Source organism: Pseudomonas sp. AAC (assembly GCF_000725445.1).
Lineage (GTDB): Bacteria > Pseudomonadota > Gammaproteobacteria > Pseudomonadales > Pseudomonadaceae > Pseudomonas > Pseudomonas citronellolis.
Genome location: NZ_KL647098.1, coordinates 168,330 through 224,534, shown reverse-complemented (window position 1 = coordinate 224,534; position 56,205 = coordinate 168,330). Strand labels below are relative to the sequence as shown.

The 56,205-nt window shown below is 69.5% G+C and carries 49 protein-coding genes and 1 pseudogene; 16 read left to right on the top strand and 34 right to left on the bottom strand.

Annotation, left to right across the window (positions count from 1 at the left end):
• Positions 1–665 precede the first annotated feature (665 nt).
• Complete coding sequence (locus FG99_RS18620) at positions 666–1,286, top strand: DUF502 domain-containing protein (RefSeq protein ID WP_043271785.1); 621 nt, start codon at positions 666–668, stop codon at positions 1,284–1,286.
• Between the two features lie 13 nt (positions 1,287–1,299).
• Here the strand turns inward: FG99_RS18620 and yghU are convergent, their stop codons facing one another.
• The 20 genes from yghU to FG99_RS18520 all read right to left on the bottom strand — a co-directional run bounded on the left by yghU (position 1,300) and on the right by FG99_RS18520 (position 21,976).
• Positions 1,300–2,142 (bottom strand): glutathione-dependent disulfide-bond oxidoreductase, encoded by an 843-nt coding sequence (gene yghU / locus FG99_RS18615; protein ID WP_009622595.1) that lies wholly within the window; start codon positions 2,140–2,142, stop codon positions 1,300–1,302.
• Between the two features lie 162 nt (positions 2,143–2,304).
• Positions 2,305–3,069, bottom strand: coding sequence for an SDR family NAD(P)-dependent oxidoreductase (locus FG99_RS18610; protein WP_043271784.1), 765 nt, complete (start codon positions 3,067–3,069; stop codon positions 2,305–2,307).
• Positions 3,070–3,112: 43 nt separating this feature from the next.
• Entirely contained in the window at positions 3,113–3,820 is a 708-nt protein-coding gene (locus FG99_RS18605) for a GntR family transcriptional regulator (protein WP_051879048.1), read from the bottom strand.
• Between the two features lie 62 nt (positions 3,821–3,882).
• Entirely contained in the window at positions 3,883–4,911 is a 1,029-nt protein-coding gene (locus FG99_RS18600; RefSeq protein WP_043271783.1) for a proline racemase family protein, read from the bottom strand.
• Between the two features lie 10 nt (positions 4,912–4,921).
• Positions 4,922–6,400, bottom strand: coding sequence for an aldehyde dehydrogenase family protein (locus FG99_RS18595; RefSeq protein ID WP_043271782.1), 1,479 nt, complete (start codon positions 6,398–6,400; stop codon positions 4,922–4,924).
• The gene (locus FG99_RS18590) at positions 6,397–7,677 is read right to left on the bottom strand and encodes an NAD(P)/FAD-dependent oxidoreductase (RefSeq protein WP_043271781.1); all 1,281 of its coding nucleotides are present in this window, start codon (positions 7,675–7,677) and stop codon (positions 6,397–6,399) included. The genes FG99_RS18595 and FG99_RS18590 overlap by 4 nt, the downstream gene beginning before the upstream one ends.
• On the bottom strand, positions 7,674–8,717 hold the full coding sequence (locus FG99_RS18585) for a 4-hydroxyproline epimerase (protein ID WP_043271780.1): 1,044 nt from the start codon (positions 8,715–8,717) through the stop codon (positions 7,674–7,676). The genes FG99_RS18590 and FG99_RS18585 overlap by 4 nt, the downstream gene beginning before the upstream one ends.
• A gap of 55 nt (positions 8,718–8,772) precedes the next feature.
• Positions 8,773–9,651, bottom strand: a complete 879-nt coding sequence (gene dapA, locus FG99_RS18580; protein WP_043271779.1) for a 4-hydroxy-tetrahydrodipicolinate synthase — start codon at positions 9,649–9,651, stop codon at positions 8,773–8,775.
• A 28-nt stretch (positions 9,652–9,679) separates the two neighbouring features.
• Positions 9,680–10,345, bottom strand: a complete 666-nt coding sequence (locus FG99_RS18575) for an amino acid ABC transporter permease (RefSeq protein ID WP_043271778.1) — start codon at positions 10,343–10,345, stop codon at positions 9,680–9,682.
• A gap of 10 nt (positions 10,346–10,355) precedes the next feature.
• Complete coding sequence (locus FG99_RS18570; protein ID WP_009622578.1) at positions 10,356–11,027, bottom strand: amino acid ABC transporter permease; 672 nt, start codon at positions 11,025–11,027, stop codon at positions 10,356–10,358.
• A 10-nt stretch (positions 11,028–11,037) separates the two neighbouring features.
• Positions 11,038–11,859, bottom strand: coding sequence for an amino acid ABC transporter ATP-binding protein (locus FG99_RS18565; RefSeq protein ID WP_043271777.1), 822 nt, complete (start codon positions 11,857–11,859; stop codon positions 11,038–11,040).
• A 54-nt stretch (positions 11,860–11,913) separates the two neighbouring features.
• Complete coding sequence (locus FG99_RS18560) at positions 11,914–12,753, bottom strand: substrate-binding periplasmic protein (RefSeq protein WP_043271776.1); 840 nt, start codon at positions 12,751–12,753, stop codon at positions 11,914–11,916.
• Between the two features lie 390 nt (positions 12,754–13,143).
• Positions 13,144–13,899 (bottom strand): IclR family transcriptional regulator, encoded by a 756-nt coding sequence (locus FG99_RS18555; RefSeq protein WP_043271775.1) that lies wholly within the window; start codon positions 13,897–13,899, stop codon positions 13,144–13,146.
• A 43-nt stretch (positions 13,900–13,942) separates the two neighbouring features.
• Entirely contained in the window at positions 13,943–14,626 is a 684-nt protein-coding gene (locus FG99_RS18550) for a sarcosine oxidase subunit gamma (RefSeq protein WP_009622570.1), read from the bottom strand.
• Between the two features lie 3 nt (positions 14,627–14,629).
• Positions 14,630–17,533: a 2Fe-2S iron-sulfur cluster-binding protein gene (locus FG99_RS18545; RefSeq protein ID WP_009622568.1), complete on the bottom strand. Its 2,904-nt coding sequence runs from the start codon at positions 17,531–17,533 to the stop codon at positions 14,630–14,632.
• Entirely contained in the window at positions 17,530–17,826 is a 297-nt protein-coding gene (locus FG99_RS18540; RefSeq protein WP_009622566.1) for a sarcosine oxidase subunit delta, read from the bottom strand. Before FG99_RS18540 ends, FG99_RS18545 begins: the two co-directional genes overlap by 4 nt.
• A gap of 10 nt (positions 17,827–17,836) precedes the next feature.
• Positions 17,837–19,078: an FAD-dependent oxidoreductase gene (locus FG99_RS18535; RefSeq protein WP_043271774.1), complete on the bottom strand. Its 1,242-nt coding sequence runs from the start codon at positions 19,076–19,078 to the stop codon at positions 17,837–17,839.
• Positions 19,079–19,083: 5 nt separating this feature from the next.
• Positions 19,084–19,971, bottom strand: a complete 888-nt coding sequence (gene folD / locus FG99_RS18530; RefSeq protein WP_043271773.1) for a bifunctional methylenetetrahydrofolate dehydrogenase/methenyltetrahydrofolate cyclohydrolase FolD — start codon at positions 19,969–19,971, stop codon at positions 19,084–19,086.
• Positions 19,968–20,834: a formyltetrahydrofolate deformylase gene (purU, locus tag FG99_RS18525; protein WP_043271772.1), complete on the bottom strand. Its 867-nt coding sequence runs from the start codon at positions 20,832–20,834 to the stop codon at positions 19,968–19,970. The genes folD and purU (FG99_RS18525) overlap by 4 nt, the downstream gene beginning before the upstream one ends.
• A 548-nt stretch (positions 20,835–21,382) precedes the next feature.
• The gene (locus FG99_RS18520) at positions 21,383–21,976 is read right to left on the bottom strand and encodes a helix-turn-helix domain-containing protein (RefSeq protein ID WP_009622552.1); all 594 of its coding nucleotides are present in this window, start codon (positions 21,974–21,976) and stop codon (positions 21,383–21,385) included.
• Between the two features lie 287 nt (positions 21,977–22,263).
• Between FG99_RS18520 and glnT the strand changes: the two genes are divergently transcribed.
• From glnT to FG99_RS18485, 7 genes are all read left to right on the top strand, one after another.
• Positions 22,264–23,598: a type III glutamate--ammonia ligase gene (gene glnT / locus FG99_RS18515; RefSeq protein WP_009622550.1), complete on the top strand. Its 1,335-nt coding sequence runs from the start codon at positions 22,264–22,266 to the stop codon at positions 23,596–23,598.
• 91 nt (positions 23,599–23,689) lie between these two features.
• Positions 23,690–24,595, top strand: coding sequence for a class II glutamine amidotransferase (locus tag FG99_RS18510; protein ID WP_009622549.1), 906 nt, complete (start codon positions 23,690–23,692; stop codon positions 24,593–24,595).
• A gap of 32 nt (positions 24,596–24,627) precedes the next feature.
• Positions 24,628–25,302, top strand: a complete 675-nt coding sequence (locus tag FG99_RS18505; protein WP_043271771.1) for a GltB/FmdC/FwdC-like GXGXG domain-containing protein — start codon at positions 24,628–24,630, stop codon at positions 25,300–25,302.
• Positions 25,303–25,323: 21 nt separating this feature from the next.
• Positions 25,324–26,649, top strand: coding sequence for an FMN-binding glutamate synthase family protein (locus FG99_RS18500; RefSeq protein ID WP_009622547.1), 1,326 nt, complete (start codon positions 25,324–25,326; stop codon positions 26,647–26,649).
• A gap of 759 nt (positions 26,650–27,408) precedes the next feature.
• The gene (locus FG99_RS18495) at positions 27,409–28,728 is read left to right on the top strand and encodes an ammonium transporter (protein ID WP_043271770.1); all 1,320 of its coding nucleotides are present in this window, start codon (positions 27,409–27,411) and stop codon (positions 28,726–28,728) included.
• 11 nt (positions 28,729–28,739) lie between these two features.
• Positions 28,740–29,078 carry a P-II family nitrogen regulator gene (locus FG99_RS18490; protein ID WP_009622545.1) on the top strand — a complete coding sequence of 113 codons (339 nt, stop codon included), beginning with the start codon at positions 28,740–28,742 and terminating at the stop codon, positions 29,076–29,078.
• A 68-nt stretch (positions 29,079–29,146) separates the two neighbouring features.
• Positions 29,147–29,488, top strand: coding sequence for a DMT family transporter (locus tag FG99_RS18485; protein ID WP_043271769.1), 342 nt, complete (start codon positions 29,147–29,149; stop codon positions 29,486–29,488).
• Between the two features lie 367 nt (positions 29,489–29,855).
• On the opposite strand, the pseudogene FG99_RS33295 reads toward FG99_RS18485, so the two are convergent.
• The 8 genes and pseudogenes from FG99_RS33295 to FG99_RS18445 all read right to left on the bottom strand — a co-directional run.
• A pseudogene (locus FG99_RS33295) lies at positions 29,856–30,437 on the bottom strand (PAS domain-containing methyl-accepting chemotaxis protein); the annotation flags it as partial.
• 456 nt (positions 30,438–30,893) lie between these two features.
• Entirely contained in the window at positions 30,894–33,239 is a 2,346-nt protein-coding gene (locus FG99_RS18475; protein WP_043271767.1) for a trimethylamine N-oxide demethylase, read from the bottom strand.
• A gap of 49 nt (positions 33,240–33,288) precedes the next feature.
• On the bottom strand, positions 33,289–34,659 hold the full coding sequence (locus FG99_RS18470) for a flavin-containing monooxygenase (RefSeq protein ID WP_009622540.1): 1,371 nt from the start codon (positions 34,657–34,659) through the stop codon (positions 33,289–33,291).
• Positions 34,660–34,684: 25 nt separating this feature from the next.
• Complete coding sequence (gene purU, locus FG99_RS18465; protein WP_009622539.1) at positions 34,685–35,542, bottom strand: formyltetrahydrofolate deformylase; 858 nt, start codon at positions 35,540–35,542, stop codon at positions 34,685–34,687.
• Between the two features lie 53 nt (positions 35,543–35,595).
• Positions 35,596–36,726, bottom strand: a complete 1,131-nt coding sequence (locus FG99_RS18460) for an aminomethyl transferase family protein (RefSeq protein WP_009622538.1) — start codon at positions 36,724–36,726, stop codon at positions 35,596–35,598.
• Between the two features lie 32 nt (positions 36,727–36,758).
• Complete coding sequence (locus FG99_RS18455) at positions 36,759–37,775, bottom strand: heme-dependent oxidative N-demethylase family protein (RefSeq protein WP_009622537.1); 1,017 nt, start codon at positions 37,773–37,775, stop codon at positions 36,759–36,761.
• Positions 37,776–37,785: 10 nt separating this feature from the next.
• A complete protein-coding gene (locus FG99_RS18450) occupies positions 37,786–38,712 on the bottom strand; it encodes a PDR/VanB family oxidoreductase (protein ID WP_043271766.1) in 927 nt (308 codons plus the stop codon).
• Positions 38,709–39,239: a dimethylamine monooxygenase subunit DmmA family protein gene (locus tag FG99_RS18445; protein ID WP_043271765.1), complete on the bottom strand. Its 531-nt coding sequence runs from the start codon at positions 39,237–39,239 to the stop codon at positions 38,709–38,711. Before FG99_RS18445 ends, FG99_RS18450 begins: the two co-directional genes overlap by 4 nt.
• 244 nt (positions 39,240–39,483) lie before the next feature.
• Between FG99_RS18445 and FG99_RS30830 the strand changes: the two genes are divergently transcribed.
• The 4 genes from FG99_RS30830 to FG99_RS18425 all read left to right on the top strand — a co-directional run bounded on the left by FG99_RS30830 (position 39,484) and on the right by FG99_RS18425 (position 42,439).
• Positions 39,484–40,614 (top strand): sensor histidine kinase, encoded by a 1,131-nt coding sequence (locus FG99_RS30830; RefSeq protein WP_051879047.1) that lies wholly within the window; start codon positions 39,484–39,486, stop codon positions 40,612–40,614.
• Positions 40,583–41,209, top strand: coding sequence for a response regulator (locus FG99_RS18435; RefSeq protein ID WP_009622532.1), 627 nt, complete (start codon positions 40,583–40,585; stop codon positions 41,207–41,209). The genes FG99_RS30830 and FG99_RS18435 overlap by 32 nt, the downstream gene beginning before the upstream one ends.
• A gap of 12 nt (positions 41,210–41,221) precedes the next feature.
• The gene (locus tag FG99_RS18430) at positions 41,222–41,956 is read left to right on the top strand and encodes a PAS domain-containing protein (protein ID WP_043271764.1); all 735 of its coding nucleotides are present in this window, start codon (positions 41,222–41,224) and stop codon (positions 41,954–41,956) included.
• A gap of 84 nt (positions 41,957–42,040) precedes the next feature.
• Positions 42,041–42,439 carry a DUF1801 domain-containing protein gene (locus tag FG99_RS18425; RefSeq protein WP_043271763.1) on the top strand — a complete coding sequence of 133 codons (399 nt, stop codon included), beginning with the start codon at positions 42,041–42,043 and terminating at the stop codon, positions 42,437–42,439.
• 7 nt (positions 42,440–42,446) lie between these two features.
• Here the strand turns inward: FG99_RS18425 and FG99_RS31455 are convergent, their stop codons facing one another.
• Both FG99_RS31455 and FG99_RS18420 read right to left on the bottom strand, forming a co-directional pair.
• On the bottom strand, positions 42,447–42,608 hold the full coding sequence (locus tag FG99_RS31455; protein WP_081884670.1) for a DUF2474 family protein: 162 nt from the start codon (positions 42,606–42,608) through the stop codon (positions 42,447–42,449).
• A 28-nt stretch (positions 42,609–42,636) separates the two neighbouring features.
• Complete coding sequence (locus FG99_RS18420) at positions 42,637–43,536, bottom strand: LysR family transcriptional regulator (protein ID WP_043271762.1); 900 nt, start codon at positions 43,534–43,536, stop codon at positions 42,637–42,639.
• Between the two features lie 302 nt (positions 43,537–43,838).
• Here FG99_RS18420 and moaB point away from each other — a divergent pair, with 302 nt between their 5' ends.
• Positions 43,839–44,378 (top strand): molybdenum cofactor biosynthesis protein B, encoded by a 540-nt coding sequence (moaB, locus tag FG99_RS18415; RefSeq protein WP_009622510.1) that lies wholly within the window; start codon positions 43,839–43,841, stop codon positions 44,376–44,378.
• A gap of 42 nt (positions 44,379–44,420) precedes the next feature.
• Here the strand turns inward: moaB and FG99_RS18410 are convergent, their stop codons facing one another.
• The 4 genes from FG99_RS18410 to FG99_RS18395 form a co-directional block, all read right to left on the bottom strand.
• Complete coding sequence (locus FG99_RS18410; RefSeq protein WP_043271761.1) at positions 44,421–45,320, bottom strand: bestrophin family protein; 900 nt, start codon at positions 45,318–45,320, stop codon at positions 44,421–44,423.
• Between the two features lie 408 nt (positions 45,321–45,728).
• Positions 45,729–46,898, bottom strand: coding sequence for a GGDEF domain-containing protein (locus tag FG99_RS18405; protein ID WP_043271760.1), 1,170 nt, complete (start codon positions 46,896–46,898; stop codon positions 45,729–45,731).
• A 116-nt stretch (positions 46,899–47,014) separates the two neighbouring features.
• Complete coding sequence (locus FG99_RS18400; protein WP_043271759.1) at positions 47,015–51,496, bottom strand: PAS domain S-box protein; 4,482 nt, start codon at positions 51,494–51,496, stop codon at positions 47,015–47,017.
• Between the two features lie 40 nt (positions 51,497–51,536).
• A complete protein-coding gene (locus FG99_RS18395) occupies positions 51,537–53,228 on the bottom strand; it encodes a putative bifunctional diguanylate cyclase/phosphodiesterase (RefSeq protein ID WP_043271758.1) in 1,692 nt (563 codons plus the stop codon).
• Positions 53,229–53,491: 263 nt separating this feature from the next.
• Here FG99_RS18395 and FG99_RS18390 point away from each other — a divergent pair, with 263 nt between their 5' ends.
• The 3 genes from FG99_RS18390 (at position 53,492) to FG99_RS18380 (ending at position 56,053) form a co-directional block, all read left to right on the top strand.
• Positions 53,492–55,183 (top strand): sensor domain-containing diguanylate cyclase, encoded by a 1,692-nt coding sequence (locus FG99_RS18390; protein WP_043271757.1) that lies wholly within the window; start codon positions 53,492–53,494, stop codon positions 55,181–55,183.
• A gap of 60 nt (positions 55,184–55,243) precedes the next feature.
• Positions 55,244–55,696: a GNAT family N-acetyltransferase gene (locus FG99_RS31450; RefSeq protein ID WP_009622497.1), complete on the top strand. Its 453-nt coding sequence runs from the start codon at positions 55,244–55,246 to the stop codon at positions 55,694–55,696.
• 69 nt (positions 55,697–55,765) lie between these two features.
• Entirely contained in the window at positions 55,766–56,053 is a 288-nt protein-coding gene (locus FG99_RS18380) for a hypothetical protein (RefSeq protein ID WP_009622496.1), read from the top strand.
• Positions 56,054–56,205: the final 152 nt, after the last annotated feature.

The following is a 56,205-nucleotide window of genomic DNA, read 5'->3' as shown; positions in this document are numbered from 1 at the left end:
CTCAGTCCAGGCTCCGCACCCTCACCCCAGCCCTCTCCCGGAGGGAGAGGGGGCCGTTCGGCGTGGGCGGCAAGTTCGGAATCATCCTGAGCGCGTAGGGCGTATAACCGTTCGCGGTTATACGCCGTTGGCCGAAACGCCGAAGCGATTCTGGACCCGTAGGAGCGGACTCCGTCCGCGATTGGTTTGGCTAGACGGATGTGGGGGCAGGGCGCTTCGTGATTGCGCTTCATGCCGAACGGTTCCCTCTCCCGCTTGCGGGGGAGGGTTAGGGAGGGGGAGCGGAGTCAGGGTTGGCAGAGGTGTGTGGGGGGAGTCCGTAACCCTCTCCCCAGCCCTCGGCTGCGCGCCCCGCCCTGAAGGGAGAGGGGGCCGTTCGGGGCGGGAGAAAAATCCTGAGTCATCCTGAAACGCCTAACCATCCCCCGTCATTCCCGCGAACGCGGCAACCCAGTGACTGCGGGGTTCGCGAGCAAGCTCGCTCCTACGAAGAGCAAAAGCGGCTCTTGCTCTGGTTTTTGGTCTTCCAGAGCCAAGGGAAAGTGAAACGACCCACCGTCGTCTAGGCTATCTCCAAGCCCTGCCGGCCTCCCGCCGGCACGCGTGGCCGACCCTGCGCAGGTGTTTTCCACGGGCCGCGGCCTGCAACCCGAGGAGGTGCTTCCGTGAAAAACGCCGTCGCTTTCATCGGCAGGTGCGTGCTGGCAGGCCTGCTGGTCATCCTGCCGATCTACCTGGCCCTGCTGCTCCTGCTCAAGGGCATCGCCTCGGCCGGCCAACTGGTCCGGCCCTTCACCCAGCTGCTGCCGGAGAGCCTGCCGGCCCAGCAGATACTGTCCGCGCTGCTCGTGCTGGTGATCTGCTTCGTCATCGGCCTCGCCGTGCGCACCCGCCTGGGAAAGCTGGCCCGTGGCCGGCTGGAGCGCTCGGTGTTCGAGCGCATTCCGGGCTACGAACTGCTGCGCAGCCTGACCCTGCAGGTGGCCGGCGAGAAGAACGACGGCATCTGGAAGCCGGCCCTGGTGGAAATCGAAGAGGCCCTGGTGCCCGGCTTCATCATCGAGGCCTTCGAGGACGGCCGCTACACCGTGTTCGTGCCCTCGGTGCCGACACCCTTCGCCGGCGCCGTGTACGTACTGGAGGCGCATCGCGTGCACCCGGTCGACGTGCCCTTCACCGAGGCGGTGAAGGTCATCACCAAATGGGGCTCCGGCGCCCGCGGCCTGGTGCAGGCCATGGAGGCGGCCCGTGGCCGGGAGCCGCCGCCCGGCGGCGGTACCGCCTGACCGGCCGCCCGTCTCAGCGCCGGAAGTCGTCGGGCCCGTGGCGTTCGGGCACTTGCTCGTGGGCCTCGCCCCAGGTCCGGTTGACCTTGACCCCGCGCTGCACGGCGGGGCGCTTGCCGATTTCGTCCGTCCAGCGGCGCACGTGGGTGTAGGTCTCGACGTCGAGGAACTCGGCGGCGGCATAGACCTGGTTGTTCATCAGCGCGCCGTACCAGGGCCAGATCGCCATGTCGGCGATGCTGTATTCGCTGCCGGCGACGTAGCGGTTGCTCGCCAGTTGCCGGTCGAGCACGTCCAGCTGGCGCTTGACCTCCATGGCATAGCGGTTGATGGGGTACTCGAACTTTTCCGGCGCGTAGGCGTAGAAGTGGCCGAAGCCGCCACCGAGGAAGGGGGCGCTGCCGACCTGCCAGAACAGCCAGTTCAGGGTTTCGGTGCGCCCGGCGATGTCGCCGGGGATGAAACGCCCGAACTTCTCGGCCAGGTAGAGCAGGATCGAGCCGGACTCGAAGACGCGCAGCGCGGGCTCCAGACCGGTATCCAGCAGGGCGGGGATCTTGGAGTTCGGGTTGACCTCGACGAAGCCGCTGCCGAACTGCTCGCCCTGGCTGATGCTGATGGGCCAGGCATCGTATTGCGCGCCCTCCAGGCCCAACTCCAGCAGCTCTTCGAGCAGGATGGTCACCTTGACGCCATTGGGCGTGGCCAGCGAATACAGCTGCAGCGGATGCTTGCCGCGCGGCAGGGGCTTGTCGTGGGTGGCCCCGGCGACCGGACGGTTGATGCCGGCGAAGGCGCCGCCATTGTCCTTGTCCCAGGTCCAGACGCGCGGTGGGGTGTAGGTTTCGTTCGGCATGTCGATCCTCGCCTTGGACGGAGTTCGTCGGTCGCCACGCGCTCGGTTCTGTCGTGGCCGCTAAAGCCCTTCAGAAAACCCTGTCAGCCGCCTGATGTCCAGCCTCTCGTTGTAACGGGCGGGGCGGCCTCCGGCAACCAGGGCGGCGACCAGGGCCAGCCGCTAGCGAATGTAGCTGCCGCCGTTCAGGTCCAGCGTCGCGCCGCTCAGGGACGGCAGCGAGGGCCGCAGGGCGAAGGCCACCAGTTCGGCCACTTCGTCCGGCTCGGCCATTTCGCCGATGGGGATCTCGGCGACCGCCGCGGCCTTGCCGTGCCTGGCGATGAAGTCTTCGGCCATGTCGGTGCGCACCCAGCCGGGGGCGATGGCCACCGCCGCCACGCCGTCCTGGCCGAAGCTGCGGGCGATGGATTTGGTGAGGTTGATCAGCGCCGCCTTGGTCGCGCCGTAGGGCATGGCGTCGGCGGCATAGCCACGTTGCCCGGCGCGGCTGGCGAGGTTGACGATGCGCCCGCCGCCCAGTTGCCGGAAATGGCGCAGGGCTTCCTTGCACAGCGTGGCGGCGGAGAAGAAGTTGACCTGGAACTCCCGTTGCCAGGCCGCCGTCCAGGCCGCCTCGTCGGCATCGATGGAGATTTCCGTGCGGATGCCGGCGTTGTTGACCAGGCCATGCACCCGCCCGGCCAGGGCCTGGGCCTCGCACCACAGCTGGAAGGGCCCCTGCGCGTCCGATAGGTCGGCCTGGACCAGCCAGCCCTCGCCGCCGACAGCGGCGAGCAACGCCTCGGCGCCGGCCCGGTCGCGGCCGAAGTGGATGATCGGCCGGGCGCCTTCCTGCGCCAGGCGGCGGACGATGGCCGCGCCGATCTGGCCGGAGGCGCCGGTGACCAGAATGTTTTGCCCGCACAGCGGTTTCGCGGAAGACATCCCTTGCTCCTATTGGTGGTTGAAGTTCGGGGGTGGTTGAAGTTCAGGCCAGGTTCATTTTCGCCGTCAGGTTCTGCTGCATGTATTCCAGGAAGCGGCGCTGGAACAGCATGGTGTGCTCGTGGGCGGCCTTTTCGGCGGCTTCCGCGTCGCGGGCGGCGATGGCTTCGATGATTTCCTCGTGGTCGCGGCCCAGGCGGGCGGTGCCGGCCGAGCTGACGATGTAGTCGAAGTGCAGGTGCAGCAGGCGCTGGCCTTCGCCCAGCAGGCGTTCGTAGTAGCTGACGAAGTAGGGGTTGCGCCCGGCCTCGGCGATGGCCATGTGGAAGGCCTTGTTCAGCTCGGACATCGCCTGGAAGTCGCCGGACTCCACGGCCGCCATGTAGGCCGCGTCGGCCTTGCGGATCGCCTGCAGGTCCTCGTCGCTGCGCTGGAGCGCGGCCAGGCGGGTGACCGCCCGCTGGATGAGGTCCAGCGCGGCCACGTAGTTGGGGAACTCCTCGATCTCGAAGGGGGTGACCAGGGTGGTGCGGTTGGGCAGGATGGTCACCAGGCCTTCGCTGGTCAGCCGGGCCAGGGCATCGCGCACCGGCGAGCGCGACAGGCCGAACTGCGCCGCCAGGGAGACCTCGTCCAGCTGTACGCCGGGCTTGAGCTTGAGCGTGAGGATCTGCTTGCGCAGCTCCTCGTAGATATAGCGCCCGCCATGGCGGCGCCCGGGGCTTTCCACTTCTTCTTCTTTGGCCATCATCAGGTCTCGGTGTGCGCGGGCTGTGTCATACAGACCAGCCCGCCATCTTAGCGTGGCCGCGTTCAGCGCGGAAACGCCGGGCCCCAGGTGTCGCTGAGCATGAAGCCCGCGGCCAGCGGGTCGTCCGGGTCGACGCCGATCTGCTGGATGCCGTACAGCCAGGCGCGGCCTTCCACCCGCGGCAGCACCGCCGGTTTGCCGGCCACTTCCGTGGCGCCGAGTAGCTCCACCTGGAACTCGCCGCCGATGGTGGAGCGCGACACCAGGCGCTCGCCGGGCCGCACCAGGCCGCGCGCGCTCAGCGTGGCGAGGTTGGCCGAGCTGCCGGTGCCGCAGGGCGAGCGGTCGACGCGCCCCGGCGGCAGGGTGGTGCAGGTCTGGTAGGTGCGCGCGTCCAGGCGGTTGCGGAACATCACGTAGGCCACTTCGTCGATCTGCGGGTACAGCGGGTGCCGCACGCGCACCTGCTGGTTGATCAGGCCGCGCAGCTTCACGCCGGCATCGGCCAGCTCGCGGGCGTTCTCCGGGGCGATGGCGAGGCCGACCTGCTCGACGTCGATCAGCGCGTAGTACACGCCGCCGAAGGCGATGTCGGCGTTCAGCGGGCCGAACTCGCCGCCGTCGATCGGCACGTCCAGTTGCTCGACGAAGGCCGGCACCATGTCCAGCGACACCCCCAGGCAGCGCCCGTCGGCGCAGCGCGCGCGGGCGGTGACCAGCCCGGCGGGGGTGTCCAGCACCACGGTCGTCTCCGGCTCCTGCATCGGCAACATGCCCAGCTCCAGCAGCGCGGTGACCACGCAGATGCAGTTGCTGCCGGACATCGGGTGGGCCTTGTCCGCCTGCAGCACGATGAAGCCGGCGTCGGCCGCAGGGTTGGTCGGCGGCAGCAGCAGGTTCACCGACATCTGCAGGCAGCCGCGCGGTTCCATGACCACCAGGCGGCGCAGGCTGTCGTCTACCTCGTTGATGTAGTTCATCTTGTCCAGCATGGTTTCGCCGGGGATGCCCAGCACCCCGCCGGTGATGACCTTGCCGATCTCGCCTTCGCAATGCACGTCGGCCAGTTGCAGCGTCTTCTTCCAGCGCATCAGTCGCACCTCACTTGATGTACCAGCCCCAGGGCTGCTCGCTGTCGTAGCGGGTGATCTGCTTGGTTTCCAGGTAGTTGTTCAGGCCCCATTCGCCCAGCTCGCGGCCGATGCCGCTGTGCTTGTAGCCGCCCCAGGGCGCCTCGCTGAAGGTCGGTTGCGAGCAGTTGATCCACACGATGCCGGCACGGAACCGCCGGGCGACGCGCTCGCAGCGCGGCAGGTCGCGGGACATCACCGCGGCGCCCAGGCCGAAGCGCGAGGCGTTGGCCGAGCGCACGGCTTCGTCCTCGCTGTCGAACGGGCGCACGCAGACCACCGGGCCGAAGATTTCCTCGTTCCAGATCCAGGCGTCTTCGGGCACGTCGGCGAACACCGTGGGCTGCACGTAATAACCCTTGTCCAGGCCGGCCGGGCGTTCGCCGCCGCAGACCAGCCGCGCGCCTTCTTCCTGGCCGCGGGCGATGGCCTGCAGCACCTTGTCGTACTGCGCCTTGTTGACCAGCGGGCCGAGCAGCACGCCTTCGCGCAGGCCGTTGCCGATGGTGATCTTCCGCGCCTCTTCGGCCAGGCGCGCCAGCAGCGGCTCGTACAGCGCCCGCTGCACCAGCACGCGGGAGGTGGCCGAGCAGACTTCGCCCTGGTTCCAGAAGATGCCGAAGAGGATCCACTCCACGGCGGCCTCGATGTCGCTGTCGGCGAAGATCACGAAGGGCGACTTGCCGCCCAGCTCCAGGCTGATGTTTTTGATGTCGCGGGCGGCGGCCTGCATGATCCGGCTGCCGGTGGGCACGCTGCCGGTGAAGGCCAGCTTGTCCACGCCCGGGTGCTCGGCCAGCGGCGCGCCGGCGTCGGCGCCCAGGCCGGTCACCACGTTGAGCACGCCCGCCGGCAGGCCGGCTTCATGGGCGATCTCGGCCAGGTGCAGGGCGGTCAGCGGCGTCAGTTCCGAGGGCTTGAGCACCATGGCGCAGCCGGCGGCCAGGGCCGGGGCGACCTTCCAGGCGGCCATCAGCATGGGGAAGTTCCAGGGGATGATGGCGCCGGCCACGCCCACCGGCTCCTTGCGCGCCACCGAGCTGAAGCGCTCGTCGGCCAGGGCGATTTCCTGCTCCTGGCTGGCGTCGAGCTTTTCCGCCAGCCCGGCGTAGAAGTCGAAGCAGCCGGCGGTGTCGCCGATGTCCCACAGCGCCTCGGGCAGCGGCTTGCCGTTGTCGCGCACTTCCAGTTCGGCCAGTTCCTGCTGGCGGCCGCGGATGCCTTCGGCGATGCGGCGCAGCACGGCGGCGCGCCCGGCCCCGCTCATGCGCGGCCAGGGGCCTTCGTCGAAGGCGCGGCGGGCGGCGCGCACCGCGGCGTCCACGTCCTCGGCGGTGGCGGCGGCCACCCGGGCGAGGAGGGTTTCGTCGCTGGGGTCGAAGGTGTCGAAGCTGCCGCCCTGGGCGGGGGCGAGCCATTGGCCGTCGATGTAGAGCTGCTGGTAGTTCATGCGGTTCCTCCGATGAAGGCGAAGCGGCGAGCGCTGAAGGGGCTGAGGTCCTGGGCCGGGCGGCGGCCGGCGGCGAGGTCGGCGACCAGGCGGCCGGTGGTGGCGCCCAGGGTGAGGCCGAGCTGGCCGTGGCCGAAGGCCATGAGCACGTTGCCCAGGCGCGGCGAGCGGTCGATCACCGGCTTGGTGTCGGGCAGGAAGGGGCGGTAGCCGACGCCGAACTCGACCTTGGCGGTGTCGAGTTGCGGCAGCACGCGGCGGGCCTTTTCCAGGATGATTTCGGCGCGCCGGAAGTTGGGGTCGGCGTTGGGGCCGGCGAACTCGATGGTGCCGCCGATCTGCAGGCCGCGGGTCATGGGGGCGAAGCAGAAGCCGCCGTCGGCGTAGATCACCGAATGGCGGATGTCCACGCCCGGGGTGGGCAGCACCGCCTGATAGCCGGCGATGCCGGCCAGCGGGATGCTCACTCCGAGTTGCTCGAAGAACTGCCGCGAGCCGGTGCCGGCGGCCACCACCACCAGTTGGGCGGGGTAGCGGCTGCCGTCGGCCAGGGTGACGCCGGCGGCGCGGTCGGCGCTTTCGTCGATGTGCTTCACCCGCTCGCGCACGCGGATGCCGCCCTGGGCGACGAAGCTTTCGGTCAGCGCGGCGATGAAGCCTTCGGTGTCGTTCACCGCGCGCCAGTCGGGGAACAGCAGGCCGTGCTGGAACTTGCCGGCCAGGGCCGGTTCGAGGTCGCCGATGGCGGCGCCGTCGAGTTCCTCGGACTGGAAGCCCAGCGACTTGCGCAGCTCCAGGTGCGGGCGCTCGTGGACCAGGGCGGCGGGCGAGTCGAACACCTCGATGATCGGCCGCTGGCCGAGCAGGCTCTTGTCCGCGCAGGCGTCGAGCAGCGGCGCGTAGTCCTCGTAGACGTGGTGGGTGAGGCGCGCCATGTCGCGGGCGATCTCGGCGATCTTCGAATGCCGCGCGCAGGCGACGAAGCGCAGGAACCACGGCAGGATGCCCGGCAGCGCGCTGGGGCGCAGGGCCAGCGGGCCCCGCTGGTCTAGCAGCCAGCCGGGCACCTTCATCAGGATGCCCGGCTTGGACAGCGGGATGACCTCGCTGACCGCCATCTGCCCGCAGCTCCATTTCGCCGTGCTGTCGCCCGGCGCGGCCGGGTCCACCAGGGTGACGCGGTAGCCTTCGCGCTGCAGGTACAGGGCGCAGCAGACACCGACGATGCCGCCACCGACGACGATGGCGTTTTGCGAAGCGGCTTGCGGGTCGTTCATTTCAGGGGCTCTTCCGGGCTGCGGTGGTCGGTGAAGTCTTCCAGGCTGAAACCCTGCCAGTAGGGTTGGGCCCTGTCGATGTAATGTTCGGCGCGGCCGGTGATGCAGGCCCGGCCCTCGATGCTCGGGCGCACCGCCGGCGTGCCGTCGGCCAGGGCCAGGACTTCCTCGACGCGGCCGTCGAAGCGGCTGCCGATCAGGCTTTCATGGCGGAACACGGCGTCGCGCGCCAGCAGGCCGCGGGCATGGCGCTGGGCCACCCGGGCCGAGGTGCCGGTGCCGCAGGGCGAGCGGTCGATCAGGCTGTCGCCGGCAATCACTACGCTGCGCCCATCGGCGTCGGCTGCCAAGGGGCGGCCGGCCCACATGCAGTGCTTCACGCCGCGGATGCTGGCGTCCTCGGGGTGCGCCACGGCGAACTCGCGGTTCACCAGCGCCTGCACTTCGCGCCCCCAGGCCAGCAATTGCTGCGGGGTGAAGTGCTCGCAGCCGGGGTAGTTCGGCTGCGGCTCGATGATCGGGTAGAAGTTGCCGCCGTAGGCGATGTCCAGGCGCAGCTCGCCGAGGGCCGGCAGTCGGATGCTCAGGTCGCGGTGCAGGAGGAAGCTCGGCACGTTGGTGAAGCGCACGCCGCCGACCTTGCCGTCCTGCATGCGGTATTGCGCGCTGACGCGCCCGGCGGGGACGTCGACGATCACCGTGCCCGGCGTCTTCGGCCGGACCAGGCCGGCTTCCAGGGCGAAGGTGATCGAGCCGAGGGTGGCGTGGCCGCACATGGGCAGGCAGCCGGAGGTTTCGATGAACAGCAGCGCGAGGTCGGCGTCCTCGCTCACGGGCGGGTAGAGCAGGGTGCCCGACATGTGCGCGTGGCCGCGCGGTTCGAGCATCAGCGCCCGGCGGATCCAGTCGTACTCGGCCAGAAAGTGCTGGCGCCTTTCGCTCATGCTGGCGCCGTGCAGCTCGGGGGCGCCGTCGATGACCATGCGCACGGGCATGCCTTCGGTATGGCCTTCGATGCAGGTGAAACTCTGTCGGCTCATGGGGTGCGTCCTCCAGGGGACGCCGCTGCCGGGGCGGGCAGCGGCGTCCATGCGCTCAGCGCTGGGAAGCCTCGAATACCTTGCGGAATTCGGCCTTTTCTTCGTCGGTCAGCGGCAGCAGCGGGGCGCGCGCGTTGCCGGCGCTGAAGCCGGCCAGCTCGCAGCCGTACTTCACCTTCTGCACGAACTTGCCGCTTTCCAGGCTGGCCATCACCGGGAACAGGCTGCGCATCACCTCCTGGGCGCCGGCCAGGTCGCCGGAGGCGAACTTGCGGTAGAAGTCGGTCACCTGGTCGGGGAAGCAGTTGGCCGGGCCGCAGATCCAGCTGCTGGCGCCCCAGAGGAAGAAGTCCAGGGCCTGGTCGTCGGAGCCGCAGGACAGCTGCACCTTGTCCTTGTAGTTGGTGCCGATCTCGATGGCGCGCAGCAGGTTGCCGCTGCTTTCCTTGATGGCGATGACCCGCGGGTGCTCGGCCAGCGCCTGGATCACGCCCATGCCGACCTCGACGTTGGTGCGCACCGGGTAGTTGTAGAGCACCAGGTTGATTTCCGGGAAGGTCTCCAGGATGGTCCGGTAGTGCGCCAGCAGTTCTTCCTGGGACGGCAGCGCGTAGTAGGGTGGGGCGATCAGCAGGTTGGTGTAGCCGGCCTCGACGGTTTGCTTGACCTGCTCCAGCACCTCGCGGGTGCAGGAGCCGTTGGCGCCGGCGATCAGGGTGCCGCGCTCGCCGACCACTTCCTTGACCGTGGCCAGGACCTGGCGGCGCTCCTCGTTGGTGAGCGCGTAGTACTCGCCGGTCGAGCCCAGCGGGACGAAGCCGCTGACACCGGCCTTGAGTTGGTATTCGAGGATCGAGGCCAGGGTGTCGTGGTCGACCGCGCCGGACTTGTCGAAGGGCGTGACGAGGGCGGGCAGGATGCCAGTGAGTTGCATGGTGGATCTCCGCATCGGTGGTGGGGGGTTAGTAGGCGTAGCGCCTGAGCATCCGGGCTTCGATCACGCCGACCAGGCGGGTCAGCGGGAAAGCCACGAGGAAGTAGATGACCGCGACGGCGGAGAGGAACTCGACCGGCCGCGCGGTGCTGTTGGAGATGTTCTGGCCGACGAACATCAGGTCGGCGACGCCGACGGAGGAGATCAGCGCGCTCTCCTTGAACAGGCTGACGACGTTCGACAGCAGCGGCGGCACCGCGCGCAGCAGGGCCTGCGGGAAGACCACGTAGAGCACCTTCACCCGCGGCGTCAGGCCCAGCGCGGTGCAGGCGTCGTGCTGCTCGCCGGCGATGGACTTGAGCGCGCCGCGGAAGGTCTCGCTGGTGATGGCCGCCATGTACAGCGTCAGCGAGATCACCACCGAGACGTAGGGCGGGATGTCCAGGCCGAACACCACCGGGAAGCAGAAGAACACCCAGAACAGCTGGATCAGCAGCGGCGTGCCGCGGAAGAACTCGACGAACAGCGTCACCGGCAGCTTCAGCAGGCGGCTGCGCACGTTGCGCAGCAGGGCCAGGACGAAGCCGGCCAGGCTGCCGATGAGGGCGCAGCCGAGGGTGAAGGCGAGGGTCAGGGCCAGGCCCTTGAGCAGCACCTGCCAGTAGGAGAAGACGACGGAAAAATCGAGGCTCATGGCGGTTTCCTCAGCGTTGCGTCGCCAGGTCCTGGCGCCGTTCGAGGTACTGCACCAGCTGGCCGATGGGCAGCGACAGGGCGAAGTAGACGAGGGCGATCAGGGTGTAGGTTTCCAGGGGGCGGTAGGCCTCGGTGGCCAGGCTCTTGCCGACGTACATCAGGTCGGACACCGCGACTATCGCCACCAGGGCGCTTTGCTGCAGGCTGCCGATGCCGTTGGTCATCAGCACCGGCACCGCGCTGCGCAGGGCCTGCGGCAGCACCACGTAGAGCGTGCGCTGCCAGGGCTTCAGGCCCAGGGCGACGCAGGCGTCCAGGTGCTCGCGCGGCACCGCCTGCACGCCGGCGCGGTAGGCCTCGGCGTTGAACGCGGTGAGGTTCAGACCCAGGGCCAGGAAGCCCATGGCGATGGGGTCGATGAACACGTTGAAGAGCATCGGCACGCAGTAGAAGAACCAGACGATCTGCAGCAGCGCCGGGGTGCAGCGGAAGAACTCGATGAACAGCTGCGCCGGCCAGCGGACGAAGAACCAGCGGCTGAGGGTCATCAGGCACAGGCCGAAGCCGCAGACCAGGCCGATCAGGTTCGACACCAGGGCCAGCTCCAGGGTGACCTTCAGGCCGCCGAGCAGCGCCGGCAGGCTGCCGCTCAAGAAATGGAAGTCGAATTGGTAGTTCATGGCGCCGCCCTCAATCCAGGTGCACGACCTTTTCCAGGAACTCGCGGGTGCGGGCTTCCCGGGGTTGGCTGAAGATCTGCTCGGGCGGGCCCTGCTCGACCACCCGGCCGTTGGCGCAGAACACCACGCGGGTGGCGATGTGGCGGGCGAAGTGCATGTCGTGGGTGACGATGATCATCGCCATCTTCTGCTCGGCCAGCTGCAGCATCACGTTCTGCACCTCGATGACCATCTCCGGGTCCAGCGCCGAGGTGACTTCGTCGAACAGCATCAGCTTGGGTTCGAGCATCAGCGCGCGGGCGATGGCCACGCGCTGCTTCTGGCCGCCGGAGAGCTGGCTGGGGTAGGCGTGCAGCTTGCTCTCCAGGCCCAGGCGGGCGAGGTAGGCGCGGGCCTTTTCCGTCGCCGCGGCCCGGGACAGGCCATGGACCTTGCACGGGGCGAGGATCAGGTTGCCCAGCACCGACAGGTGCGGGAACAGCGTGTAGTGCTGGAAGACCATGCCGATCTGCGTGCGCAGCGCCTCGTTCAGCGGCTTGCCGCGGCGCTGGCAGCCGCTGATGTAGGGCTGGCCCTGGAAGGCGATGCTGCCGCCCTGGATGCCCTCCAGGCCCATCAGCACCCGCAGCAGCGAGCTCTTGCCGCTGCCGGACGGGCCGATGATGACCAGGCGGTCGTCGGCGCGCATGTCCAGGTCCATGTTGTCCATCACCACCAGCTGCTCTCCGTAGGCCTTGCACACGCCTCGGAGCTGGATGAAGTCGCCGCCGGCGGTGGAATCCGGGGCGAACGGAGCCTGTGGCTGGGCAGCCACCAAACGCGGGGTATTCATGGGCGGTGTTCTCCGCGGGGGCCGCCGTTGCGCGGCCCCCGGTGTCGGCGGGAGTTACTTGGCGGCGGTCTTGGCGTTGACTTCGGCGGAGGCCTTGTCGACCAGGCGGTCGATCTCGCCGGTCTCGCGGCGCTGGGTCACGTAGATGTTCAGCACCTGCAGGTCCGCCGCGGAGATGTCGCGGCGCATGCCGAAGGCCACGCCCTGCTTGGCCAGGGCCGGCTTGGGCAGGACTTCCCTGGCCCAGTCGTTGGCCATGGCGAACAGGTGGTTGGTGTCGCTGGCGTCGACCAGCACGTCGGCGCGCCGCGACATCAGCGCCAGGCGCGTTTCGTCCATGCCCGGCAGGCGCATGACGGTGCCCTGCTTGAGCACAGAGGAAATCGCCTTGTCCTGGGCGGTGCCGGACATCACCGCGAAGGTCACGCCGGGCTTGTCGTAGTCGGCGATGGCGTTGCCGGCGCCGCTGAACTTGGGGTTCTCCTTGTTCACCACCAGCGACACCTGGTAGTCGGTGGCCGGCGCCGAGAAGGCCACCGCCAGGGCGCGCTCGGGCGTCTGGTTGAGGGCCATGGCCAGGTCCCACTTGCCGCTCTGCAGGCCGGCGACGAGGTTGTCCCAGTTGGTGTCGACGAACTCCACCTTGACCTTCAGCACCTTCTCGCCGAAGTCGCGGCACAGGTCGACGAAGTAGCCGCTGTACTGGCCGCTGCTGGCGTCACGCATCACATAGGGCGCGGCGACCGCCGCGCCGCAGCGCAATACGCCGGCCTTTTGCACGCCCTGCCACATGGACGTATCGGCGGCCTGGGACGGGGTCTGGGTGAGCAGCGCGCCGACGGCGGCCGCGCAGGCGAGGGCCTTGCGGATGGAGCGGGGGAACATACGAGCCATTTTGACCTCTCCGTAAATTTGTTTTTGTAGGCAGAAGGCAAACAACTTTCATCGCTGTGTGGTGTGTTGTGCGCTTTGATGTGTGCAGCGATGTATTCAGCGTATGGGCGATGGGCAAAACCTGTCAACAGAGGCCGCGGGCTTTTTCTTCAGCGAATGACCGACCGGTCGGCTGCGTCGGCCGGTCACAGAGCGCAATGGCCGGTCGCGTCAGGCCGCCAAGCGGCCGCCGACGCGCGCCGGAGGCGGCCTGGGGCGCTGGGGAAAGGGATTGAAGGGGGAGGGCTTGCGTGAGGTTTTTGAAACCTGAAGGTGAGAAAAAGCGTACTCAACCAATCTATCGGGGCGAGGTGAGCGGCACGGGGCGGCTGGGCCGCCGCCCCGGCTGGCCTAGAGCGCCAGCTCGGCGGAAATGGCCGCCGCGGTTTCCCGCAGCAGGCCCAGGTAGCGGTCTTCCGCGCTGGGCGTGGCCAGCACCGCCTCCGGGCCAGACAGGTTGATGGCGGCCACCACCTGGCCGCTGCGGTCGCGGATGGCGGTGGCGATGGCGGTGGAGTAGTCCGAGCGGTGCAGCACCCAGCCGCGTTCGCGGTCCTCGGCGATGGTGTGCTGCAGTTCCAACAGGGTGCGCGGCGCCGGCGGCGGGTAGTCGTCCAGGCGTACCTGCTGGTAGAGCTGGGCCAGGCCGTCCTCGTCCAGGGCGGTGAGCAGCACCCGGCCCAGGGCGGTGACGTGGCAGGGCAGGCGGGTGCCCACCGGGATGTTCACCGTCAGCCGCTGCGGGGCGAAGGCGCGGTAGATGTACAGGCTGTCGGTCTGCTCGCGGATGCTCAGGTGGCACGACAGCGAGGTGCTGTCGCGCAGGGCGTTGAGGTGCGGCAGGGCAATTTCCACGATGTCGCGGCTGCTCAGGTAGGCGAAGCCGTCGGAGATCACCCGCGCGCCCAGTTCGTACTGGTTGCGCTCCAGGCGGTTCAGGTAGCCCATGTCCTGCAGCGTCTGGACGATGCGGTAGAGCGCCGAGGGGCTCACCCCCAGGCGCTCGGCCATCTCGTTCATGCCCAGGCTGCGCTGGCGGGCGTTGAACAGCCCGAGCAGGTTCAGGCCGCGTTCCAGGGCCGGCACGCGGTAGTCGCTTTCACTCATGGGGCCTCCACGGCGGCGCCCGTCGCGGGGCGCCGCCGGCCGGTCAGTCGAGCAGGGCGTCGATGCCCACCGGGCGGCCGTCGAACTCGGCCATGGCGTCGAGCAGCGCTTCCCAGAAGTACTGCACCGAGGCGCGGTCGCAGAGGATCTGCAGGTTGGGCAGGTCGTCGTCGCTGGCGTTGATGACGATGACGTTGAGCCGCGCCGCCGAGGTCTGCGCCACCGCGCCGGGGCCGAAGGCCGTCGGGCGCAGGTCGACGCCGCAGAGCTTGGCCATCACCTGCGCGTAGTGCTCGCCGCTCAGTTGCAGCCAGGCGTGGCTGTCCTGGCGCGGCAGCAGGTAGTTGGCGCTGTCGTCCAGCTGCCAGGCGGCCTCTTCGGCGGCGACGCGCGCGCCGCCGTCGTGGAGGCTGCCCAGCAGCAGGTACTCGGTCTGCGACAGGCGCGCCACCAGGCCGCCGTCGGCCTGGCGCAGGGCGCGGTTGGGCGCCTCGGGCAGGGCGTAGCCGCGGGCTTGCAGGTAGGCGGAGGCGTCGGCCCCGCGCAAACCGGCGCGGGGCAGGTTGCTCAGGTCGATCAGCGCGCAGCTGCGCAACTGCGCGTGCTCTTCCTGCTCGCCGTAGCGCGCGACTATGGCGGCGCGGCCCAGGGCGGCCAGGCGCGCGCCGCGGTGCAGCGGGTACAGCGGGCTGCGTTCGATGAAGTCTTCGGCTTTCAGGCTGGACATGGCTCAGAGCTCCTGGCGCAGGTTCTGCGGGTCGTAGAAGGGCAGCTGGACGACGGTGGCGCGCACCACCGCGCCGCCCTCCACGCGGATCGGGATCTGCATCCCCGGGGTGGCCTGGTGGGCGCCGGCGTAGGCCAGGCCGACGATCTGGCCGAGGCTCTGCGAGTACTCGCAGGAGGTGACGTTGCCGCTGATGTCGGCGCCGTCGAGCACCAGGTGGCCCTCCAGCGGCTGGGCGCTGCCTTTGGGCAGGACGAAGCCCACCAGCTTGCGCTTGAGCGGCTGCGCCTCGAGGATTTCGATGGAGCGCTTGCCGACGAAGAACGGCTTCTTGCGGCCGATCGCCCACTGCATGTCGATCTCCGCCGGGTGGGTCATGCCGTCGGTGTCCTGGCCGATGATCACGTGGCCCTTCTCCAGGCGCAGCAGGCGCTGGGTCTCCACGCCGAAGGGGCGGATGCCGTGCTCGGCGCCGGCTTCCATCAGCGCGTCCCACAGGCGCTCGGCGAAGCGCGCTGGCACGTGGACCTCGTAGCCCAGCTCGCCGACGAAGCCCACCCGCAGGATGCGCGCCGGGATGCCGGCGACCTTGCCGCTGCGCACGCCCAGGTAGGGGAAGGCCGCGGCGGACAGGTCGACGTCGTCGCAGAGCTTGGCCAGCACCTGGCGCGACAGCGGCCCGGCCAGGTTTACCGCGGCCAGCGCGGCGGTGACGTTGGCGATGTCCACGTTGAGGCGCCACTGCGCATTCCACTTGAGCATCTGCTGGTAGATGCGGTCGACGCCGCTGGTGGTGGCGGTGACGTAGAAGTGCCGCTCGCCCAGGCGCGCGCACACGCCGTCGTCGATCACCACGCCGTGCTCGTTGGTCATCAGCGCGTAGCGGGTGCGGCCGACCGCCAGCCTGGCGAAGCCGAAGGTGTACAGGCGTTCCAGCAGCTCGGCGGCGTCGGGGCCGCGCACGTCGAGGCCGCCTAGGGTGGAGACATCGATCAGGCCGACCTGCTCGCGCACGTGGCGGGCCTCTTCCTGCATGCAGCGCTCGCGATCCTCGGCCTTGCCGTAGAACGCCGGGCGCTGCCAGATGCCGGCGGGCATCATCTTCGCCCCGGCCTCGACATGGCGGCGGTGCATGGGCGTCTGCCGGTAGGGGTCGAAGGCGCGGCCGGCGACGTGGGCGAGCTTCTCCGCCTCGAACGGCGGGCGCGCGGTGGTCACGCCGGTTTCGCCGATGCCGCGGCCGGTGGCCCGGGCCACCAGGCGCGCGGTGGGCAGCGCCGAGTGGCGGCCCTGGGACGGGCCCATGCCGACCGTGGAGAAGCGCTTGACCAGCTGCACGTCGCGGTAGCCGCTGCGGGTGGCGTTGACGATGTCGCGCACCTGCAGGTCCTCGTCGAAGTCGACGAAGTCCTTGCCCTTGGGGTGGGGGAAGATCGGCCAGGGGAAGTTCACCTGCGCCTCGCCGGCGAAGGCGGCCGGCGCCGGCGCGTCCAGGCCCAGCGCGGCGAGGGCCGCGGCGGCGCCATGGGCGCCGTCGGCGAGCACGTTGCCCAGGGCGTGGCGGCCGTTCACCGAGCCGGCGATGTCCAGCCCGGCGGGCAGGCCGCTGATGGCGAACTCGGCGCGCTCCTCCTCGTAGGCCAGCTTGCCGCCGGCCTGGCACAGCAACTGGTAGACCGGCATGTAGCCGGCGGACATGCACAGCAGGTCGCAGGCCAGCTGCGTGCCTTGCGCGGCGACCTCGCCCTGGCCGGCGATGCGGCGGATGTCGACGCCGCTGACGTGGCGCATGCCGGCCTCGTGCAGGGCTTCGTAGACGGTGCTGCCAACGTGCAGCGGGATGTGCCGGCGCTGCAGTTCGGCGGCCAGCTCGGCGTCGGCAGGGGCTGCGCGCATGTCCACCACCGCGGCCACCTCCACGCCCTGTTCCTGCAGGTCGAGGGCGGCCAGGTAGCCGTCGTCGTTGCCGGTGAGGACCACGGCGCGCTTGCCCGGCTTCACCGCGTAGAGCTTCATCAGCCGCTGCGCGGCGCTGGTCAGCAGTACGCCGGGCAGGTCGTTGTTGCGGAACACCACCGGCTGGTCGAAGGAGCCGGCGGCCACCAGGCAGCGGGTGGCGCGCACCTTGTACATGCGCTTGTGCTGGATGACCGGCAGGTAGTTGTCGGTGAACCAGGCGTTGCAGGTGGCCTGGGTCAGCACCTGGATGTTCGGGTGGCCCTCGACGGCGCCCACCAGCTCGGCGCGCAGCGCGGCGGCGCGGCGGCCGGCGATGTCGAAGCGGGCGTAGTTCAGCGAGCCGCCGAGCACCGGCTGCTGTTCCACCAGCAACACCCTGGCCCCGGCGTTGGCGGCGTCCAGCGCGGCGCGCAGGCCGGCGGGGCCGGCGCCGATCACCGCCAGGTCGACGAACAGGTAGGCCTTGTCGTAGTACTGCGGCTTGAAGCCAAGGTCGAGCACGCCGAGGCCGGCTTTCTTGCGGATCAGCGGTTCCCACACCTTCCACATGCCCTTGGGCTTGTAGAACGAGCGGTAGTAGAAGCCCACCGGCATGAAGCGCGAGAACTTGCCCAGGTAGGCGTCGCGGTCGTTGTCGAGGCTGCCGGAGAAGTTCTGGCCTTCCACCGCCAGGCCTTCGCGGGTGGGGTGCATGTCGGCCAGCACGTTGGGCTCGTCGGGCAACTGCACCAGGGCGTTGGCGTCCTGCCCGGCGAGGGTCAGCGGGCCGCGCGGGCGGTGGTACTTGAACGAGCGCGAGAGCAGCCAGCGGCCGTTGCCGAGCAGGGCGCTGGCGATGCTGTCGCCCTCGTAGCCCTGGTAGTCGCGGCCGTCGAAGGAGAAGCGCAGCGGCCGCGTGCGGTCGATCAGCAGGCCCATGGGGGCGGGCAGGCGGGTGAGGGCGCTCATTGGGCGGTCTCCTGCGGGGCGAAGTCGATGCGGCGGTCGAAGATTTCCTTCGGGTCGAAGGTGCGGATCACCTGGTCGCTGACGGTGTGGCGTTCGGCCAGGAACCAGTAGCTGGAGGCGTTGTGCAGCCACCATTCGAGCACCACGCCGGCGGCGTTGTCGCTGTTGAACACGTAGTCGGCCCACTCCGCGTCGGAGCAGCCGGCCGGGTCGGGCATGCGCTTGAATTCGCCGCCGTAGGTGAACTCGCTGATGTTGCGGGGCCCGTTGAGCGGGCAGGTCATGATCTTCATCTGCGCATCCTCAGTGGCTGGCCGCGGTGGCGCCCATTTCGTTGACCTGCTGGAAGCGGCTGAAGCGCTCCAGGGCGAAGGGCGCGATCAGCTCCGGCACCTTGCCGCCGCTGGCCACAAGCTCGGCCATGGTCTTGCCGCAGATGGGCGTGGCCTTGAAGCCCCAGGTGCCCCAGCCGGCGTCGAGGTAGTAGTTCTCGACCGGCGACAGGCCCATGATCGGGCTGTAGTCGGGGGTCATGTCGGTGATCCCGGCCCACTGGCGCATCAGCTTGGCGTTGGCCATGAACGGGAACATCTCGATGGCGTGGGCCAGCAGGCTTTCCTTCAGGTCCAGGGTCGAGCGGGTGTTGTACAGCGGGTAGGGGTCGGAGCCGCCGCCGAAGACGATCTCGCCGCGGCTGGTCTGCTGCACGTAGCAGTGCAGCGCCGAGGAGCTCACCAGCGGGTCGAGGAACGGCTTGAACGGCTGGGTGACCATGGCCTGTAGCGGGTAGGTGTGGATGGGCGCGCGGATGCCGGCCTTGGCCATCAGCAGTGAGCTGGCCCCGGCGATGGCCTGGACCACGCAGCCGCACTGCACGGTGCCGCGGTTGGTCTTCACGGCCTCGATGCGGCCGTCGCGCACCACCAGGTCCTGCACTTCGGTGAGCTGGTGGATTTCCACGCCGCGCTTGGCCGCCTGCTTGGCGTAGCCCCAGGCCACGGCGTCGTGGCGCGCGGTGGCGCCGTCGATGTGCCACAGCCCGGCGATCACCGGCAGGTGCCCGGGGTCGAGGTTGAGCGTGGGCACCAGCTCGCGGATCTGCTGGCGGTCGAGCATCTCGGTGCGCCCGCCAAAGTGCTTGTTCACCTCGGCGCGCTGGCGGAAGGCGCGCACCGTGGCGTCGGTGTGGGCCAGGGTCAGCTGGCCGCGCTCGGAGTACATGATGTTGAAGTCGAACTCGTTGGACAGGCCCTGGAACATCCGCACCGACTCGGCGTAGAACTTCACGCCCTCGCTGGTGAGGTAGTTGGAGCGGATCACCGCGGTGTTGCGCGCGGTGTTGCCGCCGCCCAGGTAGGCCTTCTCCAGCACCGCGACGTTGGTCACGCCGTGGTACTTGGCCAGGTAGTAGGCGGTAGCCAGGCCGTGGCCGCCGCCGCCGATGATCACCACGTCGTAGCGCGGCTTCAGCTCGCAGGGCGGCGGCAAGTCGACTTCCACCGGGTAGTCGGCGCTCAGGCCGTATTTCAGGAGGGCGAAAGGCATGCTGCTTACTCCGCGGTGGTGCCGGCGCGTTGCAGGCGCGCGGCGGCCAGGGTGTTCTTCATCAGGTAGGCGATGGTCATCGGCCCAACGCCGCCGGGCACCGGGGTGATGGCCGCGGCCTGGGACAGGGCGCTGGCGAAGTCGACGTCGCCGACCAGCTTGCTGCGGCCGTCCTCGTCGATGCGGTTGATGCCCACGTCTATCACCACCGCGCCGGGCTTCAGCCAGCTGGCGTCGACCAGGCGCGGCTTGCCCACGGCGGCGACCACGATGTCGGCCTGGCGGCACAGCTCGCGCAGGTTGGCGCTGCGCGAGTGCACCACGGTCACCGTGCAGTGGGCCTTGAGCAGCAGCGCGGCCATCGGTTTGCCGACGATATTGGAGCGGCCGATGACCACCGCGTGCTTGCCGGCGAGGTCGCCGCAGGTGTCCTGCAGCAGGCGCATGCAGCCGGCCGGGGTGCAGGGTGTGAGCACGTCGCGGCCCTGGCTGAGGCCGCCGACGTTCTCGCTGTGGAAGCCGTCGACGTCCTTCAGCGGGTCGATGGCCTGGAGCACGCGGTTTTCGTCTATGTGCTTGGGCAGCGGCAGTTGCACGAGGATGCCGTTCACCGCCGGGTCTTCGTTCAATTCGGCGATCAGCTGGAGCAGGGCGGCCTCGCCGGTGTCCGCCGGCAGCTTGTGCTCCAGCGAGCGGATGCCGACTTCCTCGGCGCGCAGCACCTTGTTGCGCACGTAGACCTGGCTGGCCGGGTCGCTGCCCACCAGCACCACGGCGAGGCCCGGCTGGATGCCATGCTCGCGCAGGGCCAGGACTTCCTCGCGGACCTCGGCGAGCACCCGCGCCGAGGTGGCCTTGCCGTCGATGAGCTTGACGCTGGGAATGGCATTCATTTGAAGATCACCGTGCGGTCGTGGTTGAGGAAGACGCGATGTTCCAGGTGGTACTTCACCGCGCGGGACAGCGCGATGGTCTCGGTGTCGCGGCCGATGGCCACCAGGTCGTCGGGAGCGTAGGCGTGGTCCACGCGCTGCACTTCCTGCTCGATGATCGGGCCCTCGTCGAGGTCGCTGGTGACGTAGTGCGCGGTGGCGCCGATCAGCTTCACGCCGCGCTCGTAGGCCTGGTGGTAGGGCTTGGCGCCCTTGAAGCCGGGGAGGAAGGAGTGGTGGATGTTGATGGCCTTGCCGGAGAGCTGCTTGCACAGGTCGTCGGAGAGGATCTGCATGTAGCGGGCGAGCACCACCAGCTCGGTGCCGGTCTCGGCGACTATCTTCAACAACTCGGCTTCCTGCTGGGCCTTGGTGTCCTTGGTCACCGGCAGGTAGATGAAGCGGATGCCCTCGCGCTCGGCCATGGGGCGCAGGTCGAGGTGGTTGGAGACGATGGCGGTGATCTGCATCTCCAGTTCGCCCTTGGCGTGGCGGTAGAGCAGGTCGGCCAGGCAATGGTCGAACTTGCTGACCATCAGCAGCACGCGCATCGGCTTGGCGCTGCTGTGCAGGCTCCAGTCCATGTCGAAGCGGCTGGCCACGTCGGCGAAACCGGACTCGATGTTGCCGATGTCGCCCTCCAGGCCCTCGTTGAAGCGGAACACGGCGCGCATGAAGAAGCGGCCGCTGCCTTCGTCGTCGAACTGCGCCATCTCGCTGATGTAGCAACCCTGCTCGGCCAGGTAGGTGGTCACCGCCGCGACTATCCCGGACACCGCCGGGCAACTGATGCGGATGATGAAGTGGCTAGGGGCGTGGTGCATGTCGGGTCCTCGTGATGTGTGGAGGCAGCTCGGCGCGCAAGGGCGGAAGTTTCACCGGCGTGGACGGCTTTTGCCGGTGAAGGGATTTTTACTGTTGGGAATATAAATTTCCTTTCGCGCTTTTATAGGCGAAGCGAAACCGTGGGTCCATACCCTGGGGAAAATTTTTATCCTGACAGGAAAGTTTTCGGCCGGACGGTCGGGGAGTGCAGGGGGCCGGCGGATCGTTGTAGGAGCGAGCTTGCTCGCGAACCGCATGGCACCGTATTTGTTCGCGAGCAAGCTCGCTCCTACAGGGGGACGGTGCAGGCATTGACATCGGCGGATAACCGCGAATGGTTATGCGCCCTACGCGGGAATCACGCCTCACCTCGGACTGTAGGAGCGGGCCCTGCCCGCGATTTCGCGCGCAGGGCGCGCTCCTACAGGGTGTGGTGCGGGTGGGGTGGTGTAGGAGCGGATCTCATTCGCGAATCGCGCCGGAATCTCCGGCTATCGCGGACAAGCTCGCTCCTACAGGGGAATGGCGTGCCTGGTCTCCCGGCCGCTCAATCGTTGCCGTAGTTCATGATCGACAACAGCCGGATCGGCACCTGCACCAGCTTCTCCGGGCCGTGGGGCGTTTCGCCGTCGAAGGTCAGGCTGTCGCCGGCCTGCATGGGATAGAGCTGGTTGCCGTGGCGGTACACCAACTCGCCCTCCAGCAGGTGGAGGAACTCGGTGCCGGGGTGGGAGAAGGTCGGGAACTCCTCGCTGGCGTCGTCCATGCTGACCATGTAGGCCTCGAAGTTCTTCTTCGGCCCGCGGGTGTGGTTGAGCAACTGGTAGGTGTGACCCTTCTCGGTGCCGCGGCGCACCACTTCCAGGCCGTCGCCGGCCTTCACCAGCAGGGCGTTGCCGTCGGGCTGGTCGTACTGGCTGAAGAGTTTCGACATCGGCATGCCGAGCACGTCGCACAGGCGGCTCAGGGTGTCGAGGCTGGTGGAGACCTGGGCGTTCTCGATCTTGCTCAGCATGCCCTGGCTGATCCCCGCGATGCGCGCCACGTCCGCCAGCTTGAGCTCCTGCGCCTGGCGCTGGCGCTTGATCTGCATGCCCAGGTACTGCTCCAGGCGGAGGCGCGGTTGGGTCTCGGTCGACATTCAGGGTTCCTGCACGGTTTAGGTTCAAGAATAATTATTTCGCACTGAGAAAGTGCGGAGGGGCGGCTGCGGCTTGGCAACTTTCCCACAGTGAAAGCAAGTTTCCCATATATACAGAAGAAAAGCCGCCGTGGCTGCCTCCCATCACGGCGCTCCGGACTTGGCACTGGCATTGCATTCCTAATGGGAAAGTAAGTTTCCTGAGCGGAATTCGAGGGGCGGAAGCCCCGGCGCAAACCGCCCCAGGCACCGACAACGCCTTGCCCATTCAACCGGAGAGCTCCCCCATGTTGCCAAGCGAAACCCAGCGCACCATCGACCAGCACGGCATCAAGTACGTGCTGGCCCAGTTCGTCGACATCCACGGCGCGGCGAAGACCAAGTCGGTGCCGGTGTCCGGCCTCAAGGCGGTGGCCGAGGAGGGCGCCGGGTTCGCCGGGTTCGCTATCTGCGGCATGGGCATGGAGCCCCACGGCCCGGACTTCATGGCCCGCGGCGACCTCTCCACGCTGATCCCGGTGCCCTGGCAGCCGGGCTACGGCCGCGTCGTGTGCATCGGCCACGTCGACGGCAAGCCGCACCCCTACGACAGCCGCTTCGTGCTGCAGCAGCAGGTGCAGCGCCTGGCCGACAAGGGTTGGGTGCTGAACACCGGGCTGGAGCCGGAATTCAGCCTGTTCCGCCGCGATGCCCAGGGCAAGCTGCAGCTGGTGGACGCCTCGGACAACCTCGACAAGCCCTGCTACGACTACAAGGGCCTGTCGCGCTCCCGCGAGTTCCTCGAACGCCTGACCGAGGCCCTGCAGCCAGTGGGCTTCGACATCTACCAGATCGACCACGAGGACGCCAACGGCCAGTTCGAGATCAACTACACCTACAGCGACGCCATGGAATCGGCCGACCGCTTCACCTTCTTCCGCATGGCCGCCGGCGAGATCGCCAACGACCTGGGCATGATCTGCTCGTTCATGCCCAAGCCCGATCCCAAGCGCGCCGGCAACGGCATGCACTTCCACCTGTCGATCGCCAGTGCCAGCAACAAGAACCTCTTCCACGACCCGTCCGATCCCAGCGGCGTGGGCCTGTCGAAGCTGGCCTACCACTTCGCCGCCGGCCTGCTGGCCCATGGACCTGCGCTGTGCGCCTTCGCCGCGCCCACGGTCAACTCCTACAAGCGCCTGGTGGTGGGCCGCTCGCTGTCCGGCGCCACCTGGGCCCCGGCGTTCATCGCCTACGGCGCCAACAACCGCTCGGCGATGGTGCGCATCCCCTACGGGCGCCTGGAGTTCCGCCTGCCCGACGCCGGCTGCAACCCCTACCTGGTCACCGCCGCCATCATCGCCGCCGGCCTAGACGGCATCGACCGCCAGCTGGAGCCGGGCGAGATGTGCAACGAGAACCTCTACAACCTCAGCCTGGAGGAGATCGCCGCGCGCGGCATCAAGACCCTGCCGCAGTCGCTGAAGGAAGCCACCGATGCGCTGGAGGCCGACCCGCTGTTCCGCGAGGTGCTCGGCGCCGAGATCGTCGACGAGTTCATCAAGCTCAAGCGCATGGAGTGGGTGGAATACAGCCGCCACGTCTCCGACTGGGAGATCCAGCGCTACACCGAATTCTTCTGACCGCCGCGCCCGCCGGGCGCACCCCATTTACCCCTCTGGGCGACCGTGACGACCAAGCGGCGGCCGCCTGCTGCCTCGAAGGAGACGAACCATGTGCGGAATCGTAGGCCTCTACCTGAAGAAGCCCGAACTGGAGAGCCAGCTCGGCAAGCTCTTCGAACCCATGCTGCAAGCCATGACCGACCGCGGCCCGGACAGCGCCGGCTTCGCCATCTACGGTGACGAAGTGGCCGACGGCTGGGTCAAGCTGACCCTCCAGGCCAGCGACGCCGGCTACCCCTGGGCCGAGCTGATGGGCGCTTTGGAAGCGCGCCTGGGCTGTTCGCTGGACTGGTTCCAGAACGCCAGCGCCGCGGTGCTGAAAATCCACTGCGACGAAGCCGCGGTGCGCCAGGCCCTGGCCGAGCTGGCCCCGGCGGTGCGCATCATGAGCGCCGGGCAGAGCATCGAAATCCTCAAGGGCATGGGCCTGCCGCAGGAAATCTCGCAGCGCTTCGGCCTGGCCGGCATGAAGGGCAGCCACATCATCGGCCACACCCGCATGGCCACCGAGAGCGCGGTGACCATGGAGGGCAGCCACCCGTTCTCCACAGGCGCCGACCTGTGCCTGGTGCACAACGGCTCGCTGTCCAACCACTTCCGCCTGCGCCAGGAACTCAAGCGCCAGGGCATCGCCTTCGAAACCGACAACGACAGCGAGGTGGCCGCCGGCTACCTGACCTGGCGCCTGCGCCAGGGCGACAGCCTGGCTCAGGCCCTGGACGGCGCGCTGAACGACCTGGACGGCTTCTTCACCTTCGCCATCGGCACCCGCAACGGCTTCGCCGTGATCCGCGACCCCATCGCCTGCAAGCCGGCGGTGCTGGCCGAGACCGACGACTACGTGGCCATGGCCTCGGAGTACCAGGCCCTGGCCAGCCTGCCGGGCATCGACAAGGCGCGCGTCTGGGAACCGGAGCCGGCCACCCTCTACGTCTGGGAGCGCGAAAGCGCCTGACCCGCACCGAGCAGAACATTGGAGACCCTTGCATGAAGACCATCGACCTTTCCAGCGCCTCGGTGCGCGAACTCAACCAGGCCCTGCACGGTGAGGTGCAGGACCGCGAATGGCTGGTGACCCACCCCGACGGCAAGCACAACCTGGCCGTGGGCATCGACCAGGCGGTGTCCGTGGATATCCAGGGCCACGCCGGCTACTACTGCGCGGGCATGAACCAGAAGGCCAGCGTCACCGTGCACGGCAACGTCGGCGTGGGCGTGGCGGAGAACATGATGTCCGGCAGCGTGCGGGTGAAGGGCAGCGCCTCCCAGGCCGCCGGCGCCACCGCCCACGGCGGGCTGCTGGTGATCGAGGGCGACGCCGGGGCGCGCTGCGGCATTTCCATGAAGGGCGTGGACATCGTGGTCGGCGGCAGCATCGGCCACATGAGCTGCTTCATGGGCCAGGCCGGGCGCCTGGTGGTCTGCGGCGACGCCGGCGACGCCCTGGGCGACTCGCTCTACGAGGTGCGCATCTACGTCAAGGGCGAGGTCAAGTCCCTGGGCTCGGACTGCATCGAGAAGGAAATGCGCGCCGAGCACCTGGCTGAACTCAAGGAGCTGCTCAACCGCGCCGGCTTCGACGAGGACCCGGCCGCCTTCAAGCGCTACGGCTCGGCCCGCCAGCTGTACAACTTCAAAGTCGACAACGCTTCGGCCTACTGATCGCGCCGCGAGGAGACCCCCATGAGCGAGAAACACACCCCGGTGCTGCGCGAGTCCGCCACCTTCGACCGCCTGACCATCCAGGAAATCCAGCGCGCCGCCGAGACCGGCATCTACGACATCCGCGGCGGCGGCACCAAGCGCAAGCTGCCGCACTTCGACGACCTGCTGCTGCTCGGCGCCAGCGTCTCGCGCTACCCGCTGGAAGGCTACCGCGAGAAGTGCGGCACCGACGTGGTGCTGGGCACCCGCTTCGCCAAGAAGCCGATCCACCTGAAGATTCCGGTGACCATCGCCGGTATGAGCTTCGGCGCGCTCTCGGCCAACGCCAAGGAGGCCCTGGGCCGCGGCGCCAGCATCGCCGGCACCAGCACCACCACCGGCGACGGCGGCATGACCCCGGAGGAGCGCGGCCAGTCCCGGCACCTGGTGTACCAGTACCTGCCTTCGCGCTACGGCATGAACCCCGACGACCTGCGCAAGGCCGACGCCATCGAGATCGTCCTGGGGCAGGGCGCCAAGCCCGGCGGCGGCGGCATGCTGCTGGGCATGAAGGTCACCGAGCGCGTCGCCGGCATGCGCACCCTGCCGATCGGCGTCGACCAGCGCAGCGCCTGCCGCCACCCGGACTGGACCGGCCCGGACGACCTGGCGATCAAGATCGCCGAGCTGCGCGAGATCACCGATTGGGAGAAACCCATCTACGTGAAGATCGGCGCCAGCCGCCCGTACTACGACGTCAAGCTGGCAGTGAAGGCCGGCGCCGACGTGATCGTCCTCGACGGCATGCAGGGCGGCACCGCGGCCACCCAGGAAGTGTTCATCGAGCACGTCGGCATCCCCATCCTGCCGGCCATCCCGCAGGCGGTGCAGGCGCTGCAGGAAATGGGTATGCACCGCCAGGTGCAGCTGATCGTCTCCGGCGGCATCCGCAACGGCGCCGACGTGGCCAAGGCCATGGCCCTGGGCGCCGACGCGGTGGCCATCGGCACCGCCGCGCTGGTGGCCCTGGGCGACAACCACCCGCGCCTGGACGAGGAACTGAAGAAGATCGGCTCGGCCGCCGGCTACTACGACGACTGGCAGAACGGCCGCGACCCGGCCGGCATCACCACCCAGGACCCGGAGCTGTCCAAGCGCCTGGACCCGGTGGAAGCCGGCCGCCGCCTGGCCAACTACCTGCGGGTGCTGGTGCTGGAGGCGCAGACCATGGCCCGCGCCTGCGGCAAGTCGCACCTGCACAACCTCGACCCGGAAGACCTGGTGGCCCTGACCGTGGAAGCCGCGGCCATGGCCCGCGTGCCCCTGGCTGGCACCAACTGGGTGCCGGGGCAGGTGCAGTACTGAGTCACGGCGGGTAGTCCCGAAGGCCGGCGAGCGATCGCCGGCCTTTTTGTTTTCGCCGGCAGGGCATCGCGGACGGAGTCCGCTCCTACGGTTACAGGGAAGCACGGGCGTAGGAGCAACTGTCTTGCGCCGATGTGCTCTTCGTAGGATGGGTTGAGCTTGCGATACCCATGCTGCCGTGGTGATGGGTATCGCTTCGCTCAACGCCATCCTACGAAAAGCCGTGCTTCCTGGCACCGTAGGACCTTGTCCGCGATGGCCGGAACCAACGGCGCGCATCGCGGATGAATCCGCTACGCCGCCCCACCCACACCATTCCCATGTAGGAGCGCGCCCTGCGCGCGAATCGCGGGCAGGGTCCGCTCCTACAGGTTACCGGGAGGTACGGTATTCCTCCTCCGTAGTAGCGGACTCCGTCCGCGATTGGATTTACCGGCCACGCCGGACACCCCGGCGCGGGCCTGCCATATTGCTTGGCAGGAAATTCAAATTCGCACCAAGAAAATGCGCAGCCCGCCGGCCACAACCCTGGCCCGCTCACCGCCCCTCCGGAACAAAGCCTTTCCATTCAATCACCTAGCAGAAATTACCGGCTTCCGGCGAGCCTTGGCAGGCCAATTGCTATGCCTCCAGGGAAATAAAGTTGCCCTACAGGAAGGCACTGGCTACGGCCCGGCCACCTGCCCAGGGCGCTCGAAACGCCGGCCCGTGCCCCGACCGCGGGCCGGCCCCGTCCCCGTCGGTTGGAGGCAACAGGCAATGATCCGGTTTTCACACGTGAGCCGCAGTATGTTGGGCCTTTCCCTGCTGTTCGGCAGCGTCGCCGCCCTGGCGAACGAGGCGCCGCCGGCGATCAACAGCGGCGACACCGCCTTCGTCGCGCTCTGCTCGCTGGTGGTGTTGCTGATGACCCTGCCGGGCCTGGCGCTGTTCTATGGCGGCATGGCGCGGACCAAGAACGTGCTGTCGATCCTCATGCAGGTGTTCTGCACCGCCTCGCTGATGTCGGTGCTGTTCGCCGTGTACGGCTACAGCCTGACCTTCACTGACGGCGGCGCGCTGCAGTCGGTGGTCGGCGGCCTGGACAAGCTGTTCATGGTCGGCATCACCAAGGACTCGGTGGTCGGCACCATCCCCGAGTACCTGTACTTCCTGTTCATGCTGCTGTTCGCCGCCATCACCCCGGCGATCATCGTCGGCGCCTTCGCCGAGCGCATGAAGTTCGCCGCGGTCATGGTGTTCATGGCGGTGTGGCTGACCATCAACTACATCCCCATGGCGCACATGGCCTGGGGCGGCGGCTGGGTGTTCGACCTGGGCGTGCAGGACTTCGCCGGCGGCAACGTGGTGCACCTCAACGTCGGCATCGCCGCGCTGGTGGGCGCCTGGCTGCTGGGCCGGCGCCGCGGCTTCGGCACCGCCACCCTGGCGCCGCACAACATGACCATGACCCTCACCGGCGGCTCGCTGCTGTGGGTGGGCTGGCTGGGCTTCTGCGGCGGCTGCGCGCTGGCCGCCAGCGGCTTCGCCATGCTGGTGATGGTCAACACCATGCTCGCCAGCTGCGCCGGCGCCCTGGCCTGGATGCTCGTCGAATGGCAGCACAAGGGTAGGCCGAGCTTGTTCGGCGCGGTGTCCGGCGCCATCGCCGGGCTGGTGGCGATCACCCCAGCGTGCGGCTACGTCGGCCCCATGGGCGCCATCCTGCTCGGCCTGATCGCAGGTCCGGTGTGCGTCTGGTCGGTGGACAAGCTCAAGCCGATGATCGGCCTGGACGATGCCTTCGACGTGTTCGGCGTGCACGGCGTGGCCGGCATCCTCGGCGGCCTGCTGACCCCGGTGTTCGCCCTCACCGCCATCGGCGGCCAGGGCTTCCCCGAAGGCCGCGGGCTGTTCGACCAGTTGCTGGTCAATGGCGGCGCCATTCTCTTCAGCATCTGCTTCTCCGGCGTCACCAGCCTGGTCGCCTTCAAGGTGGCCGCGGCGCTGTGCGGCGGGCTGCGCGTGGACGAGGAAGCCGAGGTGGACGGGCTGGACCTCTCCGCCCACGGCGAAGTCGGCTACAAGTACTCCAACTGAGGATGGCCGTCATGAAACTCATCACCGCGATCATCAAACCCTTCCGCCTGGACGACGTACGCCTGGCGCTGACCGAGGCCGGCGTGCACGGCGTGACCGCCACCGAGGTCAAGGGCTACGGCCGGCAGAAGGGCCATTCGGAGGTGTACCGGGGCGCCGAGTACGTCGTGGAACTGCTGCCCAAGGTGAAGCTGGAGGTGGTGGTCGGCGACGCCCTGTGCCAGGCCGCCGTCGACGCCATCCTCAAGGCGGCGCGCACCGGCAAGATCGGCGACGGCAAGGTGTTCGTCCAGGACCTGGAGAGCATCGTGCGCATCCGCACCGGCGAGCTGGGCGAAGACGCCGTCTGAGCCCCTTGCAGCACCCAGCGCCGACGCCTTTGCGTCGGCGTTGTTTTTTGGCAAAGGAGAAACGACCGATGGCCTGGTTGAACGGCTGGGGCTACCTGGTCCTGGCGGGGCTCTGCGAAGTGCTGTACGCCTCGATCATCCCCCGCACCGAGGGCTTCACCCGGCTGGGGCCGAGCCTCTACTGCGGGGTGTTCCTGGCGCTGAGCATCTACCTGCTGAGCCTGGCGGTGCGGGAGCTGCCGCTGGGGTTGGCGTATGCGGTGTGGGTGGGAATTGGCACGCTGGGTACGGTGGCCTATGGCAGCCTGTTTCTCGGGGAGCCGTTGGGGGCGTTGAAGGCGCTGTGCCTGGTGATGATCGTGGGGGGGATCGTCGGGTTGAAGCTGGTGGGGGGAGGGGAGGTGGTGTAGGGGGGATCGTGGGCGTTGTCCCGTTCGTGCCATTGCCATGTAGGAGCGCGCCCTGCGCGCGAAATCGCGGGCAGGGCGCGCTCCTACAGGGGGATAGAGGTGCTGGGGTTGAGAGCGCCCTCTCCCTAACCCTCTCCCTGAAGGGAGAGGGGACCGTTCGGAGTGCTCGGGTATTTTGGAGTCAGCCGGCTAGCACGAAGTTGCCGGCTGACGCCAAATCCATTCTCGGCACGGACTAGCCCCCTCTCCCTTCAGGGAGAGGGCTGGGGAGAGGGGACGGCGTTCATCTCAAGCACAGCTGCTACCGGCGAGTACCGTTCGCGAGCAAGCTCGCTCCTACGAAAAGCTTGCGCCTGCTGGTTCAGTGCTGCTGCAGCATCGCCTGGATCTGCTGCACCGACTCCTGGGTGCGCCGTGCCAGGTTGCGTACCTCGTCGGCGACCACGGCGAAGCCGCGGCCCTGTTCGCCGGCGCGGGCGGCTTCTATGGCGGCGTTCAGGGCCAGCAGGTTGGTCTGCTCGGCTATGCCGCGGATCACCCCGGCCACCTGGGCGATCTGCCCGTAGGTGGTCTGGATGTTCGCCTGCTCGCGTTCGTGCAGGGCGGCGGCGGCTTTTTCGTCGCTGATCTCGCGCACCGCGCCGGTCACGTACAGCAGGCGGCCGCGGTTGTCGCGCAGGCAGCGGCCGCGTTCGCGGAACCAGATTTCGCCGCGGCTCTTGTGGCGCATGCGGTATTCCACCGCGTAGGAGCCGTCGCCGTTGGTGTCGGCCATGGCGGCGTTGAAGGTCTGCATGACCGTCTTCAGGTCGTCCGGGTTGACCACGCCGAAGTAGCTGTCCCAGCCGTCGGGGAATTCCTCGCGCCGGTAGCCGATCAGCTCGCGGAACTGCTCGGACCAGCGGATCAGGTTGTGCGGGTGGTCCGGGTCGCCGTTGACCACGTTCATCGCCCAGCAGCCTTCGGTGAGGGTGCGCTGGGTCAGTTCCCAGACCTGGCGTTCCTCCTGCCATTGCCGGCGTTCGGCCTCCAGCTCGCCGAGCTGGCGCTGCTGCTGTTCCAGCTCGTCGCGCAACTGCTGGTTCTGCTGCTCGGCCTGGGCCAGGCGCCGTGTCAGGTCCTGGTATTCCTCGGCGCTGCAGGGCGCTGGCGGCTGCCGTTCGGCGTGCTGGCGGAAGCTCAGCAGCTCCTGCCAGCCACGCTGCAGGCGTTCCAGGCTGGCGCGCAGGCGCGGCTCGCAGTGCCGCGGCGGCGCCGTGTCAGGTTCGCTGGAAAGCTGGTCGAGCCACTGGCCGAGCTCCTCGGCCAGGTTGCGGGATGCCTTGCTGAACCACATCGGCCGTTCCTCCTTGGTCTGCGAGCGACGCGTTGCCTACACACTGCAAAAGCCACTCCAGAAAGCGCCTCAGGCGCGCACGCGGCTCTTCTGCGGGTCGTAGGCCACGGTGCCGGCGGCCACTTGCGCGCGGATGCGCTTCTGCTGGCCGTCGAGCTTGCCGACCTCCACCGCCGTGCCCGGCTCGCAGTAGCCCACGTCCAGCCGGCACAGGGCGATGTTCCTGCCCAGCAGCGGCGAGCGGGTGGCGCTGGTGACGACGCCGACCTGGGCGCGGCCGACGTGCACGCAGTCGCCGTGCGCGGCCGGCTCGTTGCCTTCCAGTTCCAGCCCCACCAGGCGGCGTTGCGGGTTGGCGCTGCGCTTTAGCAGGGCATCCTTGCCGATGAAGTCGGCCTGCTTGGTCTTCAGCGGCACGCAGAAGCCGATGCCGGCCTCGAAGGGGTCGGTCTGGTCGTCGAACTCGTAGCCGGCGAACACCAGCCCGGCCTCGATGCGCAGCATGTCCAGCGCGTGCAGGCCCAGGGGCACCAGGCCCAGCGGCTCGCCCAGCTGCCACAGGCGTTGCCACACGGCCATGGCGTCGCTCGGGTGGCACCACAGCTCGTAGCCCAGCTCGCCGGTGTAGCCGGTGCGCGAGACCATCAGCGGCGCGCCGTTGTAGTCGTCGAGGCGGCCGCTGAGGAAGCGGAACCAGCCCAGGTCTTCCAGCTGCGGCTGGGTGCCCGGCGTCCAGACCATGCCCTTGAGCAGTTCGCGGGCCAGCGGGCCCTGCACGGCGACGTTGTGGATCTGCTCGGAGGCGCTCTTGATCCACACCTTCATGCCCAGCTTCTGCGCCTGTTCGCGCAGCCAGTCGCCGGCGTAGTCCTCGCCGCCGATCCAGCGGAAGGCGTCCGGCCCCAGGCGCAGCAGGGTGCCGTCGTCGAGCATGCCGCCGTGTTCGTAGCACATCGCCGAGTACACCACCTGGCCGACCGCCAGCTTGCGCACGTCGCGGGTCAGGCAGTAGTCCAGCAGGGCCTCGGCGTCCGGGCCCAGCACCTCGAACTTGCGCAGGGCGGAGAGGTCCATCACCGCCACTTTCCCGCGGCAGCCGTGGTATTCCTCGATGGCGCCGTAGCCGTCGAAATGCGTCGGCGTCCAGAAGCCGCGGTAGTCGATGAACTGCCGGGTGAGGGCGGCGGTGCCGGGGTGGAAGCCGCTTTCGCGGGTCAGTTGCGGGTCGGCGTCGGGCGTCTTGCGGTTGGCCATGGCGATACTGAAACGCTCCTTTTCGCTGTACACGCGGACGTGGATGTCGGTGGGCTGCCAGCCGTTGGCCGGGTCGATGTCGTCGGGGCAGGAACTGCTGGCGCAGACCAGGTCGGTGAGGGCGCGCAGCAGCACGTAGTCGCCGGGGCGCGACCAGGGTTCGTCGAGGGTCAGCTGCTGGTGCGCGTCGACCCCGGTGTTGAAGAAGAAGTTGATCGCCGGCCAGCCGGCGCGGCCGCGCACGCCATGGCTGGCGAGGGCGCGGCTGAGGTTGTCGCTGCAGTTGGCGTGGCCGAAGTAGCCCTGGGCTTCGTAGTAGCGCGCGGTGCAGGCCAGGGCGAAGGTGTCGTGGCGGCCCACGGTGTCGCGCACCACCTCCAGCATCGGCTGCAGGTCGCGGTCGTAGAAGCGGCTGTACAGGCCCGGGCCGGGGTAGGCGTTGCCGTTGAGGGTGCGGGTGACGGTGGGGTCGAGGTCGATCTCGCGGCCGGCGTCCAGGCCGCGGCGGTCGAAGGCGACGAAGTCCGAGCACTGCCGGCCGGCGACGTCGAGCACCTGGATGTACTGCCCGGCGGCGACCGTGTAGGCGTTGGCGCTGCCGGGGCGGATGGTGAATTCGTCCAGCACCTCGCCCAGCGGCGCCGGCAGCGGCGGGGCGAGCAACTGGCGCGGGTTGGCGCGGTGCACCAGCAGGCGCAGCTCGCTGGCCCGCGCCTGGCTGTCTACCGGCGTGGGGCCGCCGGGCGCGGCGACTATCACCAGCAGCGCCGCGCCGGCGTCGAGGGTGCGGCTGAAGCCGGCCGGCGTGCCGCCTTCCCACAGCCGCGCGGTGCTCGGCAGGTGGCGGCAGTCGATGCCGCGCCGGGCCAGGCCGGCGCTGACGTGGGCGGCCTCGCGGCTGCCGTCGTGCAGCAGGTGGTGGATGAAGTCGGTGCCGGGGCTGGGCGCCAGGCCGAGGTCGGCCAGGGCCGGGCGGCCATCGGCGGCGAAGGCCAGCAGTTCGGCGCCCTGGTCGCCTTCCAGGTCGATGGCCTGCAGCCGGTCGCCGGCTTCCAGGGCCAGCACGGTCAGGCCGCCGGGGGCGACGCGGTGGCGCTCCAGCGCCGGGGCGCGGGCGAACAGGGCCGGCTCGAAGGGCCGGCTCGTCACGGGCAGGTTCATTCTCGTGCTCCACGCAAGGCGGGGCGGCGGGGCCGCCCCGGGAGAAGGCTCAGAGGGCTTTCCTGAGCTGGTCCACCGGCTGGTCGGCCAGGTAGGCCTCCAGCGAATCGTCCAGGGCCTGCAGCCAGGGCGTGTGGTGCGGCGTGGCGAGGGTGCCGGTGATCAGCGAGCGGTGGCACTTGTCGCGGTAGCCCATGATGTTTTCGTACTTGTCCTGCTTCCATTGCAGGAAGGTGTTGTTCACCTCGGCGATGTCGAAGCTGGGGTAGTCGGTGGCCTCGATCAGCTGGCGGATGTACTCGCCCTGGAACTCGAACATCTGCCGGGCGTTCTCCAGGGTTTCCTCCTCCTGGCGCCAGGCCAGGTCCTCGGCGCGCATCAGCGCCGGGCTCGGCAGGGCGATGCGCCCGAGGATCACGTCGCGGGCGTACCAGGCCTGGGCGTCGAACATGTTGAAGCTGTACCACTGGTCCTGCATGCCGAGGTAGACCAGCCGCGGGTTCTGCTCCCAGAACACGCCCTTGTAGAGGTTCAGCGGCCACAGGCGGTTGTCGGTCTTCAGCCGCAGCTCCTCCGGCAGGAAGGGGAAGTGGTGCTTGTAGCCGGTGCACAGGATGATGGCGTCGACGCGCTTGCTGCTGCCGTCGGCGAAGAAGGCGGTGCTGCCCTTGACCTGGGTGAGCAGCGGTTTCTCCTCCCAGTTCTCCGGCCACTTGTAGCCCATGGGCGCGCTGCGGTAGCAACTGGTGATGCTGCGCGCGCCGTATTTGAAGCACTGCGAGCCGATGTCCTCGGCCGAGTAGCTGCCGCCGACGATGAGCACGTCCTTGCCCTGGAATTCCAGGGCGTCGCGGAAGTCGTGGGCGTGCAGCACGCGCCCGGCGAAGCTCTCGAAGCCGTCGAAGTAGGGCACGTTGGGCGTGGAGAAGTGGCCGCTGGCGACCACCACGTAGTCGAAGGCCTCGCTGTAGGTGCGGTCGTCGTCGTAGCTGTGGGCGGTGACCTCGAAGGTGCCGCCGGCCTCGTCCCAGGTGACGTTGCGCACCGTGGTGTTGAAGCGGATGTAGGGGCGCACGCCGGCCTTGACCACGCGGCCCTTGATGTAGTCCCAGAGCACCTCGCGCGGCGGGTAGGAGCCCATGGGCCGGCCGAAGTGCTCGTCGAAGCTGTAGTCGGCGAACTCCAGGCATTCCTTCGGCCCGTTGGACCAGAGGTAGCGGTACATGCTGCCGTGCACCGGCTCGCCGTGCTCGTCCAGGCCGGTGCGCCAGGTGTAGTTCCACATGCCGCCCCAGTCGGCCTGCTTCTCGAAGCAGACCAGTTCGGGGATCTCGGCGCCCTTGTCGCGCGCCGACTGGAAGGCCCGCAGCTGGGCCAGGCCGCTGGGGCCGGCGCCGATGATGGCGACTCTTTGCTTCATGTCCGGTGCTCCACGTTCGTCGTTGTCAGGAGAAGATCACGGTCTTGTCGCGGTTGATGAACACGCGGTGCTGCAGGTGGTACTTGAGCGCCCGCGACAGGGCCACGGTTTCGGTGTCGCGGCCGATGGCCACCAGCGCCTCGGGGCTGTAGGCGTGGTCCACGCGCTGCACTTCCTGCTCGATGATCGGGCCCTCGTCGAGGTCGCTGGTGACGTAGTGCGCGGTGGCGCCGATCAGCTTCACGCCGCGCTCGTAGGCCTGGTGGTAGGGCTTGGCGCCCTTGAAGCCGGGGAGGAAGGAGTGGTGGATGTTGATGGCCTTGCCGGAGAGCTGTTTGCAGAGGTCGTCGGAGAGGATCTGCATGTAGCGGGCGAGCACCACCAGCTCGGTGCCGGTCTCGGCGACTATCTTCAACAACTCGGCTTCCTGCTGGGCTTTGGTGTCCTTGGTGACCGGCAGGTAGATGAAACGGATGCCTTCGCGCTCGGCCATGGGGCGCAGGTCGAGGTGGTTGGAGACGATGGCGGTGATCTGCATCTTCAGCTCGCCCTTGGCATGGCGATAGAGCAGGTCCGCCAGGCAATGGTCGAACTTGCTGACCATCAGCAGCACGCGCATCGGCCGCTGGCCGTCGAACAGCTGCCAGTGCATGTCGAAGGGCACGGCGACGTCCTCGAAGCCGTCGCGCAGGGCCTGGATGTCGCCCTTGGCGTCGGCGTCGAAGCGGAACACGGCGCGCATGAAGAAGCGCCCGGTGATCTCGTCGTCGAACTGCGACAGCTCGCTGATGTAGCACTGCCGCCCGGCCAGGTAGGTGCTGACGGCGGCGACTATCCCGGAGCGCGCCGGGCAGTCGATGGTGAGGATGTAGTGGGTGTCCATGTTCGGTCTCGCAGCGGGGTGGAAGGCCGCCCGGCGCACCGGGCGGGCAGGGCTCAGCCCTTGGCGGTGCGCTTCTTCTTCTCGGGGTCGTCGAAGGGCAGGGTGTGGGCGATGGCGCCGGCCTGCAGGCTGCCGCGCACCTGCAGCGGCACGCCCTGTTCGGCGCAGTCGGTGCTCAGCCGGGCGATGGCCATGGAACGGCCGGTCAGCCGCGAGTACATGGCGCAGGTGATCAGCCCCACTTCCTGCCCGGCATGCCACAGGGTGTCGCCGGCCTGGGCGGCCTGCTCGCCGTCGAGCAGCACGCCGAAGATGCGGAAGCGCTCCTGGCCCTTGAGCCGGTAGTGCTCGCCGGCGCCGCGGAAGTCCTGCTTGCCGGGCGACACGGTGAAGTCCAGGCCCAGCTCCCAGAGGCTGTCGCCGGCCTTCTCGTCGGCGAAGGGGTACATCTGCGAGTTGTCGTAGGGGTAGAACAGCAGGTAGCTCTCCACCCGCAGCCAGTCCAGGGCGGTGAAGGCGCAGGGGATGATGCCCAGGTCCTTGCCCTGTTCGAGGATGCCGTCCCAGATGGCCGGGGCGTCGGCGGCCTTGCAGAAGATCTCGTAGCCGCGCTCGCCGGTGTAGCCGGTGCGCGAGATCATCACCGGATGCCCGAACAGCTTGCCCTGCAGGTGGTGGAAGTAGGGCAGCTCGCGGATGCCCGGCACGTGCCTGGCGAGGAAGTCCACCGCCAGCGGGCCCTGCAGCGACAGGTCGTGCAGGTCGTCGTCGAACAGCACCGCCACCTGCCGGCCCTGGGCCGAGCGAATGAGCATCTCGTGGCCGACGCCGGCGCCGTGCACCACCATGAAGGCGTTGGGGCCGGTGCGGTAGACGATGCAGTCGTCGGCGAACCTGCCGTCCTCGTCGAGCATGCAGGCGTACACCGACTTGCCCGGGTAGAGCTTGGAGATGTCGCGGGTGGTGGCCCAGTCCAGCAGGCTCTCGGCGTGGGGGCCGACGTAGTGCACCTTCTTCAGCCCGGACACGTCCATCAGCCCTGCGCGGGTGCGGATCGCCTCGTGGTGGTCGGCGAGGTCGCTGGCGTAGGTCCAGGCGGTGCCCATGCCGTTCCAGTCCTCGAGTTTGGAGCCAAGCGCCAGGTGGCGTTCACGCAGGGCGCTGATGCGCCAGGAATTGGCCATGGGGTAATCCTCTTGTAGTGGGTGGCGGTTCTTCAGGCTTGCGGATCGAACGGCCGCAGCCAGTCGAGCAGGGCGCCGCGGTAGCGGCTCAGGCCCTTGTAGTCGGCGATCGGCTCGGGCAGGTCGCGCAGCACGCGGTACAGGCGCCGGGCCCAGTGCGGCTGGGTGGCCAGCTCGTTCATGCTGATCAGGTAGGTGCGGATGCTGAACATCAGCGCGTGGCTGCGCGGCAGGCGCGCCATCACCTGCAGCTCCACGCGCAGGTGCACCAGCTCGCCGGCGTTCTGCGCGGTGACGCTGCCGCGGTCGGCGCCCCACTCGTGGTAGGTCTCCGGCGAGGTGTCCAGGCGCGGGTTGATGGTCATGGTCCAGTTCAGCCGGCGCATCGGCTGGCCCACCTGCAGGTTCAGCAGGTACTTCAGGGCGCGGTCGAACACGCCCATCTGGTGCGCCATGGGCACCGGCGAGTGCCACTGCTTGAAGCTCATGCCGGCGTCGAAGGCCAGCGACCAGTCGGCCGGGCCGGTGACCATGCCGGCGTCCATGAACAGGTCGCCGTCGCGCTGGTCGAGCAGGGCGAAGTCGCCCTGTACCTGGCGGGTGATGTATTCCAGCGGCTCGCAGGGCAGGCTGCCGGCGTCGCCGTAGGTGAAGCGCTGGTGGATGCCCAGCACCAGGTTGCGCCACTCCCACTGCGCGCCCTCGCGGCGCAGCTGGAAGTACTGCGGGTAGTCGCTGGAAAGGCGCTCCATCAGCAGCGCCAGGGCGTCCCAGGCGGCCGGCTGCATGTGCGGCATCACCAGGCAGCGCGTCGGGTCGCGCTGCAGCACCAGGGCGCGCTCGGCCACCTCGGAGCGGTAGTGCTCGTCGATGTCGAACAGGTGCTCGAACACCGAGCCCGGCTCGCGCGGCACGGCCGGCTCGATGTTCACCGAGTACTGGTAGCGGTCTTCCGGGAAGGGGAACGGGAAGCGGCGGATGGCCTCCGCGCTGTTGGCGAAGCTGAAGGCCTCGCGGTAGCGCTCCACCGGCTTGAGGGTCGTGGGCATCGTGGTTCTCCTAGAGGTCGAGCAGGATCGGGCCGCAGCCGCGGGATACGCAGGGCATCAGGCTGCCGGCGCGTTCGCCGGCGTCGAGGACGTGGTCGCGGTGCTCCACCTCGCCCTTGAGGTAGCGCGTCTGGCACTGCCCGCAGACCCCGCCGCGGCACAGACTGGGCACTTCCACGCCGGCGCCTTCCAGGGCTTCGAGCAGGCTCTGCTCGGCGCCCACTTCCAGCTGGCGGCCGCTGCGCGCCAGCTCCACGCGGAACGGCTGGCCCGGCTCCGGCGCGGCGAAGGCTTCCCAGTGCACCCGCGAGTCGCTCCAGCCCAGCGCCGCGGCCTGCTCGCGCAGGGCCAGCAGCAGGCGCTGCGGGCCGCAGGCATAGACGTGGCTGCCCAGCGGGCGGTGGCGCAGCAGCTGATTGAGGTCCAGCGCGCGCTGGGCGCCGTCGTATTCGTGCAGGCGCTCGCCGAGCAGCTCGCGCAACTCGCCCAGATAGGCGTCGCTGATCCCGCTGCGGTAGGCGTAGTGCAGTTCGAAATCCGCGCCGCGGCGCAGCAGTTCGCGGCAGTGGGCGAGGAAGGGTGTGATGCCGATGCCGCCGGCCACCAGGATGTGCCGGCGCGCCTCGCCGTGCAGGGCGAACAGGTTGGCCGGGGCGCCGACGCGCAGCCGGTCGCCGACCTGCAGTTGCTCGTGCAGGTAGCGCGAGCCGCCGCGGGACTTTTCCTGGCGGCGCACGGCGATGCGGTAGTGGCTGGCGTCGGCCGGGTCGCCCAGCAGCGAGTAGGCGTTGCGCAGGCCGTTGGGCAGGCACAGCTGCACGTGGCTGCCGGCGGAGAAGCCGGGCAGCGCGCCGTCCACGGCCTCGAAGGTGAATTCGCGGATCACCGGGGTGAGGGCGCGCACGGCGCTCACCCGCACGTCGAAGAAGGCGCTCATGGGCGGGCCTCCGCATAGGGTTGGTCGGCGTCGGCGCACACGCCCAGGTAGGCGCCCAGGCGCTGGGAGAAATGCCGCCGCACTTCCAGGCGCACGCCGCATTGGCGGCAGTCGTGGTGGTCGGCGGCGCCGGCGCTCTGCAAGGTGCCGCAGTGCACGCAGTACAGCGTGCGGGCGGCCCCGCCCTGGCGCAGCAGGTGGATCTCGTCGGGGCGCAGGCCGGCCTGGCGGGCCAGGGCATGCAGCGGCCAGAGGAAGGCCTCGTCGCCCCACAGCAGCAGCTGCAGGCCGACGCTGGCGCTGGCCAGGCGCTCCCGCAGGGCGCGCTGGGCGTTCTGTGCGTCGGTAGCCAGCAGTTCCAGTTCGCCGGCGGCCAGCCCGAGGCGGGCGGCCAGGGCGCGGGCCTGGTCGGCGTCGGCCTGTTGCATCACCAGCAGCGCCTGGCCGCCGGCCAGGCGCGGCGGGGCGTCGTAGCGGGGCAGGCTGGGCAGCGGCGGGGCGCTGGCGCAGAGAGCGGTATCGGTCATGGCTTCCTCGCTGGGTGGGTCGCCGCCGTGCCCGATCCTGAGGCGCGGGGCCTTGTGTTGGTGCGCATCCGGGCGCTGGCGGCGGCGAACTTTCGTGTTTCGCGTTGGGGAAAATATTTTCCTGTTGCGAATAACCGCTCAATCCGCAGGAGGTGATATCTCCAAAGGGGTAAGGGCCGCGGGGAGGCCCCGCCGAGGGCATGAAAGTTGCTGCCGCTAGCGCAATTGCGAACGAGGGCTGGGCATGGGCGCACGGCGTGCGGGGTGGCTGGATTGCTGGCGGCAACGATGGCTCGCAGGCGCCGTCGCGTCCGCGCCACGGCGCGCCGAGGCCGAGCTGCTGCGCGGGCTGCTGGAGGAGCCGGGCAGCTGGGCGCCGCTGGCGCGCCTGCTCGCCGACCTGGCGGCGGCCCATCCCGCCGCCGCGCCCTGCCTGCTGCTGGACGAGCCCGGTCTGGCGGAGCCGCTGCGCCGCCCGGCGGCCTTCTGCGCCGAGCCCGACTGCCCATTGCGCGACCTGCCGGCCTTGCGCGCCGGCCCCTGCCGGCCCTGCCGGGCGCGTGGCGAGCCGCGCCAGCTGTGGCCGCTGGAATCGGGCGGCCATGCCGCGCTGGCGCTGCAGGACGCCACTGGCCGCCAGCACCGGGCGCTGCTGGCCTGGCTGCCGTTGCTGGCCGCCAGCGCCCACGGCATCGCCCGCCAGCGCGCGCGGCTGCGCCTGGAGCGCCACGGCCAGGACACCCTGCTGGCCCGCGAGCTGCACGACTCGGTGGCCCAGCAGCTGGGCTTCCTGGCCTTCCAGGCGAACCGCCTGCAGGGCCAGCTGCAGCGCCCGCAGCAGGCCGCGCCGTTGCTGGAGGAACTGCGCCACGGCCTGCAAGCGGTGCAGCGCCAGGTCCGCGAGCTGATCGGCAATGCCCGGCTGAGCCTGGGCGGGCGCAGCCTGCGCCAGTCGCTGCTGGATTCGGTGGAGGAGTTCGGCCGGCGCAGCACCATCGTCTTCGAACTGGACAACCGCCTGCCCGGCGGCCTGCTCGACGACGAGCAGGCCCTGCAGGTGCTGCAGATCGTCCGCGAAGCGCTGGCCAACATCGTCCGCCACTCCCACGCGCGCACCGCGCGCATCGACCTGCGCCTGGCCCGGGGCGAGCTGCGGGTGACGGTCGAGGACGACGGCGTCGGCCTGCAGGCCTGCGGCGAGACCGGCCACTTCGGCCTGTCGATCATGCGCGAGCGGGCCCTGGCCATCGGCGCCGGCCTGAGCGTGAAGACCATCCCGCCACGGGGCACGCGGGTCGCGTTGCGGCTGCCCGGCGTGGCCCTCAACCCGGAGGAGAAAGTCGATGCACAGCGCCACCTTGCTGCTGATCGATGACCACCCGCTGTTCCGCCGCGGCCTGGCCGAGCTGCTCAGCGAAAGCGGCGAGTTCACCGTGGTCGGCCAGGCCTCCAGCGGCCGCGAGGGCATCAGCCTGGCCTGCCAGCTGAGCCCGGAGCTGATCCTGCTGGACCTGCACATGCCCGGCCTGGGCGGCCTGCAGGTGCTCGACGAGCTGCGCCAGCTGGAGCTGGACAGCCAGGTGATAGTGCTCACCGCCTCGGCCGACCGCGCCGAGCTGGCCGCCGCCCTGCGCCTGGGCGCCGAGGGCTACCTGCTCAAGGACACCGAGCCGGAGGCGCTGCTGGACTACGTGCGCGGCTGCGGCCGCGGCTCGGTGCAGCTGGACGGCAGCCTGGTGGCGCTGCTCGCCGAGCCCGGTCCCGCCGCGCCGCCGGACGAACTCACCGCCCGCGAGGGCCAGACCCTGGCGCTGATCGCCCAGGGCCTGAGCAACAAGCGCATCGCCCGCGAGCTGGGCATCAGCGACGGCACCGTGAAAATCTACGTGAAGAACCTGCTGCGCAAGTTCCACCTGGGCTCGCGCCTGGAACTGGCCGCCTGGGTCCACCGCGGCGGCGGCCCGCACTGAGGAGGACGGCACATGGCAACTCCCTTCGCCGATGGCCGCGACGACGGCGACCGCTACCCGGTGGCGCTGCTGCGCCTGGACGGCCGCGGCCGCATCCGCCGGGCCAACCGCGCCTGGCGCCTGTTGATGGGCGACAGCGGCCTGGGCGAGGAACTGGCCGCCTGCCTGCACCAGGAGGACCTGCCCGGCTGGCGCGCGGTGCTGCGCCAGGCCCGCCAGGGCGACGGCGCGCGGCAGTGCCTGCGCTTCATCGATGCCCACGGGCGCCTGCGCTGGTTCGACGTGCAGCTGGACGGCGACGCCGAGACGCTCTACCTGTCGCTCAGCGACGCCACCAGCCAGCGCCGCCAGGACGCCCGTCTGGAGGCCAGCCGGCGCGGCGCCGCCAGCCTGCTCGACGGCCTGCCCGGGCTGATCTACCGCGGGCGCAACAACCGCCAGTGGACCATGGAGTTCGTCAGCGCCGGCTGCCTGCAGCTCACCGGCTACCCGGCGCAGTACCTCACCGACACTTACGAACACAGCTACAGCACGCTGATCCTCGAGGAATACGCCGAATACGTCTGGGCCGGCGTGCAGCAGGCCCTGCTGCGCCGCGAGCCCTACGAGCTGACCTACCGCATCCGCTGCGCCGACGGGCGGATCAAGAACGTCTGGGAGAAGGGAGTGGGCATCTATGCCGACACCGGCGAGGTACTCGGCATCGAGGGGGCCATCTTCGAGGTGGGAGCACCGCCGCCGACGTGACGATTTCGCCTGTCGCGGGCCCGTCCCTGGTCGATACTCAAGCGGTCATGCCGGCGGCCGCCGGCGCGCGAGAGGGAGAGTGCGATGAGCGAAGACAAGCCTGTGGCGGCGGACGACGCCGGCGCCCTGATCAGCGCGCGGATCGCCGAGCTGGGCGACTGGCGCGGCGAGGTGCTGGCGCGGGTGCGGGCGCTGGTGCGCGAGGCCGAACCGGAGGTGGTCGAGGAGTGGAAGTGGCGGGGCGTGCCGGTGTGGTCGAGGGGCGGCATTCTCTGCACCGGCGAGACCTACAAGCAGGTGGTGAAGCTGACTTTCGCCAGGGGCGCGGCGCTGGAGGACCCGGCGGGGTTGTTCAATGCCAGCCTCGAAGGTACGACCCGGCGGGCCATCGATATCCATGAGGGCGAGGTACTGGACGAGGCGGCGTTTCGCGCGCTGATCCGCGCGGCCGTGGCGGCGAACCTGGCGAAGCGCCGCGGCTAGCGGCGCGTCAGTGGGTCTTGAGGCCGGCGGCGGCCATGGCCAGGCGGATCGCCTCGGCGGCCAGCAGCACGCTGCCGACGCCGCCCAGCCAGAGGGCGAGCAGCCACAGCAGTTGCTTGCGCAGGGGCTGGCCCGGCTGCTGCGGCGCGGGGTTCGGGGTAGGGCTCATGTGGGCTCCGTGGCTGGGTTTCAGTGGCTCATTCGGCCGGGCTTTCGCCGGCGAGGATGGTGCGCGCCTCGGCGAAGCATTTCTCCGCCAGGGCCGAGCGCGGCTCGGTGCGACGCTGCAGCAGGCCGATGGGGCTGTGGATGCTGGCGCCGGCGATGGGGGGGATGCGCAGGTGCTCGCTGAGGGTTTCCAGGCCGCAGTTCAGCGGCATGATGGCGCAGCACATGCCTTCGCCGATGGCCTGGATCAGCTGGAAGGTGGAGTCGCTTTCCAGCACTGGCAGCGGGTCCAGGCCGCGGCTGCGGAAGCTCAGGTCGACGGACTGGCGGTAGTGCATGCCCTTGCTCAGCAGCCCCAGGGGCAGGTCGTTGAGCTTGTCCCACTTGAGCTCGCCGTCCTCGAACTGGAAGTGCCGCACGTCGTGCAGCAGGCCCATGGTGGTGGTGGCCAGTTCCAGCACTTCGAAGTAGGTGGTGTTGACCTGGTCGAGGTAGCAGATGCCCAGGTCCAGCTGGTTGCGGCTGAGGCCGTCGATGATCTGCTCCGAGCTCAGCGACGACAGCTGGAACTGCAGCTCCGGGTAGCGCTGGGATAGCGGCTTGAGCACCTGCATCGGGTTGAAGCTGGACAGCGGCACCAGGCCCAGGCGCAGGCTGCCCACCAGTTGCCCGCGGCAGCTGGCGGCCTCGGCCTGCAGGCCGTCGTAGGCGGCCAGCAGGGTGCGGGCCCAGGCCAGGATGCGCTCGCCGGCCTCGGTGAAGCCCTCGAAGCGCTGGCCGCGGGTCACCAGCACCAGGTCCAGCTCGTCTTCGAGATTGCGCAGGCGCATGGACAGCGTGGGCTGGGTGATGTGGCAGAGCGCGGCAGCCTGCCCGAAGTGGCGGGTCTGGTCCAGGGCGATGAGGAACTTGAGCTGCTTGATGTCCATGGGAGCTGCCTGTCGGGTAGTGGGGCCAAGGCCTGGCCGGCGTCATTTATCGGTATGTAGCCGAACGTGCGGCGCGGCGCCGTCGGTCTTGTCGTGGGAACGCGGATGAGCGGCACGTTACCGGGCGCGGCGGGCGGCGTCCAATCGTTGCTGCCGACCGCCCGATAGGCCGGCCTTATCGCGCCGCGAAAGGTCGCCGGCGCCGATAGAGGGCGTCGATCACCCGGTCTGCCATATCGATTGGACGGGGTAGGGGTTTGTCTCTAGCGTGGCTGCGAGTTCAATTTCGCGGAGACAAGGGCGTGAGCGTCAAACCCAATGCGGAATTCGTTCCGCTGAATATTGCCGTGCTGACCGTCAGCGATACCCGGACCTTCGACAACGACACGTCCGGCGAACTGCTGGCCAGCCGCAGCGTGGAGATCGGCCACCGCCTGGCGGCCCGCGTGCTGCTCAAGGACGACCTCTACAAGATCCGCGCCCAGGTCGCCGCCTGGATCGCCGACGACGACGTCCAGGTGGTGCTGGTGACCGGCGGCACCGGCTTCACCGCCCGCGACAGCACCCCCGAGGCGGTCGCCTGCCTGCTGGACAAGCAGGTCGAGGGCTTCGGCGAGCTGTTCCGCGCCCTGTCGATCCTCGACATCGGCACCTCCACCGTGCAGACCCGCGCCCTGGCCGGCCTGGCCAACGGCACCCTGGTGTGCTGCCTGCCGGGCTCCACCAATGCTTGCCGCACCGCCTGGGAAGGCATCCTCGCCGAACAGCTCGACGCCCGCCACCGCCCCTGCAACTTCGTCGCCCACCTCAAGCCCGGCCAGCGCTGCGAATCGCGGCAGTGAGCCCTCGTCGCCCGGCGCACTCTGCGCCGGGCGCCGCCGTCTTCAGCTGAGGATGCAGTCCACCGGCTCCAGCGGCCGCGGCAGCGCGCGCTCGCCGAGGGCGCCGAGGATGTCGCGCTCGATGACGCGGACCACGGCGTCCAGGGGCAGGTCGTTCTCGTCGCGGCCGAAGGGGTCTTCCAGCTCGTTGCCGATGGCGTCCAGGCCGAAGAAGGTGTAGCTGACGATGGTGGTGAACAGCGGCGCCATCCAGCCCAGCGGCTCGGCCATGGCGAAGGGCAGCAGGATGCAGAAGATGTAGATGGTGCGGTGCAGCAGCAGGGTGTAGGGGAAGGGCAGCGGCGTGCTCTTGATCCGCTCGCACACCGCCTGCGCCTCGCTGAGCCCGACCAGGCGCTGCTCCAGGGTGACGTAGCGCCACTCGCCCAGGGCGTTGCGCCGGGCCTGCGCCGAGCAGGCCGCGCCGATCTGCTGGAGGATGCCGTCGCTGACGTTGTGCAGCGCCACCGGCGCATCGGCCGCCAGCCAGGGCCGCGCCGCCTGCAGTTCGTCCTCGTTGCGCAGCCGCGCGTTGAGCGCGTGGGCATAGCCGCAGAGCGCCCGCAGCAGGCGTTCGCGCAGGGCGGCGTCGGTGATGGCGACGCTTTCGCGGATGAACGAGCGCATCTCGACGACCACCTGGCCCCAGGCCTTGCGGCCCTCCCACCAGCGATCGTAGCAGGCGTTGTTGCGGAAGCTCATGAAGATCGACAGCGACAGCCCCAGCAGGGTGAAGGGCGTGGCGCTGACCCGCGCGAAGAGTGCCGGATGGCGGCTTTCGACCAGCACGATCAGCGAGGCCAGCAGGGTGACCAGCAGGCTGCGCCAGGCGATGCGTTTGGCGATGGAGCCCTTGAGCGTGAACAGCACGCTGAACACGTTGGGCTGGGGGTGAACGATCATGGTGCTTCCGTGGACAGGGGGCGGTCGGCCGCCGGGTTCATGCAGCGTCGCCGGCCGCGCGGCGGTGGCGTTCGCCTTCGCGCCCGGGCATGGCCGGTCGAGGGCTTGCGGCGTATTCGGAGTAACTGTCTTCACAGCCTTGCGCCGAGGCTAGAGAGACGCCCCGGGAGCGTCAAATCGCTTTTGGTTACCAGCCGATAAGTGTGCTCTATCGGCCTCTTGCGACCAGGCTCCGGGCGCTTTGCCACGGGCTTTTCAGGACGATGGCCGACAGGGGGGGGCGTGGTCGGAAGTTCCGCGGATGACGGCGTTCTTTCAATTGCAGCGGGCCCTGGAAAGTTCGCCTGGAATAACGTTTAGCGAACTATCCCGGCGGGCCTTTCCCGGCCCTGGAACTGGCAGCGGCGGCTAGTCGCCGGCCAGGCACACGCGGTCGCGGCCCTGTTGCTTGGCCTGGTAGAGCAGGCGGTCGCAGCGGTCGAGCAGCTCGCCCGCTTCGGCGGCGCCGTCGGACAGCCCGCCGCCCAGGCTGATGGTCAGGTGGCAGAGGCGGTCGGGGCGCTTCAGGTGCTCGATGTCCAGTTCCGCCACGCGCTCGCGCAGGCGCTCGGCGACCTGGCGCAGCTCCAGCGGACTGGCCACCTGCAGGAGGATGACGAATTCCTCGCCGCCGTAGCGGAACACCCGGGCCTGGCCGCTGCGCAGGGTGTCGGCCATGCAGTTCGCCACCTCGCACAGGCAGCGGTCGCCGGCGGGGTGGCCGTAGTGGTCGTTGAACGGCTTGAAGTAGTCGATGTCGGCCAGCAGCAGGGCGAAGGGCCGGCCGTGGCTGCGCATCTGCCGCCAGTTCTGCTCCAGGTGCAGGTCGAAGGCGCGGCGGTTGCCCACGCCGGTCAGCGCGTCGGTGGCGGCCAGGGCCTGCAGGCGCTGGTTCAGCTCGGCCAGTTCGGCGCGCTGGCGCTGGCCCTCCAGGTCGGCGAGGAAGGCCCGGCGCACGCCGTTGATGTTGGTCCAGCTGATGAACAGGCTGAAGGCCAGCACCGGCAGGTAGACCAGGGTGAACACCAGCAGCGCCTTGGGCTCGCCGGCGTGGATCAGCGCCACGTTGCCGAGGATCACCGCCGAGATCGCCAGGGAGCAGGCCAGGATGCCGGCGAAGGAATAGCGCACGCCGAGGTTGCCCAGGACGATGAACACCACCGAGGCGTAGAGAAAGGTGGGCACCTCCGGCGAGGCGCTGCGCTTGAGCAGCTCGAACCAGGCGATGGCCGAGACGATGTCGTGCAGCGGCATCAGCAGGTCCATCAGCAGCACGCTGCGGCTGTGGCGGAACACCAGGTAGATGTTCAGCAGGCCGACCAGGCTGAGCGCACCACGCAGCAGCAGCGACTGCAGGGCCATGTCCGGGATCAGCGCGGCGTCGGCGAGGACATAGGCGTCGTAGGCCGCCATGGCAATGAAGTTGATCGCCAGCAGGAAGCCGCGGTAGTGCTGCAGCACGTAGGCGCGCAGGGCCGGCTGCAGGTGCGCGGGGATGTGCCGCTCGCTGCTGGCCAGGGGGTGCTCGGGTAAGCTCATGACGCCCGCCTCATCGGGATGCCGCGCGCAGGCCCACGCCAGGCACGCTACTGCTGGATTGTGTCGGCAGGATGTCCGCCGGCTTGAACGGACGCCGGCCATGCCCGCCGCGCGGCTCACAGCTCATCGAGCATCTCCCGGCCCAGTTGCAGCGCGCCCTTGAAGTCCAGGGCCTGGACCAGGTCGTTGAAGCGCAGGAACTGCCGCGGCCAGGCGTGCTGGTGGCGGGCCAGCGCCTCCAGGCGTTCGAGGGCGTCGAGGTTGCCCGACTCCAGCAGGCCGAGGATTTCCCCCACCCGCTCGCGCACCTGCGGGCGGCTGAGCTGCGCGGCGGTCCCCGGGGCCAGGCCGGGCGGCTCGGCGAACAGCGCCTGCAGCTCGGCCAGTGTCACCGCCAGCAATTGCCGCAGCTCGTCCACCGGCAGCGCGGCCAGGGCAGCGGCCTGCGCCTCGGCCGGGGTGCGCAGCAGGTCGCTCTCCAGGGCCGCGCAGCGCGCGGCGAGGGCGCTGGCGCCCATGGTGCCGGCGCTGCCCTTGAGGGTGTGCAGCAGGCCGGCGCTGGCGCTCACGTCGCCGCTGCCGCGCAGACTGTCGAGGCGCCCCAGCAGCTTGTCCATCTCCGGCTCGAAGCTGCGCAGCACGCGGTGGATCAGCTTCTCGTCGCCGCCGAAGCGGCCCAGCACGCTGTCGCGGCCCTCGACGATGGCGTCTTCCTCCGGCAACTGCGGCGGCGCTTCCCGCGTGCGCTGCGGCGCCTCCAGGTGGGCCAGCAGGCGGTTGACCATGTGTTCCTTGTCGATCGGCTTGGCGATGTGGTCGTTCATCCCCGCCAGCAGGCAGGCCTCGCGGTCGGCCTGGGCGGCGTTGGCGGTCATGGCGAGGATCGGCAGGGCGGCGAAGCGGCCGTCGGCGCGGATCCGCCGGGTGGCCTCCAGGCCGTCGATGTCGGGCATCTGCACGTCCATCAGCACGGCGTCCAGGGGCACGCCGCTGTGGCAGACCTGCTCGACGCCTTCCAGGCCGCCCTCGGCCAACAGCACTTCGGCGCCCTCGCTGGCCAATAGTTCGGCGGCCACCTGGCGGTTCAGCGCGTTGTCCTCCACCACCAGCAGGCGTCGCCCGGCCAGGCGCCTGCTGTCGGCGGCGGGCGCCGTGGCCGGCTCGGCGGCCTGGCCGCCCAGGGCCTGCTGCACGCTGTCGGCCAGTTGCCGCGGGGTGACCGGCTTGGTCAGGAAGTCGATGAAGGGCGGGGTGTCGCCGTCGCGCACGTCGGCCAGCACCTCGCGGCCGTAGGCGGTGATCATGATGATGGTCGGCGGCGTGTGCGCCCCGGCCTCGCGCTGGATCAGCCGCGCGGCGCGCAGGCCGTCGAGGTCGGGCATGCGCCAGTCCATCAGCACCACGTCATAGCTCAGGCCCTGACCCGTGGCCTCGCGGTAGCGCGCCACCGCCTGCATGCCGCCGCTGACCTGGTCGGCCTGCCAGCCCAGGGATTCGCAGGTGCGCAGCAGCAGTTCGGCGGCGCTGGGGTTGTCGTCCACCACCAGCAGCCGCAGCGGCCGGTCGATGACGGCGCAGCCGGCCTTGAGCGGCCGTTCGCCGACCACCGCCAGGTCCAGGTCGAACCAGAAGCGGCTGCCGAAGCCCAGCTGGCTTTCCACCTGCAGGCGGCCGCCCATCAGTTCCACCAGGCGCTTGCAGATGAACAGGCCCAGGCCGGTGCCGCCGAAGCGCCGGGTGGTGGAGGCCTCGGCCTGGGTGAAGCTGTCGAAGATGCTCTGCAACTGCGCCGGGCCGATACCGATGCCGCTGTCGCGCACGCCGATGCGCAGGCGCAGGCGGTCGCCCTCGCGGCCCAGCTGCCTGACGCTGACCACCACCTGGCCGTGGTCGGTGAACTTGATGGCGTTGCCGGCCAGGTTGATGAGGATCTGCTGCAGGCGCAGGGCATCGCCCAGCAGGCTGCCGGGCAGGTTGGGGTCGATGTCGAAGAGCATCTCGACGTCCTTGCTGCCGAGGTTGCCGGAGAGCACCACGGCGAGGTCGCGCATCAGCGTCTCCAGCTCGAAGGGGTGTTCCTCCAGCAGCAGCTTGCCGGCCTCGATCTTGGAGTAGTCGAGGATGTCGTTGAGCAGGCCGAGCAGGGCGGTGGCGGCGGAATGGGCCTTGTCGACGTAGTCGCGCTGGCGCGGGTTCAGCTCGGTCTGGCGGGCCAGGAAGAGCATGCCCAGCACGGCGTTCATCGGCGTGCGGATCTCGTGGCTCATGTTGGCCAGGAAGCTGGACTTGGCCGCGTTGGCGGCGTCGGCCTGCTCCTTGGCCTGGCGCAGCGAGGCCTGCATCTCGCGCTCGCGGGTGATGTCCAGGTTGATGCCGGTGACGCGCAGCGGCGTGCCGTCGGCGTCGCGCTCGACGCGGGCGGCGGCCTGGATGTAGCGCACCTGGCCGTCGGGGCGGACGATGCGGAAGGTCGGCTCGTAGTGGCCCTGGCCCTGCACCGCGGCGTTCAGGCTGGCGAGGGTGGCCGGGGCGTCGTCCGGGTGCAGGCGCTCGCGCCAGTGGCCGATGTTCAGGCCGTTGCCGTTGAGTTCCGGCGGCTGCTGGTAAAGCTCGAACATGCGCTCGTTCCAGTGCAGGGTGTCGTCTGCTGGGCGCCACCACCAGATGCCCAGGCCGGCTGCTTCGGCGGCCAGGGCGAGCTGGTCGTGGGCCAGGCGCAGGCGGTCCTCGGCGGCCTTGCGCTCGGTGATGTCGACGGCGATGCCGAGGTAGCCGCTGACCTGGCCGGCCTCGTCGCGCATGGCGGTGACCACCAGGCTCATCGGCACGCGGCTGCCGTCCTTGCGCAGGTAGGTCCATTCGCGGGTCTCGGCGCCTTCGTCCTCGGCCTTCTGCACCAGGGCGCGGAAGCCCGGCACCGGGCGGCCGTATTCCTCGCCCAGCTGGGCGGCGCGGCTGGCCACCTCGTCCTCCGGATGCAGGCTTTGCGGCGTGGCCTGGCCGACCAGTTCCTCGGCGCGGTAACCCAGCAGGCGCTCGGCGCCGCGGTTGAAGATGCGGATGATGCCGTTGGCGTCGGTGGCGATGATCGACACCTCCGAGGCCGAGTGCAGCACGCCGCTCAGCAGGCGGTTGGCCGCGGCGAGTTCGGCGGTGCGCTCGGCCACCTGGCGCTCCAGGCCGCTGTTTAGTTCGTGGATGCGCGCCTCGGCGGCCTTCTGCGCGGAGATGTCGCGCACCGTGGTCGAGGTGCCCACCACCTCGCCGTGGGGGCCGCGGATGGGCGAGGCGCTCAGCGACACGTCGATCAGCCGGCCGTCCTTGTGCCGGCGCTGGGTGTCGAAGGGCGGCAGGCGCTCGCCCTGGGCCACGCGGCGCAGCAGCGGTTCCTCTTCGGCCACCCGCTCGGCGGGCACCAGCAGGCCGTTGGCCTGGCGCCCGAGGACTTCCTCGGCGGTATAGCCGAGCAGCTTCTGCGCGCCGGCGTTCCAGCTGGTGATCTCGCCCTGCAGGTTCTTGCCGGCGATGGCGTCGGCGGAGGATTCGACTATCGCCGCCAGCCGCGCCTGCTGCTCCAGCACCTGGGCGCGGCGCTGGCGGCTGACCGCGGTGGCCCCGAGCAGGGCGGCCAGCAGCAGGCTGCCCAGGCAGCCGGCGCCGAACACCAGGGGCGGGGAGAGCGGGTGCAGGCGCTGGACGAACGCCGGGTGGGCGCTGAAGTCGATCTGCCAGCGGCGGCCGAACACGTCGCGCTGCAGGCTCTGCGGGTACAGCCGCGGCGCCTTGGCGTCGTCGGCGCTGCTGTAGAAGGTGTCGCCGGGCTCGCCGTCGGTCACGTCGGCGAGCTGGAAGTGCACGGCGGCGTCGTCCAGGCGCAGGTCGTCGAGCACCTCGCGCATCAGCAGCGGCGCGTAGCCCAGGCCGATGGCCTGGGCCTCGCGCTGTTCGATGCTGTCCGGGGTGACGCCGCCGCGGTAGATGGGCAGCAGCATCAGGAAGGACTGCTGGGATGCGCCGGAAGCCTGCACCAGGGTGATGGGCGCGGAGAGCCGCGGCAGCCCGGTGCGCAGCGCCGCCTGGGCGGCCTGCTGGCGGCGCGGCTCGGAGGCCACGTCCAGGCCGATGGCGGCCAGGTTGGGCTGTTCCGGTTCGATGTACTGGATGACGTAGCGCTCGCCGGGGTTGGGCTTTACCTCGTGCACGGCGAAGTCCGGCCGGCCTTCGGCGCGGGCGCTGCGCAGGAAGTCGTCGAGCGCCCTGGCCGGCACCCGGCGGACGAAGCCGAAGCCGCGGGCGCCGGGAAACTCCCGGGCGATGTCGCGGGTCTGGGCGTAGCGGTGGAAGACCTCGCGGCTGATGTGCGCCTCGCCGGCGGTCAGCACCGCGCCACGGGCGCCGCGCAGGCCGTACTGGTACAGCTCGATGCGCGCCAGCACGGTGTCGGCCAGGCGGTTGGCCTCCTGGGCCACGGCGGCGCGCGCCTGCTGCTGGTTGCCGCGCTGCACCAGGGCGGCGCCGAGGGCCGAGCAGAGCACGCCCAGGGCCAGGACGGCCCAGGACCAGCGGTTGAACCTGAGGTTGCCCGGTGTCGTCTTCACCCGATCCTTCCCGTTGCGGTCGTGCCCGTGGCACGGGTGGTCATGGCTGCAGGCCGGTGGCCAGCAGGCGGCTCATGTCGTCGCGCGGCACCGGGCGGCAGTAGAGGTAACCCTGCATCACCGGGCAGCCCAGCGCCGCCAGCGCGCGCTCCTGGTTCGGGCATTCCACCCCTTCGGCCACCAGCTCCAGGCCCAGGGCCTGGGCGAGCTTGATGATGGCCTCGATGATCGCCGCGTCGCTGCGGTCCTGGAGCATGTCGCGGACGAAGCTCTGGTCGATCTTCAACACGTCCACCGGGAAGCGCTTGAGGTAGGCCAGGCTGGAGTAGCCGGTGCCGAAGTCGTCGATGGCGATGCGCACCCCCAGCTCGCGCAGCGCCGCCAGGGTCTGGCGCGAGGCGTAGCGGTCGCTGGCCAGCACGCCCTCGGTGATCTCCAGTTCCAGGTTGCCCGGCTGCATGCCGGTCTGGGCGAGGATCTCGGCCACCTGGTCGACGAAGCTCTCGCTGCGGAACTGCACCGCCGAGATGTTCACGCTGACCGTCAGCGCGTGCCCGGCATCGTTCCAGGCGCGGGCGTCCTGGCAGGCGCGCAGGAGGATCTGCTGGCCGATGGGCACGATCAGCCCGGTTTCCTCGGCCAGCGGGATGAACTCTGCCGGCGGCACCAGGCGGCCCTCGCCGTCGCGCCAGCGGATCAGCGCCTCGACGCCGACGATGGCGCGCGTGGCGGCGTGCACCTTGGCCTGGTAGAAGACCTCGAACACGCCCAGCTCCAGGGCCAGGCGCATGTGCCGTTCGAGCAGGTGGCGCTCGCGCATGCGCGCCTCGATGTCCGCCGAGAAGAAGCTGTAGCCGTTGCGCCCGGCGGCCTTGGCCTGGTACATGGCGGCGTCGGCGTGGCGGTAGAGGTCCTCGGCGCCGTCGCTGTCGTCGGGGTAGAGGCTGATGCCGATGCTGGCGGTGAGGTGGTAGCTGGTGCCGCGGATGACGTAGGGCTCGCCCAGGGCCGCCTGCACCCGCGCGGCGAAGTCGCCGATGGCCTCCAGGCTGTGCACCTCCGGCAGCAGCACGGCGAACTCGTCGCCGCCCGGCCGGCACACGGTGTCCATCGCCCGGCACTGGCGGCTGAGGCGCAGGGCGGTCTCCTGCAGGATGGCGTCGCCCAGGGAGTGGCCCTCGGCGTCGTTGACCGCCTTGAAGTTGTCCAGGTCCAGCAGCAACAGGCCGACGCGCTGCTGGTTGCGCCGCGCGCCTTCGATGGCCTGGGCCATGCGATCGGCGAGCAGGGCGCGGTTGGGCAGGTTGGTCAGCGGGTCCTGGTTGGCGAGGATCTTCGCCATGTGCCGCAGGCGCGCGTGGGTGCGGATGCGCGCGCGAGCCACCGGCAGGTTCATCGGCTTGGTGATGAAGTCCACGCCGCCCATCTGCAGGGCGCGCAGCTCGTGGGACACCTGGTCGTAGGCGGTGACGAAGATCACCGCGGCGTCGTTGAGCTTGGCGTCGGCCATCAGCGCCTGGCACACCTCGAAGCCGTCCATGCCGGGCATCTCGATGTCCAGCAGGACCACGTCCGGGCGGATGCGCCGGGCCAGTTCGAGGGCCTGGCGGCCGTCCGAGGCGAAGTGCGTCACGCCCAGCCCCCTGGCCGCCTCGCCCAGCAGCTGTATGTCGCTGACCTGGTCGTCGACGATCAGGATGACCGAGTCGAAGTTACGCGGATCTTCCGGCATTCCATTGCTCCAGCGGAACACTTTTGTAGGAGAATTCTGGTGTAGGAAAATTCTGGCATGAGGCTAGCCTAGATTACGAAAGCCTACCTCTGCATGATGGCGAATTGGCATGTTTTCTCGGGATTGCCGTGCGGGTAGCGGCCGATGAGCTGTGCCTGTCAGCTGATGGGCTGTCATGACGCCAGAACGCCATTATGGATAGACTCGAAACGACGGCCGACTTTCCCGGCGGTTCCCTGGGTGCCTGAGCGAGCAGTGTGCAGATGCAGTCCGTGAGTACGGGATACGCGATGGAGAGTATGGGCGAGCGCCACCATGCCGGGCTGTTGCGCCTGGCGTTGGGCCACCTGGCCCTGGATGCGGCGGCGCTGATGCGCGATGACGGCGGCGCCTGGCGGCTGTGCGCCTGCCTTGGCCTGGGCGCCGAGGACAGGGCCTGGCTGGAACGCCCGGGCGGGGGCCCCGACGACGGCGCGGCGGCGCTGGCCGCGCGCTGGGCGTTTCGGCACCTGTGCCCGCTGCGCTCGGCCGACGGTCTGCCGCTGGGGCAGCTCTGGCTGCTGGGCGAGCGCCCGCGCGAGCTGGACGCTCCCCAGGCCGCGGCCCTGGCCGAATACGCCGGCCTGGCCGCCGCGCTGCTGGAACTGGAGCGCGGCGCCGAGCGCACCCGCATCACCGAGCGGCGCCTGGCGCTGGCGGTGGAGGGCAGCGGCACCGGCATCTGGGACCGCCACGTGCCCAGCGGCGTCATCCATTATTCCTCCGGCTGGAAGGCCCTGCTGGGCTACGCCGAGGACGAGATCGGCGAGCGCATCGAGGAAAGCTACGCCCGCGTGCACCCGGACGACCTGGCCTACGTCAGGGCGACCATGGAGGCGCACTTCGCCGGGCAGACCGCGGCCTACGAGGTGGAGCACCGCATCCGCCGCAAGGACGGCAGCTACATGTGGGTGTGCAGCCGCGGCAAGGTGGTCGAACGCGACGAGCAGGGACGGGCGCTGCGCATGCTCGGCACCACCACCGACATCACCGCCCAGCGCGTGCTGGCCGAGAAGCTGCGGCAGAACCTCGAACTGCTCACCGACCTGACCAACGAGATTCCCGGCATGGTCTTCCAGTACCGCCGCCTGCCCGACGGCTCGGCGCGCTTTCCCTACGTCAGCGCCGGCAGCCGGGAAATCTACGGCATGGCCCCGGAGGAACTGGCCGACGGCCCCACCGAGCGCATCCGCGCGGTCATCCACGACGAGGACATGCCGCGCTACCTGGCCGCGCTGGAGGCCTCGGCGCGGACCCTGGTGCCCTGGCAGCTGGAGTACCGCGTGCAACTGCCGGAGCAGGGCGTGCGCTGGCGCCAGGGCCATGCCCACCCGCGCCGCCAGGCCGACGGCAGCGTGCTCTGGCACGGCTTCATCACCGACATCACCGAGCGCAAGCGCATCGAGGCCGAGCTGCAGGTGCTGGCCACCACCGACTTCCTCACCCAGCTGCCCAACCGGCGCTGCTTCATGCACCAGCTGCAGGCCGAGCTGGGCCGCGTGCAGCGCGGCGGCGAGCGCAGCGCCGCGGTGCTGATGTGCGACCTGGACCACTTCAAGGCGATCAACGACCGCTGGGGCCACGCGGTGGGCGACCTGGCGCTGCGCCACTTCGCCGACGTCCTCGCCGGCCTGGTGCGGCGCAGCGACAGCGTCGGGCGCATGGGCGGCGAGGAGTTCGCCGTGCTGCTCAGCGACGCCAGCCGCGACAACGCCGTGGCCTTCGCCCGGCGCCTGCAGGAGCACCTGGCGCAGACCCCGCTGGTGCACGCCGGCGAGCGCATCCCGCTGACGCTGAGCATCGGCGTCGCCGACATGCTCGCCGGCGACGCCACGGCCGAGGCGGTGCTGTCGCGCAGCGACCTGGCGCTGTACCGAGCCAAGCAGGCCGGGCGCAACCGCATCGAGTACCTCTGAACGGGCCGGATGGCCTGCCTTGGGCTATGGTGCAGGGAGCACCGCCCAAGGGAGGCCACCGTGAACCCGCAAGTCGAAGTGCAGGTCGCCGGCCCGGACGAGGAGCCGCTGCTGGCGGCCATGCTGCCGGGCTACCTGCGCGAGCTCGGCGTCGAGTCGGACCTGTACCCGTACCTGGCGCTGTACTGGCTGGAGCCCGGGCGCCGGCCCTACCTGATCCGCGTCGACGGCCAGGTGGCCGGCTTCGCCCTGGTGCGCGCCCTGGAGCGGCCGGGGCTGCACGAGCTGGCCGAGTTCTATGTCGGCCAGGCGTTCCGCCGCCAGGGCGTGGGCCGCGCCGCAGCCTGGACGCTGTTCGAAGGGCAGCCCGGCGACTGGCAGCTCAACGTGCTGACCGGCAACCGCAACGCCCTGGCGTTCTGGCTGCGGGTGGTGCCGTGCGGCACCGTGCCGCTGCCGGTGGACGATCCCGAGGCCTGGCCGCATCTGCGCTTTCGCTTTCACGTCGGCTGACCCTTGCCAGGCGCCGCCGCGCCGGGCAGATTGGCGCCCGCATTCATTTCCCCAGCCCTGGAGCCCTTCATGCCGCACTTCACCGCCACCGTCACCGTCAGCGCCGAGCACCGGGGGCGCGAAACCGAGGCCGTGGACAACCCGGCCATTGCCGTCGAGCTGCGTACCCTGGAGCCGGGGGTGATGGAGCTGGTGTTCCAGGGGCAGCTGGATGCGCCGGAGGAGCCGACCCACGTCTGCGTGAGCCTGGATAACGGCCTCAACTACTACGGCCCGATCACCGGCGGCAGCGCCGATGAGGCCGGTGGGCGGATCAGCTTCGAATGCGACATGGTCGAGCCGGAACTGCTGGTCTGATCGCCCCGCCCCTGTAGGAGCGAGCTTGCTCGCGAACCTTTATCTGCCTACGGTTCCATGAAGTACGGTCGTAGGAGCAACTGTCTTGCGCCGATGTGCTCGTCGTAGGATGGGTTGAGCTTGCGATACCCATGCTGCCGTGGTGATGGGTA

Excerpts from the sequence above, each read along its gene's own strand:
- FG99_RS18430 (WP_043271764.1), top strand. The coding sequence starts at position 41,222 with ATGGCAACTCCCTTCGCCGATGGCCGCGACGACGGCGACCGCTACCCG.
- FG99_RS18585 (WP_043271780.1), bottom strand. The coding sequence starts at position 8,717 with ATGAGCCGACAGAGTTTCACCTGCATCGAAGGCCATACCGAAGGCATG.
- FG99_RS18595 (WP_043271782.1), bottom strand. The coding sequence starts at position 6,400 with ATGAACTACCAGCAGCTCTACATCGACGGCCAATGGCTCGCCCCCGCC.
- FG99_RS18450 (WP_043271766.1), bottom strand. The coding sequence starts at position 38,712 with ATGAGCGCCTTCTTCGACGTGCGGGTGAGCGCCGTGCGCGCCCTCACC.
- FG99_RS18425 (WP_043271763.1), top strand. The coding sequence starts at position 42,041 with ATGAGCGAAGACAAGCCTGTGGCGGCGGACGACGCCGGCGCCCTGATC.
- FG99_RS18550 (WP_009622570.1), bottom strand. The coding sequence starts at position 14,626 with ATGTCCAGCCTGAAAGCCGAAGACTTCATCGAACGCAGCCCGCTGTAC.
- FG99_RS18410 (WP_043271761.1), bottom strand. The coding sequence starts at position 45,320 with ATGATCGTTCACCCCCAGCCCAACGTGTTCAGCGTGCTGTTCACGCTC.
- FG99_RS18485 (WP_043271769.1), top strand. The coding sequence starts at position 29,147 with ATGGCCTGGTTGAACGGCTGGGGCTACCTGGTCCTGGCGGGGCTCTGC.
- FG99_RS18575 (WP_043271778.1), bottom strand. The coding sequence starts at position 10,345 with ATGAGCCTCGATTTTTCCGTCGTCTTCTCCTACTGGCAGGTGCTGCTC.
- FG99_RS18520 (WP_009622552.1), bottom strand. The coding sequence starts at position 21,976 with ATGTCGACCGAGACCCAACCGCGCCTCCGCCTGGAGCAGTACCTGGGC.
- FG99_RS18555 (WP_043271775.1), bottom strand. The coding sequence starts at position 13,899 with ATGAGTGAAAGCGACTACCGCGTGCCGGCCCTGGAACGCGGCCTGAAC.
- FG99_RS18395 (WP_043271758.1), bottom strand. The coding sequence starts at position 53,228 with ATGCCGGAAGATCCGCGTAACTTCGACTCGGTCATCCTGATCGTCGAC.
- FG99_RS18455 (WP_009622537.1), bottom strand. The coding sequence starts at position 37,775 with ATGCCCACGACCCTCAAGCCGGTGGAGCGCTACCGCGAGGCCTTCAGC.
- FG99_RS18500 (WP_009622547.1), top strand. The coding sequence starts at position 25,324 with ATGAGCGAGAAACACACCCCGGTGCTGCGCGAGTCCGCCACCTTCGAC.
- FG99_RS18435 (WP_009622532.1), top strand. The coding sequence starts at position 40,583 with ATGCACAGCGCCACCTTGCTGCTGATCGATGACCACCCGCTGTTCCGC.
- FG99_RS18560 (WP_043271776.1), bottom strand. The coding sequence starts at position 12,753 with ATGGCTCGTATGTTCCCCCGCTCCATCCGCAAGGCCCTCGCCTGCGCG.
- FG99_RS18600 (WP_043271783.1), bottom strand. The coding sequence starts at position 4,911 with ATGCGCTGGAAGAAGACGCTGCAACTGGCCGACGTGCATTGCGAAGGC.
- FG99_RS18510 (WP_009622549.1), top strand. The coding sequence starts at position 23,690 with ATGTGCGGAATCGTAGGCCTCTACCTGAAGAAGCCCGAACTGGAGAGC.
- purU (WP_009622539.1), bottom strand. The coding sequence starts at position 35,542 with ATGGACACCCACTACATCCTCACCATCGACTGCCCGGCGCGCTCCGGG.
- folD (WP_043271773.1), bottom strand. The coding sequence starts at position 19,971 with ATGAATGCCATTCCCAGCGTCAAGCTCATCGACGGCAAGGCCACCTCG.
- FG99_RS18490 (WP_009622545.1), top strand. The coding sequence starts at position 28,740 with ATGAAACTCATCACCGCGATCATCAAACCCTTCCGCCTGGACGACGTA.
- FG99_RS18540 (WP_009622566.1), bottom strand. The coding sequence starts at position 17,826 with ATGAAGATCATGACCTGCCCGCTCAACGGGCCCCGCAACATCAGCGAG.
- FG99_RS18380 (WP_009622496.1), top strand. The coding sequence starts at position 55,766 with ATGCCGCACTTCACCGCCACCGTCACCGTCAGCGCCGAGCACCGGGGG.
- FG99_RS18445 (WP_043271765.1), bottom strand. The coding sequence starts at position 39,239 with ATGACCGATACCGCTCTCTGCGCCAGCGCCCCGCCGCTGCCCAGCCTG.
- FG99_RS18570 (WP_009622578.1), bottom strand. The coding sequence starts at position 11,027 with ATGAACTACCAATTCGACTTCCATTTCTTGAGCGGCAGCCTGCCGGCG.
- FG99_RS18605 (WP_051879048.1), bottom strand. The coding sequence starts at position 3,820 with ATGATGGCCAAAGAAGAAGAAGTGGAAAGCCCCGGGCGCCGCCATGGC.
- yghU (WP_009622595.1), bottom strand. The coding sequence starts at position 2,142 with ATGCCGAACGAAACCTACACCCCACCGCGCGTCTGGACCTGGGACAAG.
- FG99_RS18405 (WP_043271760.1), bottom strand. The coding sequence starts at position 46,898 with ATGAGCTTACCCGAGCACCCCCTGGCCAGCAGCGAGCGGCACATCCCC.
- FG99_RS18495 (WP_043271770.1), top strand. The coding sequence starts at position 27,409 with ATGATCCGGTTTTCACACGTGAGCCGCAGTATGTTGGGCCTTTCCCTG.
- FG99_RS18505 (WP_043271771.1), top strand. The coding sequence starts at position 24,628 with ATGAAGACCATCGACCTTTCCAGCGCCTCGGTGCGCGAACTCAACCAG.
- FG99_RS18545 (WP_009622568.1), bottom strand. The coding sequence starts at position 17,533 with ATGAGCGCCCTCACCCGCCTGCCCGCCCCCATGGGCCTGCTGATCGAC.
- FG99_RS18470 (WP_009622540.1), bottom strand. The coding sequence starts at position 34,659 with ATGAAGCAAAGAGTCGCCATCATCGGCGCCGGCCCCAGCGGCCTGGCC.
- FG99_RS18610 (WP_043271784.1), bottom strand. The coding sequence starts at position 3,069 with ATGTCTTCCGCGAAACCGCTGTGCGGGCAAAACATTCTGGTCACCGGC.
- glnT (WP_009622550.1), top strand. The coding sequence starts at position 22,264 with ATGTTGCCAAGCGAAACCCAGCGCACCATCGACCAGCACGGCATCAAG.
- FG99_RS18590 (WP_043271781.1), bottom strand. The coding sequence starts at position 7,677 with ATGAACGACCCGCAAGCCGCTTCGCAAAACGCCATCGTCGTCGGTGGC.
- FG99_RS18420 (WP_043271762.1), bottom strand. The coding sequence starts at position 43,536 with ATGGACATCAAGCAGCTCAAGTTCCTCATCGCCCTGGACCAGACCCGC.
- FG99_RS18390 (WP_043271757.1), top strand. The coding sequence starts at position 53,492 with ATGCAGTCCGTGAGTACGGGATACGCGATGGAGAGTATGGGCGAGCGC.
- FG99_RS18475 (WP_043271767.1), bottom strand. The coding sequence starts at position 33,239 with ATGAACCTGCCCGTGACGAGCCGGCCCTTCGAGCCGGCCCTGTTCGCC.
- FG99_RS18535 (WP_043271774.1), bottom strand. The coding sequence starts at position 19,078 with ATGCCTTTCGCCCTCCTGAAATACGGCCTGAGCGCCGACTACCCGGTG.
- FG99_RS18565 (WP_043271777.1), bottom strand. The coding sequence starts at position 11,859 with ATGAATACCCCGCGTTTGGTGGCTGCCCAGCCACAGGCTCCGTTCGCC.
- FG99_RS30830 (WP_051879047.1), top strand. The coding sequence starts at position 39,484 with ATGGGCGCACGGCGTGCGGGGTGGCTGGATTGCTGGCGGCAACGATGG.
- purU (WP_043271772.1), bottom strand. The coding sequence starts at position 20,834 with ATGCACCACGCCCCTAGCCACTTCATCATCCGCATCAGTTGCCCGGCG.
- FG99_RS18460 (WP_009622538.1), bottom strand. The coding sequence starts at position 36,726 with ATGGCCAATTCCTGGCGCATCAGCGCCCTGCGTGAACGCCACCTGGCG.
- FG99_RS31455 (WP_081884670.1), bottom strand. The coding sequence starts at position 42,608 with ATGAGCCCTACCCCGAACCCCGCGCCGCAGCAGCCGGGCCAGCCCCTG.
- dapA (WP_043271779.1), bottom strand. The coding sequence starts at position 9,651 with ATGCAACTCACTGGCATCCTGCCCGCCCTCGTCACGCCCTTCGACAAG.